Raw genomic sequence first — 57,671 nt, 5'->3', positions numbered from 1 at the left:
TTACGATGCAGGCCGGCTATAATGAAGGTATTTCTAACTACCGTTATAAGGCTTTACAACGATTGGCAAATACCAATGTTATGCGGACAAATACAAAACAAAAAGAAAATGTCGGTGTGTATAATGTTTTGATAGGTGCCGATTTCAGATTGAATGATAAAAATAGATTGGGGATCAATGTAAGAGGCAATTTTCGGGATAATGATCGTCTTCGTTCAGGATCTTTATACACTACTGACAAAAGTGAAACTCAATTGATTTTTCATACCACAAGCGAAAACCCTTCAGACTATGTACAAAATAATTATGGTATTACAACCGATTATTCTTTTCAAAACAAGGGATTAACAATTAGTTTTCTCGGAAACTATCTTGCAGTTAAAAACAAACAGAAAGATGACTTTATTAACAGAGATCAACCTACATCTGATCTTTTATCATATTGGAAGTCTGACCTCGTTAATAGAATTGATATCTATACGGCCCAGATTGATGCCTCTCAAAAAATAGGAAATGCAGATATAGAAATGGGGATTAAATATAGTTATTCGGATACCAGCAACAATATCAGATACGATACCTTATCAACAGGTGCACAGTTTGTATTTGATCCTGGCAGAAGCAATGTATTCTCTTACAAAGAGAAAATAGGTGCCGGTTATTTAGCATACAGACAAAAATTTTGGAAACTTCAGATTAATACCGGGCTGAGGTTGGAGAATACAAATAGTATTTCCAATGCGATTACCGCAGATTCTATCGTTGTCCGAAACTATTTGGAATGGCTACCTTCCTTTAGTGCAAGTTATACCTTCAATAAATCTAATGAATTTTCCCTTTCTTACAGCAGAAAAATGACCAGACCGATTTTTTCACAGCTTAATCCGTTCCGGTTTTATTTTAGCCCTTTGAACTATTGGATAGGGAATCCCTATTTACAACCTTCTTTCACCAGCCAGATCAGGGCAACTTATCGCTATAAAAACTGGATTACCAGCCTTAGTATAGGTAAAGAAAAAGAGGTGATGATCCGTTATCCCATTTACAACCCGGAAACAAATGTGTTGGAATATCTGGGAGCTAATTTACCTTACAGGAATTTTGCTGCTTTGGAAACAAGCTTCCCCGTTAAGATTACAAAATGGTGGAACATTACTACCCAGATTACGGGATATTACAATTATGAATTCAGACCATACTTGGAGGATGTCTTTGCATTGGATATTTACAATTATGAAATAAGGGTAAACCAGGTCTTTACTTTACCCCAGGGGTACACAATTAATCTGTTCACTAACTATGAATCTAAAACCGGAAACAGCCTCTATATTATTAAACCCCGTTATAGTATAGATCTCTCCATTCAGAAATCATGGTTAGATAATAAACTGAATACAAAGCTTGGATATAATAATCTATTTGATTCAAATGATCAAAGCCTGGAATTCAGACATAAACAGATCATGGATAATCGTTTTACACACTGGTGGGACAGTAGCCGGTTATTTTTTTCGTTGAGCTATAACTTTGGAAGCTCAAAATACCAGACAAAAGAAATTCAAAAAACAGAGGAAGAAAACAGAACAAGATAAAAGAAAACCTGCTTGTAAAAGCAGGTTGAGTATTTTTATGGGCAAACGCAGTTACCACATGTCCAGATTCTGCAGCTGCCATCCTCATTCCATTCACAGCAGTATCTAGGTCTATTGATACCGATTCCTCCGATAATTGATTTTTGTTGATCTCTTCCTAATTTTTGTGCATTTTTAAGCACAGATTTGTTCTTGTTCATGATTTTGATTTTTTGATGTTAAGTTTTAATGTTTCCTTCCGGGGAAAATTTCCCACTTTTAAGTCGAAAATAGGGTAGTTTATTATGGACATTGGCATCTGTCACATGTCCATATATAGCATTTTCCATTGTTATCCCACTCGCAGCATCTTCTGCCAGTAAAGATGGGAGCTCCTCCGATAATTGATTTTTGTTGATCTCTTCCTAATTTTTGTGCATTTTTTAGCACAGAATTGTTTTTGTTCATGATTTTGTTGTTTTGATGTTAATAGTTAAGTTTTAATTTTTATAATCTTGCAAAATTATATCCCTAATATAGGAATTTGTTTTTGTATTTTTAATAAAAAATTTACGATTATATGGATGAATTTGAGTGAGTTGTATATAATATTACGGATGAAAGGAGAAACTAAATAATAAAAAAAGTCGTTTCACATCTCGTAAAACGACTTTTGCTTTTATGGGCAGTTACATCTGCTGCATATCCAAAGGAAGCAGGTTCCGGTGACTCCATCCCACTCGCAACATTTTTTACCCCCCGGTATGAATTCTCCTCCTCCGGTAATTGATTTTTGTTGATCCCTTCCCAGTTTTTGTGCATTTTTTAGCACAGAAATTTTCTTGTTCATAACATTGTTTTCTGATGTTAATAGTAAATTTTAAAACGTATAATCCCTTGAAAATTATATCCTAATTAAGGACAGTGACATGTGTTACATACCCAGAGGAAGCAACTGTTGGTGGAATCATCCCACTCACAGCATTTTTTGTTTCCCGGCATAAAGCCTCCTCCGGTAATTGATTTTTGTTGGTTCCTTCCGAGTTTTTGTGCATTTTTCAACACAGAAATTTTCTTGTTCATAGCGTTGCTTTTTGATGTTAATACTAAAGTTTTTAAAATGTATAATCTCTTGAAAATTATATCACTAAAGTATGAAGTTGTATTTGTTTTTTAAAAAAAACTGACATTCTTATGTAGATGAAATACAGTAAGTTGTAGACCGTGGTAAAACTCCAATGCGGGTTTTTGTTAAAAAATAGTAATGGATATACCTTAAGATCGGCAAATTTAATGCATAAAATAATCCAAAAGTTTTATAGATAGAGACCTTTACTTATATTTGTAGTATTGCATAAATCTTTATGAGACTAAACATTAAAAACGAAACGGGAAGGCTGAAGTCAGTAGTTCTAGGTCAGCCTAATTCACTGGGGCCGGTTCCCACATTGGAGGAAAGCTATGACGCCAAGTCATATTACTCAATCGAACACAACATTTATCCTAAGGAAGTGGATATCATCAATGAGATGAACGCTTTCGAAGCAGTTTTAAAAAAATATGACGTTGAAGTACTTCGTCCAAGCATTATCCAGGATTATAATCAAGTCTTTTCAAGAGATGTGGCTTTTGTTATTGATGATAAAATGATCATCTCCAACGTGATTGTGGACAGAGCCGATGAGCAGGAAGCATATAAAAGCGTTTTTGAAAAAGTAGCCTGGAGAAAGATTATCAACCTTCCGGAAACAGCTCATATCGAAGGAGGAGATGTCATCGTATGGAATGATTTCCTTTTTATAGGAACATGCTTCAGCGAAGATTACAGAAATTATAAAACAGCAAGAACCAACGAATATGCTATCGAAATTTTAAAGGAATATTTTCCGAAGAAAAGAATCATTGACCTTGAGCTGAAGAAAAATGATAAGGTTCCATTCGAAGGAATTCTTCACCTTGATTGTACTTTTAATCCGATAGGAGAAGACAAATGCATTATCTATAAGAATGGATTTGTTGATGAAAGTGATTACCGGTTAATCATTGATATCTTCGGAGAAGAAAACTGTTTTCACATCAATGACGAAGAAATGTTTGAAATGTTCCCGAATATCTTCTCTATTTCTCCTGAAGTGGTTGTTTCCGACAAAGCATTCACAAGAATGAACAACCATTTAAGAAACGAATGGGGAATTACGGTGGAAGAAATTCCTTACAGAGAAATTTCTAAAATGGGAGGATTGCTGAGATGTTCTACAATGCCACTTGTACGAGAGTAATCAGAAGGGTTTTAGTGTTTGAGAGTGGAGAAGTTTTAGGATCTGAGAGTTAGAGTGTTGGTGTGTATTTCAATATTTTTTTAATTTTAAATAAATAGTAGTGTATGTCAACGATTAAATTTCATCAGGACTTAAAAGTTTTTCAAAAATCATTTGAAACAACACAGCTGATTTTTGAACTCTCAAAATCTTTTTCAAAAGAAGAACTTTATTCTCTTACAGACCAGATAAGAAGGTCATCAAGATCTGTAACGGCAAATATTAGTGAGGCTTGGGGTAAAAGAAAATATGAAAAATCCTTCATCGCTAAGCTTACAGATTCGGAGGGAGAAGCAAGAGAAACCCAAACATGGCTTCAATTTGCTCATGCTTGCTGCTACATTAATAAAGAGCAATATAACAATTTACTTAATCAGTATAATCAAATAATAGGAATGTTAGTAAATATGATGAATCAATCAGAAAAATGGTGTTCATTTACTTCAATTCAAAATGAGGAGTAGAATTGATAATCAACTGATCAAACTCTAAGACTCTCATACACTAACACTCTCAAACTAAAAAAGATGCAAACAACAGATACCGTATTAATGATAGAGCCGATTGCATTCGGCTACAACGCAGAAACTGCGGAAAATAATTATTTTCAGGTTGAACAAACAGGTTCAGATATTCAGTCAAAAGCTTTGGCAGAATTCAATACTTTTGTCGGAAAACTCAGAAGTAAAGGGATTAATGTAATCAGTATTAAAGATACGATAGATCCCCACACTCCGGATTCTATTTTTCCTAATAACTGGGTGAGTTTCCATAAGGACGGCAAAGTGGTTTTATACCCGATGTTTGCGTCCAACAGAAGAGTAGAAAGAAGAGAAGATATTATTGAAAGTATCCAGAATCAGGGATTTGAAATTTCTGAAATCGATGATTGGTCTTTCTCCGAAACCCAGGGGCATTTCCTGGAAGGGACAGGGAGTATGATTTTCGATCATGACAATAAAATTGCTTATGGATCAGTTTCTTTGAGATTGGATGAGGCATTATTCAGAGAATTTTGTGCAAAATATGGCTTTACTCCTGTAGTTTTCCACTCTTTTCAAACAGTAGGTACAGAAAGGCTTCCAATTTATCACACTAACGTTATGATGTGTGTAGCCGATAAGTTTGTTGTCATATGTCTTGATTGCATTGATGATGAACTCGAAAGAGAAAAAGTGATAGAAACAATTAAAGGCTCAGGAAAAGAAATCATAGAGATTACAGAAGAACAAATGCAACAATTTGCAGGAAATATGCTTCAGGTTCAGAATAACGACGGAGAAAAGTTCCTGGTAATGAGCCAGACGGCGTATCAGTCTTTAACACCAGAACAGGTAGCTGCTATTGAAAAATACTGTGAAATTATTTATTCAGATCTTAATACTATTGAAGTCAATGGGGGAGGAAGTGCAAGATGTATGCTTGCAGAAGTTTTTCTTCCAAAAAAATAATATATTTACCAAAAAAAATAATTGAAACCATTATCAAGTAAAGGTTTACATATTCTTCTGACTTTGGAAACAGAGTCAGAAGATTTGTTATTAGACAGCAACGGATTTCTGAAATTTACAGAGGAAATTCTGAAAACTAAAGAGGTGGAGATTGTAGGAGTTACCAATCATATTTTCGACAATTCCAGTTTCACTGCTGCCGTATGCCTTAAAGAATCCCACCTCTGCATTCACACCTGGCCGGAGTACAAACAACTTACTTTTGATGTTTTTCTGTGTAATTATACCCAGGATAATACTTCAAAGGTTGAGCAGATCGCCAATGAGGTTGTAAAGTATTTCAATGCTGTTATCATTCAGGAACATAAAATTAACCGCTAAAAAATGGATCATATTTGCCCTGTTTGCCAGACAAACAATAATGATCTGGCCATAGAATTTGAGGTTAAGGAATTTATCTGCAGCCACTGTGATAACCTTATTGAACCAGGAAAAGCTACACCGAAAAAACTCGTTAAAAAGCCCGTGGAAAATGTTGTTCTGGATGTTGGACAAAAAGCGATGCTCTATGGTACTGAATACTGGGTTATTAACATTGTTGTTAAGAAATACGGTTCAGATACCTTCTGGCGGGAATATGCTTTGAAAGATAAGGCCGGAAATAATGTTTTCCTCAGCGAAAGTGATGGGCATTGGGTTTTTCTTCATGAACTGAAGACTGCTTTCAAAGAATCCAAGTTCTATGCAGAATTTGACGGAAGAAAATACCGGTGGTATGAAACTACTCCATGCAGTACCTATGCAGCAACAGGTTTTTTTGAAGAGGAGGCCAATTTTTCCCTGGCCAGCTACAAGGAATATGTAAACGGTACAGAAATGATTTCCAGAGAACAATATGGAAATTCTTCTCAATACTTCAAAGGAATTCATATTTCTAGATCTGAAATCAAAAAAGCTTTTGGGCTAAAAAACCTGCCACCCAGCTTCGGGATAGGACTTGTTCAGCCATTTCCTTACAATATAAGACAATGTACCAATATTATGGGCATTACAGCAATTCTCATATGTTTACTCCAACTGTATGTAGTGACCTCCAGAAGTAATCAGACTATTTTTGAGCAGACCATTAATTTTGCTGATGTCAATGATAAAGAAATGGTGAGTCAAAGCTTTACCCTTTCGGGAGGCTCTGCTCCTTTAAAAGTGCATGCTTTTTCAGCTGTAGATAACTCATGGGCTAGCGTGGGAATAAGCCTTGTCAATGAAAAAACGAATGAAGTTACGTACGCTTCTAAGGATATTGAAAAATATTCAGGTTTTGAAGATGGAGAAAGTTGGACGGAAGGAAGCCAGAGTACAGAGTTCAATATCTGTGGTGTGCCTCCGGGCAACTACCATTTTCTGGTCTCTGCAGAAAAAGAAGGTGGAATTGTAGATCCGTTCAAAGCTGGATATCGTCCGCAAAATGGGGGCTTCTCTGTTATTCAGAATGAAACAGGTGCTTACTTCATGCAGAATGATAAAGATAAAACCGTCGTTAGCTATCCTGATAAAGAAGCTTTAGAAAAAGAAATATTGACAAAAACCGGCCTCCAGAATAATTTACAGGATACTAAAAAACTGGATTCTATTCTGATTCATATGGTTCCGGATTATGGCTATCCGGGCAAATATGAAGAGCATGCATCAGTAACTATCAAAGCTACCTGGTTACCAGTATCATTCTGGAACTTCGGAATCGTATTGGTATGTTTAATCGTGTTTACGATTTTAAGCTATATCGCACGACGTATTTTCGAGACCAGCAAATGGAAAAATAGCTCCAACTCTCCTTATCCCACTAGTTAAGACATGGAAATAATAATCAATTACATTAAAAACAATTGGAAACTGTTTACCATCGGAGGCATTTTTCTGGGGTGGTTTGTTTATCTTACTTTTTCAGGCAATCAGTTCTGCGATTGTGCCAAAACAGAAAGTTACCGTGATGGTACCACAAAAAGCCATTCCAGAGCAGGATATTACAGATTTTATCACAAATAAAAAATATAAAATTATGGACAACATTAATCTATTACCTATATTAAATTCGATTCTTTATTCCTTTTTGGGAATCGCCATTTTACTGGTATGTTACTTTATTATTGAAAGATTAACCCCGGAAAAAACATGGCATGAAATTGCTCAAAACAAAAATATTGCCCTTGCTATTGTTTTCGGCGCTTTTATTATTGGAATTTCAATGATCATAAGTGCTGCAATTCATGGATAAAAAGAGGCTATCTCTTGAACTGCTTTTATTGTTCTCGGTATTTGTTATAGCTACATGTGGGCTGATTTATGAGCTGGTGGCGGGAGCGCTGGCCAGTTATCTTCTGGGAGACTCTGTTAAACAGTTTTCGTTCATTATCGGAGTATACCTGTTCTCAATGGGAGTAGGTTCCTATCTTGCTAAATTTATCAAAGGGAATCTTATTGATAAATTCGTAGAGATCGAAATTCTGGTAGGAATTGTTGGAGGGATAAGCTCAGTAGTCTTGTTTATATTATTCAATACAATGGCCCACTTTGAGGCTGTTCTCTATCTTTTTGTTTTCTTTACCGGATGTTTGGTCGGGGTGGAAATTCCATTGCTGATGAATATTCTGAAAGATAGAGTAGGGTTTAAAGACTTAGTATCGAATGTTTTTGCATTTGATTATATTGGAGCTCTTTTGGCATCCATATTATTTCCGTTGGTTTTGATTCCCAATCTTGGGATTGTAAAAACCCCGCTATTCTTTGGGTTAATCAACATTTCCATTGCTATATTTCTATGTTTCTACCTTAAAACAGATCTTTCAAAGCCCATCTCTTTAAAAGTAAAAGCTATCGGAGCTTTTGTTTTTCTTCTGGCACTTTTTATCTTTTCGGATAAAATTTTGTCCTATTCAGAAGAGAAACTATATGGAGAAAATGTTGTGTTTACCAAAAGCTCACCTTACCAGAGAATAGTTTTGACCAGAAATCATCGGGAATTCAGGCTTTATTTAAATAATAATCTGCAGTTTTCCTCTACCGATGAATATCGCTACCATGAAGCTTTAGTGCATCCCGTGATGTCTATGGCTAAAAATATAGACGAGGTTTTGGTATTGGGCGGAGGAGATGGTTTTGCTGTTCGTGAAATCCTGAAATATAAAGATGTCAAAAAGATTACTCTTGTTGATCTGGATGGTGATATGACACAGTTTTTCAAGAACAATGAGACCATGAGGCAGTTGAATCATCATTCTTTGTCTGATTCTAAAATTGAGGTGATTAACAAGGATGCCTATATTTGGGTAAAAGAGAACAAAAAGAAATTTGATGTCATTATCATCGATTTTCCTGATCCATCCAATTACAGTTTAGGAAAACTCTATTCCCTGCAGTTTTACAAAGAGCTGGAAAGGCTGACGACTCCGCAAACTAAAATTGTAGTTCAGACAACCTCACCTTATTTTGCTCCAAAGTCTTTCTGGTGTATAGAAAAAACAATGAATCAGATTTATCCTTTTACTTCTGCATATCACACGTATGTACCCTCATTTGGAGAGTGGGGGTTCTCGATGGCTTCCTTTGAACCTGTCAACAATAAAATATACCGTAGACTTCCCAACCTGAAATATTATGACTATAATTTTTCTCAGGTATCCTATTTTAACAAGGATATGAAAGCCGATGAGGTAGAAGTTAACCGTTTGGATAATCAGATACTAGTACGATATTTCGATGAAGAGTGGGGAAAAATTCAGTAGAAAAGACTTTCTTAAAACAATCGCATTAGGCAGCCTGATGCTTCCCTTTCTGCACTATTGTGGAAAAAAGGTTAAGTCTATGCTGCTTTTCATTACAGGGACCAATCATATTCTTGGGCATCGGTTATGGGCAAAAGATTTTCCACAAGTTTCAGAAGTTATCCACAAAAAATATCTTATTGTGGGTGGAGGGATTTCCGGACTTTCAGCATGCAGATATTTCAGTCAGCACAATGAGGGGGATTATTTGTTGTTGGAAATGGAAAATCATTTGGGAGGAAATTCTTCAAATGGACAGAATAAGTTTTCAAAATTTCCCTTGGGTGCCCATTATCTGCCACTACCCAACAAGGAAAATGTAGAAGTTATTGATTTTTTAAAAGAATGCAAAATATATCTGGGAGATGACAAAAACGGAGAACCGGTTTTGGATGAATATCAAATGACTTTTCCACAACAGGAAAGACTGTTTTTCAAAAATTCCTGGCAAAATGATATTGTTCCCCAAAAAGGAATTTCTTCTACCACTCAAAACGAACTGAATCGTTTCTTTACAGCCATGGAGGATTTCAAAAAGAAAAAAGATAACCAGGAAAAATATTGGTTTGCTATTCCTGTTCATGATTCCAGTAAAGATGATGAGGTTGTCAGGTTGGAAAAGATTCTTTTTAAAGATTGGCTGAAGGAAAATAAGTACGAATCGGAAGAACTTCTGTGGCTGCTGGATTATTCCTGTAGAGACGATTATGGATTAGGAATAGACTATGTTTCTGCCTGGGCCGGGATTCATTATTTTGCCGGAAGAAAAAACAACTGGAGCAGGACTTACAAAGACCAGGTATGTACATGGCCGGAAGGAAATGCAAGACTGGTCAATCATTTTTCAAAATATACTAAAGAGAAAAGTCTTTCCGGACATCTGGTTTTTGATGTTACAATCAATGATAAAGCTGAGGTCCTGTGTTTTGACAATATTCAGAAGAGAACCAAAAAAATCATTGCTGAAAAAGTACTGTTTGCAGTTCCGCAGTTTGTCAACGAAAGGATTTTCAAACATAAAAAAGCTGAATCTTTCAACTATGTCCCATGGCTTTTGACAACCATTACTCTGAAAAATGAATTCGGTGGAGACGAAGAACTGGCATGGGATAATGTTATTTATGGTTCGTCAGGATTAGGCTATATCTATGACCAGCACCAGAATATTAACCAGATTACCGGTGAAAAAGTAATCACCTATTACAAAAGTTTCTCTACTGATCATTGCAGGAAAGCACGTAAAGAACTGTACGCCATGAAAGAGGATAAAATGAAGGCTTTAGTTTTAGAAGATCTTAAGAAGGCTCATCCGTTGATTGAAGATTTTATCCTTGAAATGCAGTTTCATAAAATTGGACATGCTATGATTGCTCCTGTTCCTAATCAGATTTTTGGAGAAAAAGCTAAAGTGGCTAAAGAGCCTGTAGACGAAAAAATATTCTTTGCTCACTCAGATCTCTCGGGAATCTCTATTTTTGAGGAAGCCTTTTATCAGGGAATAAGAGCTGCAGAGCAAATGCTATAAAACTACCTGTATAAACAACGATATGAAGCAACCCTGGATACATAACGCAAAAACAGATTGGTGGTTTATTTTATCTCCGCCTTTTCTTGTTTTGTTGATTATTTTCCTTTTTCAGAAACAAATTCAGGAACTTGAAAACAGCTATTCTTTTTATACATGGCTGCTATTAATTGTTTTTGTGGATGTTGCTCATGTTTATTCCACGTTGTTTAAAACTTATTTCGTAAAAACTGAGGTACAAAAAAGAAAACTGCTGTATTACGGAATTCCTGTTGTAAGCCTCGGACTGGGGATTTTTTTATTCCAGTTCGGAGATTTGGTATTCTGGTCTGCCCTTGCCTTAATTGCTGTATTTCATTTCATTCGCCAGCAATATGGGTTTGTAAGGGTTTATGCAAGATTTGAACCCAATAACCGGAGCAAAAAGATGGATGAAGTGGCGGTATATGCTGCTACTATTTATCCCATGTTATATTGGTTTAAAACGCCACGCGCCTTTACCTGGTTTGTAAACAATGAATTTGACTGGCTCAGAAATCTACCGGATTATATGGGTTTCATTACAATATTATACATCTTGATCCTGGCTATTTGGATCATTAATACAATTGCAGTAAGCATTAAAACGGGACAGTTTAATATTCCCAAAATTACTCTTATCGCCGGAACCTATCTATCATGGTACTTCGGAATTGTCTACTTTAATAATGATCTCCTTTTTACCTTTTTGAATGTCATTTCTCATGGAATTCCTTATATCACCTTGATTTATATTCGCGAGATTAAACAAAAAGAAAAACACTCATCGGGCTGGCTGGCTGTACTCACATCTGCTTCAGGGATATTCATATTCATCGGGATTATTCTCGTATTTGCCTTTCTTGAAGAATTCCTGTGGGAAACGTTAGTTTGGAACGAACACTTTTCAATGAATCTTACTATTTCGGAAGGTTTGTTGCCATTTTTGATTCCGCTGCTGGCAGTTCCACAGCTCACCCACTATCTTCTGGATGGTTTTATCTGGAGGAAACCGAAAAAAGTTAGCTAACTTTGTCTCAATCTTTAAAATCTAAAAATGAGACAATACTTTCTGTCACTAGCCTTTTTTCTTGTTATCATAGTAGGAGCTCAGCAGAAAACATTCTGTAATCCTATCAATATTGATTATGGTTATACTCCTTTTGAAGTTTTTTCTAAACAAGGAAAACACCGTGCTACAGCTGATCCGGTGATTGTCAATTTTAAAAATAAACTTTTTCTTTTTTCTACCAATCAGGAAGGATACTGGTACAGCGATGACATGCTGGACTGGAAATTTGTGAAAAGAAAATTCCTCCGTGATAATAAATATATTCACGATCTCAATGCACCTGCTGTTTGGGCTATGAAAGATACATTGTATGTTTTCGGTTCTACCTGGGAACAGGACTTTCCTATATGGAAAAGCACAAATCCTGTTAAAGATGACTGGAAAATTGCTGTAGATACTTTAAAAGTCGGGGCATGGGATCCTGCATTTCATTACGATGAAGATAAAAATAAACTCTATCTGTATTGGGGGTCGAGCAACGAATGGCCACTACTGGGAACAGAAGTGAAAGTGAAAACTCTTCAGTCCGAAGGATTTGTAAAGCCTATTCTCAGGTTGAAACCGGAAGACCATGGCTGGGAAAGATTTGGTGAGTATAATGATAATGTCTTTTTACAGCCTTTTGTTGAAGGAGCATGGATGACAAAACATAACGGGAAATATTATATGCAATACGGAGCACCCGCTACCGAATTCAGCGGATATTCAGACGGGGTCTATGTGAGTAAAAGCCCTTTGGAAGGATTTGAATATCAGCAACACAATCCGTTTTCTTATAAACCCGGAGGTTTTGCAAGAGGAGCAGGACACGGAGCTACTTTTGAAGATAATTATAAAAACTGGTGGCACGTTTCAACAATCTTTATCTCTACCAAAAATAATTTTGAAAGAAGACTCGGAATCTGGCCGGCAGGGTTTGATAAAGATGATGTCATGTATTGTAATACAGCCTATGGAGATTATCCGACTTATCTTCCACACTATGCACAAGGAAAAGATTTTTCCAAAGGGCTTTTTGCAGGATGGATGTTGTTAAACTATAATAAGCCCGTTCAGGTTTCTTCAACATTCGGGAGCTACCAGCCCAATTTTGCTGTAGATGAAGATATTAAAACCTACTGGAGTGCAAAAACAGGAAATGCAGGAGAGTGGTTCCAGACGGATCTTGGAGAAGTTTCTGCGATCAATGCCATTCAAATCAACTATGCTGATCAGGATGTGGAGTTTATGGGGAAAACCTTAGGAAAAATGCATCAGTACAAAATTTTTGGATCTGATGACGGCAAAAAGTGGAAAGTTATTGTAGATAAAAGTAAAAATACCAGAGATGTTCCTCATGATTATATCGAGTTGGAAAAGCCTGCCTATGCAAGATTTCTTAAGATGGAAAATCTGAAAATGCCCACGGGAAAATTTGCATTAAGTGGTTTCAGAGTATTTGGAAAAGGAGCAGGTGAAAAGCCTAAGAAAGTAGAAGGTTTCGTTCCGCTAAGAGCTGATCCTAAAAAATATGGAGAAAGGAGAAGTATCTGGATGAAATGGCAGCAAAACCCTGAGGCAGACGGATACGTTATCTATTGGGGAAAATCACCGGATAAATTGTATGGAAGTATCATGGTGTATGGAAAGAATGAATATTTCTTTACCGGAGCCGACAGAACAGATGCTTATTATTTCCAGATTGAGGCCTTCAATGCCAACGGAATGTCAGAAAGAACAGAGGTCGTTAAATCAGAATAAATAAAACAAAGATATTTTTTGTAACACACTTTGAGGAGTCAGGGTGTGTTATTTTTTATCAATCTTTTCAAGAAAAAGATTTTATTTTATCAATAAGAAAAACATCATTGGGTGCTTTATCCCAATCCAGATGACCACCACTGAATTGATACGAATCATGGATAACGTTGTTTTTAGTTAACATAGAATCTAATATTTTTTCTTGTGTTGAAGGAATAATACGGTCTCCACTTCCATAGTAGGATAGAGTGGGAGGAGAAGATTTTCTGATCCAGTAGACAGGGCTTGCAAGATGGATAAGGGAAATTCCCCGTTTAGACAAGTCCGGGTTGACAAGCCTTCTCTCTACAAAAGAATATTCCTGATAATTTTTGAAACCCGAATCTGAAAGATCTGCAGGACCCACGATATTGATGACAGCCTTCACTTTTTTTAAAGAATCCGACTGATAAGCGTATAACATCGACAAATGCCCTCCGGCACTATTGCCTAATAAAATAAGTTGAGGAGTATAATGAAACCTCTTCTCTAAAAATTTCATCACATTGCTGATATCTTCAATCTGATTGGGTAAGGCAAAATCTGTTTCTGAGGCGAGCCTGTAATTGATATTGGCGAAAATGTGATCCGGAAATTTTTTCATCAGAGAAAGAGTAAAAAAGGTGAGTTGCGATTTATCCCCGGCACGCCACCCTCCACCATGGATAATAATAAAAACTTCCCTCTCTTTAGCCAGATTCTTATCTGGGAAATAAAGATCCATAACCTGTCTGGAATGATTACCATAAGGAACGTTTTCTTCTTTATTGAAACTGACCTGATTATTAAAGCTGATCTTTTTGTCTTTGCAGTCTGTCAAAAGAAGAAATAAGGTGATACCTAAAAGGATGTTGATCAACCTTGCTTTCATATCATTAAAGATAAAAAACCTGCTGAAAAATCAACAGGTTTGTGTACAAAATAATTTGATTGAATATGAAGAATGATAGTTTTATTTCGTTCTGCTTTTAATAGAGTCAGATGCTCCTTCAATGTCTCTTACCTTTTTCACTTTCTGGTTTCCAAAGTTGTACGTAAGGCTTACCATTATATTTCTCGGATATTGATTTTGATGTACATAATTGTAGTTTCCGTTTGCCTGATAGTCTTCAATCTTGACAATGTTTGTTCTTAGAATATCATTCAGATTCACGGCAAAAGTCCATTCATTCCAAATTTTCTTTATGCTAAGATCAAGACTCATCAGGCTTTTCAATGAACCCAGTTCAATTTGTTGCTTGTCGACAAAGAAATAATTAACCCCAAAGAACCATGTTTTCTTTTTATCAAGACGGATGGTGTTGTTTGTCTGGATTAATAAGCTGGTAGATTTTATATTGTTGGTGTATACAATAAACTCACCATCTTTGTTTTTGAACCGGTCTCCTGTTGTAGGATCAGTGTCCAGACTTCCGTTATTGATGTTATGCTGGAACCCAATATTGAAGTTTGTAGTCCAGTATTGTTTGAAGAATGACTTCTGAATTCCTACCATCGCAGACATCTCCTGCTTATCCCCAAAGTTTGTTCTGATATATCTCAATACAGGATTAGATCCTACGGTGCCGTCCGGAGCAACAGGATATCCCTGTAATGGAACCTGAGTAATAGCATCTTTAAAATAGGAATGACTTAAAATCAGGAAGTAAGAATTTTTATACATATAGGTAAGTTCCTGATTATACGTAGATGATGCTTTTACAAAAGGATTGTTCTGCGTGTAATTGTAGTCGGTCAGAATATTTTTTACCGGATTAATTTCCCAGAAACTTGGTCTTCGCATTCTGCTCGAAAAGGAATATGAAATATTGTTTTTGTCATTAATGGCATAGTTTACACTTAGATAAGGAAGTAAATTGTTGTAGTTTCTTTCTATTCTTTTAAGCTCATCAGTTGGAGCATTATCAGACGTTCCTAAGCTATTGGTGATCTCATATCTCGTTCCGATTTTTCCTGAAAACTTGTCTGAGAACTTCTTTTCTACCGTTACATAAAATCCATAAATATTTTCATCATAGATAAAGTGATTAGGCGCTGATTTTGGAGGTTTGGCAGGATCCAAAAAGAAAGTATCGTTTTTAGAATCATTGTCTGTTTTGGTTTTGTTAAAATTTCCTCCTACTGAAATGGTCAGATCATTTTTAAATTTTTGTATATAATCTACCATTCCCGAGAAATTATTGATAACCTGAGGAAGATCCTGGAATACTTGCGTGGTCATGTCTTTAATATCTCCATTTACATTCGAGGCGTAAGTCCTGTTATCGGTAAACTGAAATCTTTTATAATTCAGATAAGCTGCATTTACATTTAATTTACTCCCTAAAGAATCCGTTTTTAATTCATAGTTTAAGTTTAAAGAGTTGTTGTAAGTTCTTGCATCTTCCTTATTCTTTGACCAGGAGTAATTCGTGTTATTTCCATTTTTAATGGTGTTAAACAGGCTTACTGTAGAATTGTAACTCTTATTAGCCCAGGTGTTCCAGGATAATGCCAGGTTACTGTTGTCATTTAATTGGTAATCAATATTCAGATAGCCACCAATATTTTTGTTTGGATCATTGATATCTCCTACAGATTCGTTGGATGTGTCGGCAGTTCCGTTTCTCAGAACATATCTTTGAGGCTGAATATTTTCGCCCCCGTTAAGGTTAGCACTGATCCCAAGTTTATCCTTTCTGTAATTTGCTGAGAAGCTAGCCTGACTTGCATTATATTTACTTTGGGTATTAGAAAATCTCATATTACCATTAAGACCGTCACTCATTTTTTTCTTTAAGACAATATTGATGATCCCATCTGACGATTCTACCTGATATTCACTTCCGGGAACGGTGATAACCTCAATTTTCTGAATGTTTTCAGCAGGTGTATTTTTCAGGAACTGAACCAGAGATTCAGCATCCATATTTGTTTTTCTTCCGTTAATATAGATCAGAGCATTATTTTTTCCTGCAATCTTTAAGGTTTTGTCATCTGTTGACGACAATAAAGGGGTCTGCTTAAGAAGGTCAAAAGTGGTATTTCCTTTCGCAACAGGAGATGCCGCTACATCATATACAAAACGGTCACTTTGCTTTTTGAAAACCTGTTTGGTAATGGTAATTCCTTCTATATTTTTAGTCTTTGCCGTGTCAGCTTTCTTTTCCTGAGCAAAAATGCAGGTCCCGAATATGACTGCTATTGACAAAAGTATACGTTTCATGTTTGTTTTTTTTAGAGTGGTTGAGTGATATAGTTCTTTATAAATTAAGTTCTTGATTTTACAGCATCATTTGCTGATTTCATTTCCCTTGCTTTTTTCAGTTTCTGATTTCCAAAATTGTAAGTAACACCGATGCTTATCAGTCTTGGGTAGTTGAAGTTGGTGATGTTATTATATCTTCCATTAGGTTGTATTCCTTCAACTCTGTAAAAGCCTTGATTAAACAAGTCGTTTACTTCCGCTACAATAGTCCAGTCACCGATTATTTTTTTCAAATTGATATCCAGGCTTTGTCTTACTCCTACAACCCCTCCTTCCATTGCTTCTCTACTGGCAAAAAAGTAATTTACTCCTAAATACCAATCCTTTTTAGAAGAAAGGCGTACAACATTGTTTAAGGTAAGAGACATACTATAATTTTTAACATCAATAATATAAGGCTCCAGTTCCTCCGTTTCAAACGGGCCAGGTCTGGAAGTGGGGTCTTCCAATACAGCACCTTTGTAAATAGAGTATTTTAAATTAACAGAATAATTTGTAGTCCAGATATCTTTGAACCAGGATTTATTCATCCCCAGAGTTAGGTTAAGCTCCCTGTTTTTACCATAATTGGTTCTTATATATCTCAGGAATTTTGTGGTTTCCATGATCATATTACCATCGGCATCATACATGATATTACCATTTTCATCCAATTTCGGACCGGTTGATTTTCCTTGTAACGGAAGCATGTCAGAAGCAGAGGCATCTTCTACCATCGTAAAACTAAGATTGGCATAATATGCATTTTTGTACATATAATTAAGTTCCTGATTATAAAATTTAGAAGCTACAATGAAAGGATTATTCTGGGTATAATTGGTAGGAGTAAAGTAAGTTCTTGAAGGATTCAGCTCCCAGAATCTTGGTCTTCTGATTCTGCTGGAGAAGGTATAGCTTAGATTATGGTCAGAATTAATCGCATAGTTGAGGTTCAAATAAGGCAACAGGTTATTATAATTTCTTTCAAAACCGGTTTTGTCGACAATATCTCCGGTACTTCTGGTCATTTCATAACGGGCACCGATTTTTCCGGATATTTTCTCCGTTAATTTTCTTTCATAGTTGAGGTAAATTCCTAAGATATTTTCCTTATATATAAAATGATTGGTTTGTTTTGAATCCGGAACGAATTCACCGTTTTGTAACTTATCCTGTTTGGTGTCATTGTCTGTATTGGTGTGGTTGTAGCTGATCCCCATCAACCATGTTGCCCCTTTTGCTGTCTTTTTCAGATAATCAATATTAGCTGCATAGTTGTTGATAATTTGTGGAACAGATTGATGCAACGCAGAATATTTATTATTAGGATTAGAATTTAAGGGAAAACTTTCATTGAAACTTACTTTGTCTCTGTTAAACCATAAATAAGAAATATTAGAAGTAAGCTTGCTCCCCAATGAGTCGGTTTTGATTTCATAATTTAGATTAAAAGAATGATTCCTTGTCTGGGCATCTTCATGGTTTACAGTCCTGTTTGTCAAAACACCGTCCTGCCAGTTTGTAATATCAAGAATAGAATTAAAACTTTTATTATATCTCATGTTATATGAGAATCCAAGGCTTTGCTTTTTATTGATTTCATAATCAACATTAAACCCTCCGCTGTAGTTGTTGTTTGGATCATTATTGAATCCGTAGGATTCATTTCTAAATGTAGAATCACCATTTGATAAAGAATATTTCTGTCTTTCGGTCCAGCTTCCCGTTCTGAAGTTGGAGTTTCCTGACCACTTCCCCTGTCTGAAATTGAAAGAGGCTCCTGCATTTGGATTGTTATAATATCCCTGTTCATTCTGCATTTTAAGCGTTCCGTTGTAACCGTTATTTTTACTCTTCTTCATCACAATGTTGATCACGCCTTCAGTCGATTCCACCTGAAATTCACTTCCGGGAACCGTGATGACCTCAATTTTCTGAATGTCTTCTGAGGGTGTAGCTTTTAGCATTTCTATCAATGCCTCTGCATCCATGTTCGTTTTTTTATTATTGATATAGATGATGGCATCAGACTTTCCCAGAATCTTCAATGTTTTTCCATCAATGCTGGAAATCATTGGAGTTTGTTTTAAAAGATTAAAGGTATTGGTCCCTTTAGCAATAGGAGAGGAAGCTACATCATACACTAAACGGTCACCTTGTTTTTTGAAAACCTGCTTCTTGATATTCACTGCATCAATTGCATGTATTTTCAGACTGTCTTTTTTTTGCTGTGCAGTGATAAATCCGCTGAAGAATAGTGCTGCTATGAGAATTTGAGTTTTCATGATCATTATTTTTTAATTGTTAATAGCTTGTATGATTAGTTATTTAACATTACAAAGATATATAATAAATTTAGTATCATGCAATACAAAGTACTGAAAAATAATTTTACTTAGATTTAACTTATTGATTTTCAGTTAATAAAAATTTCAATAAAAAATAGTGCTGCCTGACCTTTCTGTACAATAAGACAACTGTAACAATAAATTTGTTACAGCAAAACTCAAAATTTTAATAAAAAAGAAATTATTCTCTATCGAACCTGGCTAGTTTTTTGTCTATCCAAATCGTAGCAAAGGGAAAAAATGCGGCAATTAATGCGAAGACGCTGTCTTCATCATCCCACGCATATATTTTTCTTATGGAAGGTAAAAATATCAGGTACAGTGTAAAGAAAAATCCGTGAATACTACCAATAGTACTGATGTACACAATTGGGAATAAGCCTTCGGGATCAATACGTATCCAGGTCATGGCTGTGAACAAAAAAAACCATGAAATAGCTTCAGCCAGACAGATCTGTTTAAACCATCTGATTACTTTTTCCTGAGAATATTTAGAGAAAATTTTTTCGAGAAATTCCATGTCTTAAAATATGAGTGATGAATGATAAGTAATGGATGAAAGTCTGTGCTCTGATTCCTAAACTTATTTCCTGAATTGCAAAATTACTTATAAAAACTGCTTCCATCCAAATATTCAAAAACTTCAGGTGGTAGCATAGGTCTCACATTCTTACTGTCTTTAATCATATTACGGATCTCTGTGGCAGAAAGCTCAATAACCGGGGCCTTTATCAAAGAAATATTTTCGTGTTGCAGATATTCCGGATCTTTCTTTTCACCATCAAAGACTCTTGGATACACAATAATGTGATGGTTTTTAATAAGTAGATCAGAATTTTTCCACTTATGAAGGCTGTTCAGGTTATCTTCTCCCATGATCAGACTGAAAGAATAGTCAGGATGTTTTTCATGAAGATAGGTAAGCGTATCAATAGTATAGCTGGGCTTCGGAAGAGAAAACTCTACATTGGAGGCTCTCATATTCGGATAATTTTTTACAGCTAGCTGAACCATATCAAGCCTGTTGTGATCATTCAACAAAGATTTTTTGTCTTTAAACGGATTCTGAGGGCTCACGACGAACCAAAGCTCATCCATATCAGAGTTTTCCAGGATATAATTAGCCAGAATAAGATGTCCGATGTGAATAGGATTAAAAGATCCGAAAAATAAGCCGATTTTTTTCATGTATTGAGGTCAGTAATAGGAAACAGCAATTAATCTCTAAATTTCACATCTTTAATGTTAAGATAATGAGTCACATTACCTTTCCAATGGTTTTCTTCCAAAGTGAAAGCAAGGTCAAAATTTTTAGTTTTAAAATCATCAACAAACTGTCCCAACTTAAAACCAACACATTCAATATTTCGTCCTGTAGATTCTTGTTTAATATAAAATTTCAGGTGATTATTATCTTTTCCCATTGTTTTTACATAGCCAGCCAATTTCTGATCTGTCAAGGTAAAAATAGGTTTCATATTATGAGGTCCGAACGGAGCCAGTTTTCTATGAAAATTGATGAACTCTCTGTTGATGTCTTCAACCTTAATTTCAGTATCAATCGAGATAGAAGGTTCTTTCTGGTGTTCCTGAATTTTCTCAGAAACAATTTTTTCAAATTTTTCCTTAAATGCCGCAAATTTTTCTTTTTCCATAGAAAGTCCTGCAGCTGCATGATGTCCACCGAATTTCAGAAAATATTCAGAGCACATATCAAGGGCTTCATGAACATCAAAATCAGAAACAGACCTTGCAGAAGCAACCATTTCTCCATTATTGCCATCAGTGAAAACCAAAGTCGGTTTATAGTAAGTTTCAATAAGTCTTGAAGCGACAATACCAATAACACCTTTATTCCATTCAGGATGATAGACAATGGTGCTATACTTTGTTTCCTGCTGAGATTCTATAATTTGATTCAGAGCAGAAAGGGTAGAATTCATATCCAGTTCACGTCTTTCATCGTTGAGATCCATAATGTCACTGACAATCTGATGAGCATGTTTCAGATTATCGGAAACCATTAATTCCACAGCAGCTCTACCATGCGATATTCTCCCTGCAGCATTAATTTTTGGAGCGATTTCAAAAACAATATTTGAAATTTCAAAATGAGATAACTTGTCTTCAGGAATCAATAATCTCAGACCTAGATTTCTTGTTTTTCTAAGAGTTTTCAACCCCATTTTAGCAAGAACCCGGTTTTCTCCTGTCATTGAAACAATATCGGCTGCAATTGAAATGGCCAGTAAATCGGTTAATTCAAATAATTCAGCATCTGGAATTTTATAAATGGTATTTAATCCCTGACAAAGTTTAAAACCAACACCGCATCCGGAAAGTTCTTTGAAAGGATATCGGCAGTCAGTTCTTTTAGGATCCAGAACTGCTGCAGCTTCCGGAATTGCGTCTCCAGGTAGGTGGTGATCACAAATAATGAAATCTATCCCAAGGTTAGTGGCATAGCTTACCATATCCAGTGCCTTGATTCCACAATCTAATGCGATGATTAATGAAAAATCATTTTCCTTAGCAAAATCAATGCCTTCAGTGGAAATTCCATATCCTTCAGAATTCCTGTCAGGAATATAATAATCTAAGTATTTTTTCTCAACAATTTTGCTGAGATAAAGATACATCAGAGCAACTGCTGTAGTTCCATCTACATCATAATCGCCGTATACCAATATTTTTTCTCCATTTTCAATCGCATTGGCAACTCGCTCAACCGCTTTTTGCATGTCTGCCATTAAAAATGGATTATGTATATCGTTAAGGTTTGGTTTGAAAAATTCTCTCGCCTTTTGATAATTGTCAATTCCTCTTAGAACGAGAAGTTTAGATTCAAAAGTTCCAAAACCAAGTGACGAACTTAGTCCATCCACAATTTCCTCATCGGGTTCAGGCTTATAAATCCATTTTTGACTCATTTCACAAAAATAAGGAAAATAAATAGCATTCTGAAAAGATCACGAATGAAGTTTAGGCTTTATAATTGTTAAAAAATAGTTATCTTCGTGCTCCAAATTTAAATGACTATGAAAAAAATTACTCTATGCCTACTATTTCTAGGCGCCATGCATTCGGTCAATGCTCAGAAAATTAATCTCGGAAAAGCAGCCGGAATAGTTACTAACGGAGCAAAAGCTTTATCATTTACCAATGAAGATGCCATTAAATTATCCAAAGAATCAGTAGATTGGATGGATAAAAATAATCCTGTAGCCGGAGCAAAGGATCCATATACCGTAAGACTCAATAAACTCTTTGGAAAGCACAAATCTCAGGATGGTCTGAATCTTAATTATAAGGTTTATAAAGTAAAAGATATCAATGCTTTTGCTTGTGCAGACGGTAGTGTGAGAGTCTTTTCTTCTTTGATGGACATCATGACGGATAATGAATTACTGGCTGTAATTGGACACGAAATTGGACACGTTAAAAATCAGGATACAAAAGACGCGATGAAATCTGCATACCTGAAAGCAGCGGCCTTAGATGCTGCATCATCAGCTTCCGGTGTCGTAGCTACGCTTAATGACAGCCAAATCGGAAAAATGGCAAATGCATTTGTAGATGCGTCTCACAGTAAAAAACAAGAATCCGAAGCAGATACTTATTCGTATGACTTTATGAAAAATAATAAGTATGATGTCGTTGGAGCGTACACAGCATTCAAAAAGTTGGCGTTACTTTCGGAAGGAAGTACACAGACAAATTTTGAAAAGATGTTTAACTCTCATCCGGATAGTGAAAAGAGAGCTTTGGCTATTAAGAAGAAAGCAGAGAAAGACGGATTATGGAAAGACCCTGGAACGGTGAGTCTTCCTACTTCAAAATTGACAAAATAATTATTTTATTTATTGTTTAAACGAAAATACCTCAAAGCATTGCTTTGAGGTATTTTTATATAGATTTTAATAATATCTGATTAAGAATACATTTTTTCTCTTAATTCTTTTACCTTTTTATCCGCAAGGTACTCGTCATAAGTCATTTCTCTGTCGATGATTCCGCTAGGAGTCAATTCGATGATCCTGTTACAGACTGTTGAAAGCATTTCGTGGTCATGAGAAGCCAATAAAAGGTTTCCTTTGAAGTTGGATAACGAGTTGTTCAACGTTGTAATACTTTCAAGATCTAAGTGGTTCGTTGGTTCATCTAATAAAAGAACATTGGCTTTCTGAAGCATCATTCTGCTGAACATACATCTCATTTTTTCTCCTCCTGAAAGTACTTTACAAGATTTTAAAGCTTCATCACCGGAGAAAAGCATTCTCCCTAAGAATCCTCTTACAAATTCTTCGTGACGCTCTTCATCGTTTTTAGTAAATTGTCTTAGCCAATCAACCAAACTTAAATCTTCCTGGAAGAAGTTGGTATTGTCCAAAGGCATGTGAGATTGGTTGGTGGTCACTCCCCAAGCTACGGTTCCTTTATCAGCCTGAACATTTCCTGCTAAGATTTCGAAAAATTCTGTAATGGCTAAAGAGTTTTTAGAAAGTACAGCTACTTTATCTCCTTTTTTAAGATTTAAGTCGATGTTAGAGAATAGAAGTTCTCCATCTTTCGTTTTTTCCAGACCTTTTACATCTAAAATCTGATCACCTGCCTCTCTTTCCATTTCGAAAATAATTGCCGGATATCTTCTTGAAGATGGTTTAATATCATCAATATTTAATTTATCGATCATTTTCTTTCTGGCAGTAGCCTGTTTAGCCTTTGCTACGTTAGAACTGAAACGTGCAATAAAGTCCTGGAGTTCTTTTTTCTTTTCTTCAGCTTTTTTATTGGCCTGAGCTCTTTGTCTTGTTGCTAACTGAGATGCCTGATACCAGAAAGAGTAGTTACCGGTATAAAGGTTAAGTTTAGAATAGTCCAGGTCACCAATATGGGTACAAACTGTATCTAAGAAGTGACGGTCGTGAGATACTACGATTACAGTATTTTCATAATCAGCAAGGAAATCTTCTAACCAAGAAATTGTTTCAATATCAAGGTCATTGGTAGGTTCATCCAGAATCAATACATCAGGATTACCGAAAAGTGCCTGAGCCAAAAGAACTTTTACTTTGTCCTTGTTCTCAAGTTCACTCATCAATTGCCAGTGCATATCATCAGAAATACCTACATTAGAAAGCATAGTCTGTGCATCAGATTCTGCAGTCCATCCACCCATTTCGTCATAGATTACACCTAGTTCACCAGCTTTAATTCCGTCTTCGTCAGAGAAATCTTCTTTTGCGTATAACGCATCCATTTCCTCTTTTATTTCAAATAATTTTTTGTTTCCTCTCAAAACCGCTTCAAGAACAGTAAACTGATCATAGGCAAAGTGATCCTGCTCCAAAACCGACATTCTTTTTCCAGGTTCAAGAGATACATTTCCTGTCGTCGGATCCTGCTTTCCAGTTAATATTTTAAGGAATGTAGACTTTCCCGCACCGTTTGCTCCGATGATTCCGTAGCAGTTTCCTTTGGTAAACATAATATTTACCTCGTCAAAAAGAACTCTTTTCCCGAATTGTAAAGATAAGTTAGATACTGTTAACATATAGTTTTGTAAATTTGGCGCAAAAATACGAAAAGAATTTGGGTATTTTGTAATATTATAATAGTCAAGTTTTTAAATGTATCGTATTTTCTATATATTTCAATAACGAAATTTTAAAATGATGAAGATTGAAAAAACAGTTAGCATATTAAACAAAAGAGCCCGCTTTGAATACGAAATTCTTGAAGAATATGAAGCAGGAATGGTTTTGACGGGTACCGAAATAAAATCTTTGCGTTCTTCTAAAGCATCTATCACAGAATCGTTCTGTCAGTTTATTGATGGGGAATTATACATCATTAATATGATGATTGATGAGTACAAATTGGGTACTTTTTACAATCACAAAACAAAAAGGGAACGGAAATTGCTGTTGCACAAAAAAGAATTACAAAAACTTGAAAAAAAGTTAAAGGATGCCGGGAACACAATTATACCTTTAAAATTATATATCACTGATCGAGGTAAAGCAAAGGTGCTGATAGCGCTTGGTAGAGGGAAAAAACTTTACGATAAAAGAGAGGCGATAAAAGATAGAGAAAATAAACGGAACCTGGACAGAATATTAAAGAAAAGTTAAAAATCATTTGAAAAACTTTGTATATAAAGAAAAATTATATTTATTTTGCATTATCAATTATTTAATCATTTAATTCTATGAAAAATCTAAAATTAGGAATTTCAGCATTGGCGCTTACTGTCGCTTCTACTGTTTTCGCGCAGACGACCAACAATCCGTGGTTAATCGGAGTTGGTGCTCATGCAGAAAACCATGTAGCTGCAAGAAGTAGCTTCGGTAATACGTTCTCTGCTAAAAATTTAACGAAGAGTATGTTCAATATGAACAACTTCTCTATTACACCTCCACTATCTAAGTTAACAGTTGCTAGAAACATTGCAAAAGGTTTCGTTATTGACTGGCAAACTTCAGTAGGAAATGTTGAAAACAAAAGATTCAACATGGGGAAAGAGTTCTACCTAATGACAGGTCTTGGTCTTCAGGTTAAAGCTGCAGGTCTTTTATGGAACGAAGAATCTTGGTTTGATCCATATTTAAGAGTTGGTGCTAACTACTTAAGACATGACTATACTGCACTTTCTTTCCCAAGAACAAGTGTAGATGCTAATGGTAACCCAATCGAAACTGTTCAAAACGGTAAAGATGGTAACGAAAACGGTAAAGCTAACTTCTTTGCTGTATCTACAGGTGCTGGTGCTAACTTCTGGGTAACTAAAAACTTCGGTCTTGGTGTTCAGGGTGATTATGTATCAACTCCAGGTGATAAATCTTCAGTTGCTAACCACTGGCAAGCTTCTGCATCTATCTTATTCAGATTTGGAAACAGAGATAGAGATAAGGATGGTATCCTAGATAAAGATGACCTTTGTCCAGATACTCCAGGTTTACCAGAATTCCAGGGATGTCCTGATACAGACGGAGATGGTGTTCCAGATAAAGACGATCAATGTCCAGATGTAGCTGGTCCAGTTGAAAACAACGGTTGTCCTTGGCCAGATACAGATGGTGATGGTGTTATCGACAAAGATGATGCTTGTCCTACAGTAGCAGGTCCTGCTGAAAACAACGGTTGTCCTTGGCCAGATACAGACGGTGACGGTATCTTAGATAAAGATGATGCTTGTCCTACTGTTCCAGGTCTTCCAGAATACAACGGATGTCCTAAACCAGAGAAAGTAATCTCTGAAGAAGCTACAGGTGCTCTTAAAGGTATCTTGTTCAACTTCAACAAAGCTACAATCAGACCAGAATCTAATGGTAAATTAGATGATGCTGCTAAGATTATTAAGCAATCTTCAAATGGTACATTCTTAGTAACTGGTCACACAGATGCTAAAGGTGCTGCTGCTTACAACTTGAAACTTTCAAGAGAAAGAGCTGCTTCTGTAGTTGCTGCTCTTGAATCTAGAGGAGTTAACGGTAACCAATTGAAATCTACTGGTGTTGGATCAAGAGATGCTAAAGTTCCTGCTAAAGCAACTGACGCTGAAAGAATGGTTGACAGAAAAGTAGTTGTTGAAGCTGTAAACGGTGCTGCTTGGGATGCACTTAAGAAATCTGATCTAGAAGTAGTAGTGAAGAAGACTGTAGTGAAGAAAGGAAAAGCTCCAGCTAAGAAAAAAGCTCCAGCTAAAAAAAGAAAATAATTAATTTTTCTAAATAATGAATACCTCCAATTTTTTTGGAGGTATTTTTTTTTTGTTGACTTTTAGTTAATTTTGTTGAAAATTAAAAAAATAAAATGGGTAGAGCATTTGAATATAGAAAAGCTTCTAAAATGGCCAGATGGGATAAAATGGCCAAAACATTCTCTAAAATAGGTAAAGACATTGCATTAGCAGTAAAAGCCGGAGGAACAGATCCGGAATCTAATCCGGCATTGAGAAGATGCATCCAGAATGCAAAAGGTGCCAATATGCCTAAAGATAATGTAGAAAGAGCAATTAAAAAGGCAAGCGGTGCAGACGCGGAAAACTATGAGGAAGTTACTTATGAGGGATACGGACAAGGAGGAGTTGCTTTCTTTGTAGAGTGTACTACAAATAATACCACGAGAACCGTTGCCAACGTAAGAGCCGTTTTCAATAAATTTGACGGAAACCTTGGTAAGAACGGAGAGCTTGCATTTATCTTTGACAGGAAAGGAATTTTTACAATTGATTTGGCTCAAATCAAAATGGATTGGGATGACTTTGAAATGGAAATGATTGATGGGGGAGCAGAAGATGTGGAAAAAGATGAGGACGAAGTCATGATTACAACGGCTTTTGAAGATTTTGGATCTTTATCTCATAAATTGGATGACCTTGGAATTGAAGCAAAGAGTGCAGAACTTCAAAGGATTCCAAATAACACCAAAGAAGTAACGGAAGAACAATTTAAAGCCAACATGAAAATGCTTGAGCGTTTCGAAGAGGATGATGACGTTCAGAACGTTTATCATAATATGGAGATTACAGAAGAACTAATGAACTCATTGTAAAAAATAATATAGCATTCATATACAGTTAACTTTCAATTAGTTTCTTTGTATAAAACTATGAAAAGAAACGTTGAATTAGTTGTCATATCGGATGTTCATTTAGGAACTTATGGATGTAAGGCTAAAGAATTGTTAAGATATCTCAATTCCATTCAGCCCAAAACATTAGTTTTGAATGGGGATATTATTGATATCTGGCAGTTCAAAAAGTCTTACTTCCCTAAACCTCATTTGAAAGTAATCAGGAAAATACTTTCATTTGCTACTAAAAATACCGATGTTTATTACATTACCGGAAACCATGATGAAATGTTCCGTAAGTTTACAGACTTTGAGCTTGGAAAACTTAAGGTTTGTAATAAAATTTGTCTGACTATTGATCAGAAGAAAACCTGGATTTTTCACGGTGATGTTTTTGATGCCTCCGTCCAACATTCTAAATGGATTGCTAAATTAGGAGGTAAGGGATATGATCTTCTAATCATTATTAATAATGTTGTTAACTGGTTTTTGGATAAAATGGGGAAAGAAAAATATTCTTTCTCAAAGAAAATCAAAAACAATGTGAAAAAAGCAGTGAAATATATCGGTGACTTTGAGCTTACAGCTTCAGAACTTGCTATTGACAATCAATATGATTATGTAGTATGCGGGCATATTCATCAACCACAAATCCGGGAAGTGGTCAATAAAAAAGGTTCCTGTACTTATTTGAATTCCGGCGACTGGATAGAAAACCTTTCTGCTCTGGAATATAATGACAAACAATGGAATATTTTTTATTATGATGATCATAAAGATCTGTTGATAGATGATGAAACAGAAGATATCCAGGAAATGGATAATTCTGATCTTTTAAAAATCGTAACGAACTTTACCTAAATGAAAATCTTATATGCATTTCAGGGTACCGGAAACGGACATATGGCTAGAGCTCAGGAAATAATTCCTATTCTCAAAAAATATGCTTCGGTAGATACATTGATCAGTGGACATCAGTCACAATTAAAGGCTGATTTTGATATTAATTTTCAGTATAAAGGTATTTCCCTGCTTTATAATAAAACAGGAGGTTTATCCTATCGCAAAACCTTCACCGAAAACAAATTTGTGGATGCGGTGAAAACAATAAGAAATTTAGAGCTTTCACAATATGATTTAATCATCAACGATTATGAACCTTTAACAGGATGGGCCTCAAAAATAAAAAATCTACCGATGATTGAACTCAGCCATCAGGCTTCGATGAGTTTCCCCGAGACGCCAAAGCCGGAAAGCAAAGATTTTCTGGGAGAGCTGATTCTAAAATACTATGTTCCAAGTGAGAGAAAGATCGGATTTCATTTTGAAAATTATCATCCTCAAATAAAAAAGCCGGTGATCAGAAAAAAGATCAGGGAGCTTAATCCTTATAAACAGGGCTATTATCTTGTTTACTTACCAAGTTTTGCAGATGAAAATATCATCAAAGTTTTAAGAAAGATCCCGGTGCAGTGGAAGGTGTTTTCAAAATACAGCAAGGTAAGGGTGAAAGTGAAAAATGTTGAAGTTTTTCCGATTGACGAAACTCAATATCTGAAGTATTTTGAAGGTTGTGACGGTATATTGTGTAATGCCGGTTTTGAAACACCTGCAGAAGCACTTTTTATGGATAAAAAACTATATGTAATTCCTATCCACAATCAATATGAGCAGGAATGCAATGCATGTGCCTTAGATAAAATGGGAATACCAAATTCTAAAGTATTAAAGTTGCAGGAGATTATGGAGTGGGTAGCTTCAGATCATCATCTCAAAGTTGATTACCCAAATGATATTGAGGATATACTTCTGAATGAAGTTTTAATTCTTTAATAAAATATCATCCACATCATTCATTCTCATCATTACAGATCTTGCATAAGAACAATGAGGATATACCTTCCAGTTATTCTCTCTCGCAAATCTGATGGCCTCTTCCACTAAAAATTTTCCCATTCCTCTTCCTTCAAATTCTGGATGAACAAGAACAAATGAGATAATCAACTTATGATCTTCGGGAAAAATAGTATACGTAAGTCTTCCTACTTCTTTAATGTCATTATTGAGTGTAAGAACTCCGCCGTTTCCGGATTTATTATTTTCAAATTTCATGATTTAGACTTTTACTGTTAATAAAGATACAAAAATTACACCGACCGGTTGATGACGCTTATTAATTGTCTTTCCCTGTGTAATAATTATAATCTTTAATAATGACATTGATAAACTGCCTTTCCGTCATTTTGGTAGGGTCTATCTCCAGTTTTAGAATTCCTTTGATTTTATCAGAAAGTCTGCTGATAATCTGACGATCATCTACTTTCAGAGCTTTGGTGTAATTATCTTTAATAATTCTCATATCATTATCACTTAAAGCAATAACCTGAGGAAAAGAAGGAATATAGTTTTCCTGAATATTTTCCAAAATAGTATGAGAAATATTGATGTTGTTCTTTAATGAAATGACTGCTGTTCCTGACGCAATATCCCCCAGACGCTGATTGTTTTTGGATACAATCATGGAGATAAGTCCTACTAAACCTGCAAATGAAATATCAACAATTCTGAATACCCACCGGATCATGTAGTCCCCAAAACTTGCCTGATACCCGTCAATCTTTACCACTCTTATTTTCATAAGTTTTTTACCAGGTGTTTGCCCTTCCATTAAACTTTCAAGAACAAGAGGGTAGATATATATCGGAAAGGTAAGAACAATATAAATGGCCATCACAGACCATTGGTCGAGACCATTCAGTATATAACCCAGATCAAAAATATTAAAAAAGACATACAGGACTATAATCACATAAGCAACTCTGATCAGGAGATCAATGATAAATGCAAGCATTCTTTCTCCAACACCGGCAATATTAAAGCTAATATTTACATTTTGTGAAGTATTTATCGCAATTTGAGACATATTTTTTATTATTTTAGCTTTTACAATTATGAGAGAGGTTTATTTCATTAAACAAAATAAAGAAAAATGGTTGGGAATAGAACAGGTTATTGATGGGAAAATTAAAAAAAATCCTGATGACCTGTCTTCGTTATATATTAACCTGATCAATGATCTTTCTTTTGCACAGACTTACTATCCTAAAAGTAATACAACAATTTATCTGAACCATTTGTCTTCTCAGATTTTTCAGAAGATTTATAAAACAAAGAGGGTAGAAGAGAACAGGATGATCTATTTTTTCAAAACTGAGATTCCTTTATTGGTGTATCAATATCGTAGGTATCTGATGTATGCTTTTCTTTTTTTCATTTTATTTACATCAATAGGAGTTATATCTGCTATTTATGATAAAGAATTTGCCAATATTATTCTTGGAGAGGATTATGTAAATCAAACGATTGAAAATATTAAAAACAATAATGCAGTAGGGATTTACCAAAGCGGGAGTACCTGGGGAAGCACCATTGGGATTATATTTAATAATATTCAGGTAGGTGCTAAATTATATATTTATGGTATTACCGGCGGAGTGGGAACTTTATTTGCCCTTTTGTCAAATAGTGTAATGTTGGGATCTTTTCAGTATTTTTTCTATGATTATGGAGCTTTAAAGGACAGTGCCAGGGGAATATGGCTTCACGGGGTTTTTGAAATTTTTGCGATGGTGGTCGAGGCGATGTGTGGATTGATCCTGGGAGCATCTATTCTTTTCCCAAAAACATTGTCAAGATTTAATTCTTTTAAAAAAGGTTTTCAGGATTCATTTAAAATATTTTTAAGTACTGTTCCTTTCACAATTTGTGCCGGTATTATTGAAGGCTATGTTACCAGACATGCTTTGAAAATGCCTTTAATATTGAACGTAGTAATTATCATCACCTCACTTGCCATCATAGGATTTTATTATTTTGTATACCCTTATATGGTCAATAAAAAAACTAATAAACACATCAATGATACAATTTTATAAGAAAAGAGAGTTTGGAACATTTATCAGCGATAGTTTCAACTTTTTCAAATTATACGGGAAGAATTATTTTAAGAATTATATTCTGATCAATGGGCTGCTTTTGATTTTAGCTGCTGTTGTTGTCATTTTCGGATTCAGAGAGATTTTCGGACAGCTTTTAGGACCTAATATGAGTGGTGAAACCTATTATTTTGAAAAATATTTTTCAGATAATGCGGGAATGCTTGTAGTGGTTGCTGTTTTGATGTTTATCCTTTTAATGCTTATCGCTGTAATTAATTATTTGTATCCTGTTTTTTATTTAAAAAGAATTGCTCAGGGTGCAGAAAAAATAAAAACAGATGAGATTCTGGATGATTTTAAAAAGAATGCAGGCAGAATAGGAAAACTATGTCTCGGAATGGTTTTCATTGTAGCACCACTGGTCCTGTTCGTAGTAGGATTTTCCTATGTCCTGGTGCTGATCATTATCGGTTTTTTCCTGATATTGCTTCTATATCCAACAATATTCAATTGTACTACATTTTTAATGTATGATTATTTTAACTCATCCAGAGGCTTTCTGGAAAGTTTAAGTTATTCGATTCGTTCGCAGTTTTCTTATGTGAATGGAAGCGAAAAATCTCCCTATTGGAAATACTGGGCATCTTCTTTTGTAATGTTTATTATCATGTACATTGCCACATCGGTTTTTACATTGGTTCCCATGTTATTCTTTTATGGCTCAATTCTGACTTCTACGCCGGATGGTAGTTTTGAAGAAAACCCTTTTACCGGTACCATGGGAATTGCGATGTTTATTTTCTACGGAATATCAATGATTCTCTCCTTTTTCTTATCAAATCTAATGTATATTAATGCTGGTCTTATGTATTATGATAGCAGAACAGACCTTCATCAGAAAGTGGAACTTGCAGAAATAGACACGATTGGTATCAATGAATAAAATTATTTTTTTTATAATATTTCTCTTTTCTCTGGGAGCTCTGCAAGCTCAGGACGAAACTCCTGTGGATGATTATTTAACAGATTCTCTGTATACTACCGGGCATTATAGAAATATGCTGCCGGCAGATTCTGTGCTAAAGACAAATCCGGTTTCAGAAAGTATTGTGTATCCTAAAACCTTTAAAGACAATGTGCCTTCAAGGTATAAGGGAAATGAATTTGATTATTCAGAGTCCAAACCCAGAGAATCATTCTGGGCGAAGTTATTAAGGAAAATAAAAAGTGCTTTAAGAGGTATTTTCGGAGAAACTGTCTTTACCAAATCTGCAAAGCTTACGACAACACTTGTGCGTCTGTTTGCGATTATTCTTATTGGTTTTCTGTTGTATTTTGTCATCAGATATGTTCTTGGAAAAGATGGAAATTTTATTTTTGGTAAAAAGAATAGAAAATTAGATCTGAATGTAGAGGAACTACATGAGAATATCCACGAGATTAACTTTCCTGAAAGTATTGTGAAATTCGAACATGAGAAAGATTATCGTTCTGCAGTACGCTATCAGTTTCTTTTTATTCTTAAAAAATTGAGTGATAAGAAACTGATCAACTGGAATCCTGAGAAAACCAACAAAGACTATGTTGCAGAACTAAAGGCTGCTCATCTTAAAAATGAATTTTCTGATCTGTCCTATATTTTTGAGTATGTATGGTATGGAGAGTTCAATATTGAAGAACAGAGCTATCAAAAATTTAAAAATCAGTTTCAGACATTTAAACCATAATCGAACTAACCATGAATAAAACTTTCAAAATATATGCTGTAATTTTCATCATTGTGATGGTTATTCTGGCGTTGCTTGAAGTTAATAAAAAGGAAACTACAGATTGGCGTAAGACTTTTGATCGTAATGAAAAATCACCCTTTGGTCTGTTTGTTTTTAGTAATGAGGCCAAAGATCTTTTTAAAGGGAATCTGAAAAAAGTAGAACAGGCTCCTTATGAATATTATAACCAATACAAAAAAGAGCCTCACAATATTGTCCTTATTGAGAATAATATAGATAAAGAATCCTGGAAGAAAATTCTTGATCAGGTAGCAAAAGGCTCAGATGCAATGCTGATGGCAAGTAGAATGCCTAAGCAGATTTCGGATACCATTGGATATTATGACTCCGAAATTTCTTTTGAAGAAGAAAACGTTCTGAAGCTTACTGACAAAAAGTATCAGAATGATTTTATTAAACTCGATAAATTCCCTTCTGGAAGAGGATTCTCATTTATAAAGCCAGGAGTTGTTGTATTAGGAAAAACTGTTGAAAAGAAAAATGCTGATCAGGCCAATTTTATTAAGATCAAATTTGGAAAAGGGAATATCTATGCTCACAGTGAACCTCTTTTTCTTACGAATTATTATTTGCTGAAACCCGGGAATGTAAAATATGCGCAAGATGTTTTCTCATATCTCCCGGACAGAGAGACATTATGGTTTGTTGAGAATAACTCAAAGACCTCCCGGTTCTTTATGAGATTTATTTTGAGCAATCCGGCACTGAAATATGCCTGGTGGATCTTTTTAGGAGGATTGGTTTTATTTATTTTCTTTAATGCAAAAAGAAAACAGAGAATAGTTCCCGTTATAGAACCATTGCGAAATACTTCCGTAGATTTTGTAAAAAGCATTGGAAATCTGTATCTTCAGGAAGGTGATTTTCATGATATGATGGCAAAGAAAGCTCAGTATTTTCTGAATAAAGTGAGAATAGATCTGCTGATTGATACACAAGATTTAGATACAGACTTTGCCAAGAAGCTACAACTTAAGACAGGAAAACCTATGGAAATTATTAACGAAGCTATAAGCCTTATTAAAAGAGCACAAGATCCCTATGCTCAAGTAATGAAAGAAGATTTAGCGAGAATAAATAAACTTCTTGACGACATATTAAAATAAAAGAGTCCCAACAGGACGATTTAACCCAAGATAGAAGAAATTTCTATCAACAAAAAAATAGAAATTATGGAAAACACTGATAACCCAAATATAGAAAACCAAAGCGCTATCAACCTTAATAAACAAGAAGAGCAGTTTGAGTCACGAATTGATATGATTGAACTTCGTGCCAGTTTAGATAAGGTAAAATCGGAAATAGCAAAAGTAATCGTTGGGCAAGAAAGTATGATTGAACATCTTCTGGCGGCATTGCTTTCAAACGGACATGTCCTGATCGAAGGTGTACCTGGTGTTGCAAAAACGATTACAGCAAAATTGTTGGCAAAAACAATTGATGTAGGCTTTAGCAGAATTCAGTTTACCCCGGATCTTATGCCTTCGGATATTCTGGGAACCTCTATATTCAGTATGAAAAATTCTGAATTTGAATTTAAAAAGGGACCTATCTTCTCCAACTTTATACTTATTGATGAGATCAACAGATCGCCGGCAAAAACTCAGGCCGCATTATTTGAAGTGATGGAAGAAAGGCAGATTACGATGGATGGCATCCGATACATTATGGAAGAACCATTTCTGGTTGTAGCAACTCAGAATCCAATAGAACATGAGGGTACATACAGACTTCCGGAAGCTCAGCTAGACCGTTTCCTGTTTAAAATTAACGTGGGCTATCCTAATCTTGAGCAGGAAATTACAATCATTAAAAATCAGCACGAAAGCAAAAATGAAGATAAGACAGATGGTGTACATCATGTAATCACAGCACAACAATTGAAAAATTACCAGCATTTGGTAAAAGATATCATTGTGGAAGCTCAGCTGATGGAATATATTGCTAAAATTATCATCAATACCAGAGAGAATCAGTTCTTATACCTGGGAGCTTCACCAAGGGCTTCTCTAGCACTCCTCACAGCTTCAAAAGCGTTTGCCGCATTAAGAGGCAGAGACTTTGTTACTCCGGAAGATATTAAAGAAGCGAGCTATGCTGTTTTAAGACACAGAGTCATTGTTTCTCCCGAAAGAGAGATGGAAGGCCTTACTGCTGATGAAATTATCCGTCAGATTTTAGAGGGGATAGAGATTCCGAGATAGGTAGTAGATAATAGGTGGGAGGTAGAGGTAATGGAAAACCCCAATTTAATCAAAGTATACAACCAGTAACCTAATCAATGAAAAATTTATACATCAATACTCGCTTTTTCTTTATGCTCATCGGAGTGGGGATTCTGTATGTTCTTGCATTTTTCTTCCCGGTTATTATGTGGGCAGCACACTTCACGCTGCTGCTGTGCTTTTTTGCTGCAATGGTGGATTATCTGCTAATTTTTAACCAAAAAAATGCATTACAGGCTCAGAGAATATTACCGGAAAAACTTTCAAACGGAGACGAAAATTTTGTAAAAATTGACATCAAAAACAATTATAGCTTTAAAATAAGGACTAAAATTATTGATGAAATCCCGTTTCAATTTCAGAAAAGAGATTTTTTAATTGAAAAGAATATTAATAGCGGGTCCAATACTTTTTTTCAATACACCTTAGACCCGAAAGAAAGAGGTGAGTATCACTTTGGAAGCTTGAATATTTATGCATCTTCACCACTAGGCTTTGTTTCAAAAAGATTCAATTTTCAAAAAGATGTAATGTTGCCTTCTTATCCATCTTTTATTCACCTTAGAAAATATGAATTGATGGCTCTTCAGAGTGAGTTTTTGCTGGGTGGAATTAAAAAAATCAGAAAATTGGGACACACCATGGAATTTGAGCAGATCAAAGACTATGTACCTGGTGATGATATCAGAACCATCAACTGGAAAGCGACTTCCAAAACGAATCGTTTGATGGTCAATCAATTCCAGGATGAAAAATCACAACGTATTTTTATGTTGATTGACAAGGGAAGAACGATGAAAATGCCCTTCAACGGATTAAGCTTACTTGACTATTCTATTAATGCAACAATGGCATTGTCTCATATTATTTTAAGAAAAGGAGACCGTGCAGGAATGATGACCTTCTCCAAGAAAGCTGAAAATAAAATTGCAGCAGACAATAAATCAGGACAATTGAAGAAGATATCCGAGGCCCTTTACAATGTTAAAACTGATTTCTTTGAGAGTGATTTTAACCGCCTTTATCAGGATGTGAAATACTCTATTAACCAGAGAAGTTTAATTTTACTTTTTACCAACTTTGAGACACTTGATGGCCTTAATCGCCAATTGAAATATCTTCGGGGAATTGCTAAAAACCATTTACTGGTAGTTGTATTTTTTAAAAATTCAGAATTGCAGACGCTTGTGAATAAGAATCCTGAAAATATGCAGGAGATCTATGACGAGATTGTGGCCGAAAAATTTGAGTTTGAAAAGAAACTGATCATTCAGGAACTTCGTAAATATGGAATTTATACCGTGTACACCCTTCCCGAGAATTTGAATATTGATGTTATCAATAAATATTTAGAGATCAAAGCGAGAGGAATTTTATAATTTTGTAATTAAGAAATAAGCAACAATGAAAATAACACTTAACAGGATAAACGACGACTTTTTATTTGAATGCACCAATTCTCAGGGAAATTCTATTCTTTTAGATAATACTTCCCAGCCAGGAGCAAAAGGTGTTTCTCCAATGGAAAGTGTTTTAATGGCAGTAGCAGGATGCAGCGGAATCGATGTCGTTTCAATTTTAAAAAAGCAGCGTCAGGAAATTACAAGTTTCCAGGCAGAGGTAGAAGGAGAGAGGATTCCTGTAGATGATGCAAAGCCTTTTAAATCTATTAATGTGAAATTCCTTTTAGAAGGAGAAATTGATCCTAAAAAAGCTCAGAAGGCTGCTCAATTATCTTTTGAAAAATATTGTTCAGTATCCAAAACTTTAGAACCTAATGTAGAAATCGGGTATGAAGTATTTGTGAATGGAGAAAAAATTTAAAATTATAGTGAGGCTTTCAAGCCTCATTTTTTTTTGCTACGAATGCATGTTTTTTTAAATAATCATTATGTACAAAAAAAGAAAACCGGATGAAGCATCCGGTTTTTATGATTAATTACCGACTATTCATTGCTCATTAGAAGGTAAGTCTTGGTTTTATCAGTTTCGCCACTGTGGCAGTCCATCCCGTTTGATGAGAAGCTCCCACACCTCGACCGTTATCTCCATGAAAATATTCAAAGAAAGTGATATAGTCTTTAAAGTGTTCATCATAATTAAACTTTGGATTTCCTCCGTTAAAAGCCCGTTGTCCATTTTCATCCTTTAAAAATATTGAACAAAGCCTTTTACTGATATTTTGGGCAACTTCATCAAGGTTCCTTTTATCACCACTTCCCGTGGGAAGCTCTACTTTGAGACTATTCCCATAATAATAATGAAAACGTTGTAAGCTTTCTACAATAAGAAAGTTGATCGGGAACCAAATAGGCCCCCGCCAGTTGCTGTTTCCGCCAAACATCCGGCTATCACTTTCGGCAGGGGTGTAATACACCATATTTTCCTTTCCGTGAGCAGAGAAAACAAATGGATTTTCTTCGTAAACTTTAGACATTGCCCGGATTCCATAAGAACTTAAAAATTCTTTTTCATCAAGCATTCTTGATAAAACCTTCGTCAATCTGTTTTTACGAAGAATACTCATCAGGTGCTTTCTGCCTTGTCCTTCTTCATCCCAATGAGAAACCAATTTGGTAAGTTCAGGCTTATTTTTTAAAATCCATTCCATTCTGCTTCTGAAATTGGGCATCTTTTCCAGTAATCGGTGATCAACAATTTCCACTGCAAACAAAGGAATCAGTCCGACAATACTTCTTAATCTTAAAGAAACACTGTCTCCGTTTTCCAGCTGTAGTACGTCATAGAAGAATCCATCTTCCTCATTCCATAAACCTTTGGTCCCTTCACCAAGATTTTCCATGGCTTCAGCAATGTAAAGATAATGTTCAAAAAATTTGATTGCCATATCTTCATATACCTGATAATATTGAGCCAGTTCCATAGCGATTCGCATCATGTTCAGAGCATACATGGCCATCCAGCTGGTACCATCGGCTTGTTCCAGATGCTCGCCATTTTTTAAAACCATATTTCGGTCAAAAGCTCCGATATTATCCAATCCAAGGAATCCTCCTCCGAAAATATTTTTGCCATTTTTATCTTTTCGGTTGACCCACCAGGTGAAATTCAGCAGAAGTTTCTGGAAGACTTTTTCAAGGAACAGAAGATCGGGTTTGCCATTATTCTTTTCATCAATTTTAAAAACCCGGAAGCAGGACCATGCATGTACCGGTGGGTTTACGTCACTCATATTCCATTCATACGCGGGAAGTTGGCCGTTTGGATGCATATACCATTCCTTGGTCAGCAATAAAAGTTGGCCTTTAGCAAATTCTGCATCAATAATAGAAAGAGGCACACAATGGAATGCAAGATCCCAGGTGGCATACCATGGATATTCCCATTTATCGGGCATCGAAATAATATCTTTATTATGAAGGTGATTCCACTCAGTATTCCGAACATATTCGTTAAAATTTCTTGGAGCCTCAAAATTGGGATCACCCTTCAGCCATTTTCCAATATTATAGTGATAAAACTGCTTGTTCCAGAGTAGTCCGGCAAAAGCTTGTCTCTGAACATTCTTTTCATCCTCATTGATAGGATCGTTTTGAACGTCCTTATAAAATTCTTCTGCCTCTGCAATTCTCGTATTGAATATATCGTCAAAATGATCAAAAGGATCCTCAGTTTCGTTAGGACATAACCTGAACTCAAAAACCTTGCATTGCCCTGCCCCAATCATCTCATCAATAAGAAACGAAGCTTTGGAACCTCTTTTTTCAGGATTAATGGAGTCACTACCATGATGGATAATAAAATCATTGATTCCATCCTTAAAATAATTATTTTCAGTGGGCGGAATCCCGTAAAGTTTAGATGTATTTGTCTCGTTATCGCAGAATACACTTTGTACATTCGTATTTTTTGAATAAAACTTCTTGATAGAGATACTATCATGCATAATGTCAATACATCCGTTATGAGAGGCATGCAGCTGGCCTTTATAAGTATTGTAGCCCCATTTCCAGTTGTTTCTGAACCAGGCAGTAGGAATGACAACAATAGGAGCATCATACTGACTCCTGTTGCAGACTGTTACTCTGGCCAGAATATCGTTATGATCAACCTTACAATACTCAATGAAAATATCGAAATACTCATCATTATCAAAAATCCCGGTATCAAAAATCTCATACTCTGGTTCCTGTTTGCTCCGCCTTCCGTTTTCATCAACAAGATCATCATAAGGAAACGCATTGATGGGGTATTTATACACCATTTTCATATAGCTGTGTGTAGGTGTATTATCGAGATAATAAAAAATTTCCTTGATATCTTCACCATGATTTCCCTGAGGATTGCTTAATCCGAAGAACCGCTCCTTAACAATTTTATCTTTCTTATTCCAAAATGAAAAAGCAAAACAGAAAAGCTGTTTTACGTCTGAAATACCTGCAATACCTTCTTCACCCCAGCGATAAGCATAGCTCTCCGCATTATTATGATTGGTATAGTTCCAGGCATTTCCGTTCGGGCTATAGTCTTCACGTACATTTCCCCATTGCCGGTTGCTTACATAAGGTCCCCAGTTTTTCCATTTGGTATCTTGTAATCTTTCTTTTTCGGCGGTCATATCTCATCATTTTTCCATACGAAGTTAGTTTTTTTGTAAAGTAATTCCAATTTTTTTCATCTGAATATTTATTAATATACCCCTGAAACCCTTGTGTTTAAGCCAGATTTCAAATATTAAATTAATTTTTTTTTGAAATTAAAAGAAAAGAACTACCTTTGCATCATTCGTTCATTCAAATATTGAAAATGTTATCAAGAAAGGTTGAGGGATTAGACCCTATGAAACCTTAGCAACCCTTTGCGCAAGCAAAGAAGGTGCTACGTTCTACCAAAATTATTTTGGACAGATAACTCACTGAAGTTCTTTTCAGCCATTTCCTGTGGCATTTTCAATTGTATTAAAATAATAGAATTGAAAACAGAACTAAACTATATTAATCTTTCGTATCAAACCAATTCCAAGAAGGAATATCATATCCCGTTGAGCTATCAGCTGTTCGGGAAAGAGCTGTTTACCGCACCCATTATTGTGATCAATCATGCCTTAACCGGAAACTCAGACGTTTCAGGAGAAAAAGGATGGTGGAAACAGCTGATTGGGGAAAATCAGGTCATCGATACGAAAAAGTACACTGTTCTGTGTTTCAATATTCCCGGAAACGGTTACGATAATTTTTTAGTTGAAGACTATGAAGACTTTACTCCCTCAGATATTGCCACCCTGTTTCTGAAAGGACTTGAAGCTTTACACATCAAAAATGTACATGCCATTATCGGAGGCTCACTCGGAGGAGGAATTGCCTGGGAAATGCTGGCCAAGAAACCTGCACTGGCAGAAATATTTATTCCCATAGCCTGTGATCACAGAACCCATGACTGGCTTCATGCACAATGTCTGGTTCAGAAATTTCTATTGAATTCTGAAGACAAACCATTACAAAAAGCACGAATTCATGCTATGCTGTGTTATAGAACTCCGCAGTCACTCAATGACAGATTTCAAAATATATACAATCAGGAAAAACAACGCCTGGCATCAGAAGACTGGTTGGTTTATCATGGAAATGCATTAAACGATAGATTTAGTTTAAAAGCATATAAAATGATGAATCATCTGTTGATGAACATTAACACCGAAGAATCTGCTATGGAGAAAATACAGGCACGAATGCACATGATCTCCGTTGATACAGATTTATTCTTTCCGGCTTCTGAAATCCGAATGTGCTTTGAAAACCTGCAGAAAAAAAAGGATAATGTTTCTTATCACGAGATCCAATCTATACACGGGCATGATGCCTTCCTAATGGAATATCAACAATTAAATAATATCATAAAAAACATTTTATAAAGTAATGAAAAATGCTAACGAAATAAAATTTTTGAAGAACAGATCAATCGTCAAATTTGAAGGAGAAGATTTTTTAGGAGAAATCGGAATTGACGGAAGAATTTTTAAAGCGCTTACTTTAGCGCGTATCAGTGTAGGAGTAATCTCTCAGCAAGCTATAGAAAACGGAATCTCTATATTGGTCCAGGAAAATGATGCAGAAAAAGCTGTAGCTTGTCTTATTGATGAATTTGAAGAAGAAAGAAAATCAGGAAAAGTATCTCAGATATATAGTATCAACAATGTTTCTGTTATTGGATTTGTAGCAGAAGATTTCAATAAAGTATTTGCCGAACTGGCAAGAAATAACGTTTTCCCATTGCTTTTAAATCAGGTGGCAGGAGAGAACAGAGTAAATATCGTCGTGACTTCTTCACAGGATGAAAAAACAAAAAATATCATTGAATCCGAAATTTTCAAAAAACCAAAGACCGTTCATCTGGCAATCATTGGCCATGGAAATGTTGGGAAAACATTAATACAGCAGGTACTTGAATCATCAGAAGAAATTAAAAGACGAAAAAAAATAGATCTTAAAGTTGTTGCTGTAGCCAATTCAAAGAAGATAGCATTCAACAAAAAAGGATTTGATGCCAATTGGGGGGATGAGGTTTTAACCGCAGAACATCCGTCAAATGTTCAGGAACTGATTAACTTTTCAAATGAAAATCAATTAGAAAACCTGATTGTTGTGGATAACACGGCAAGCAAAGACTTTGTAAAAAATTACCATGCTTTGGCAGAAAACGGATTCGATCTGGTTTCTTCGAACAAAATTTTCAATACGTTGCCTATTGAAGAATACCGTAAACTAAGATATACGTTGAGTAAAAATAACAGACGTTATCTATATGAAACCAATGTAGGAGCAGGGTTGCCACTAATTGATACAATCAAATTATTACACCTTTCAGGAGAAAATATCACAAGAATCAAAGGAGTGTTCTCCGGAACATTAAGCTATGTATTCAACAATTTTTCTTTAAGAAACGATAAATTCTCAACCATCATCAACGAAGCTCTTGAAAAAGGATATACAGAACCTGATCCGAGAGAAGACCTTTCTGGTAATGACGTAGCGAGAAAATTATTGATTCTGGCAAGAGAACTGGACCTGATCAATGAATTCGATGATATAAAAATTCAGAATCTGGTTCCGGAAAGCCTATCATCTGTTTCAAAACCAGAATTCCTTTCCAGACTTGAAGAATTAGACGGAGAATACCAAAAAATCAAAGAAAGTCAGGAACCAGGCCATGTGTTGAGATATGTTGGAGATTTACATGGAGATCTGCAGAAAGACAAAGGAGAATTGGATGTAAAACTGATCTCTGTTCCTGCCACTTCCGCATTAGGTCAACTAAAAGGTTCAGACTCAATCTTTGAAATCTATACAGAAAGCTACGGCGAAAACCCGATTGTCATCATGGGAGCCGGGGCCGGAGCTCAGGTAACTGCAAGAGGAGTATTCGGTGACATTTTAAGAGTAAGTGAAACAAAATAATTGTAGAAACAATCCCGAAGGGATGATTTAACCAAAGATAGAATGCAATTCTATCAAATTAAAACTATATGGAAAATTTCGAAACATCAGCAATAAGAACCCAGACTGAAAGATCTCAGTTTGACGAGCACTCTACACCATTATACCTTACGTCCAGTTTTATTTTTCAGGATGCTGAGGATATGAGAGCAAGCTTTGCCGAGGAGAAGCCTAAAAACCTGTACAGCCGATTCTCAAACCCTAACGTAACTGAATTTACTGAGAAAATCGCAAAAATGGAAGGCGCAGAAGCTGGATATGCATTTGCAACAGGAATGGCTGCGATCTACTCAACATTTGCAGCATTATTAAATGCTGGAGATCATATCGTAAGCTGCCAGTCAGTTTTTGGTTCTACCCATACTTTGTTTACCAAGTATTTCCCGAAATGGAATATTGAAACCACTTACTTCAAAGCTGAAGATGCTGAGAATGTAGAACAATATATAAAACCACATACAAAGATCTTGTATCTTGAAACTCCCACCAATCCAGCGATTGAAATCCTGGATCTTGAGTTTTTTGGAAAGATTGCTAAAAAACATAACCTTATTTTTATTGTAGATAACTGTTTCGCAACGCCTTATCTGCAGCAGCCTATCAAATATGGTGCAGATGTTGTTGTACATTCTGCAACGAAGCTGATTGACGGACAGGGAAGAGTATTAGGAGGAATTGCAGTAGGAAAAGAAGACCTGATCAGAGAAATCTATCTTTTCGCAAGAAATACTGGACCTGCATTATCTCCTTTCAATGCGTGGGTGTTGTCAAAAAGTCTGGAAACTTTAGCCATCCGTGTTGAAAAACATTGTGAGAATGCATTGAAAGTAGCTGAGTTTCTGGAAAATCATCCTAACGTGGAATTGGTAAAATATCCATTCCTGAAATCCCATCCAAGTTATGAAGTCGCTAAAAAACAGATGAAGTTGGGAGGGAATATCGTTGCTTTTGAAATTAAAGGGGGCATCGAAGGCGGAAGAAGCTTTTTAGATAAGATACAAATGTGCTCGCTTTCTGCCAACTTAGGTGATACAAGAACGATCGTAACCCATCCCGCATCAACGACCCATTCAAAACTGTCGGATGAAGAAAGAAATGAAGTAGGTATTACAGCAGGATTGGTTCGTTGTTCAGTAGGGCTGGAAGATGTAGACGATATCATTGCAGATCTGAAACAAGCATTAGATTAATCCATCAAGCCCTAAAGGAGCGATTTAACCTAAGATAGGATGTAGTCCTGTCACTTACCCGCATAAGAGCTATGACAAATATAGAATCACTAAACAAAGCACTCAAAGAACGCATCCTCGTCCTGGACGGAGCGATGGGAACCATGCTTCAGCGCTACAAGTTTGAAGAAGAAGATTATCGTGGAGAACGATTCAAAGACTGGGAATACCCGGTAAAAGGAAACAATGATTTGCTTTCCCTTACACAACCTCAGGCAATAGAGGAAGTCCACAAAAAATATCTGGAAGCAGGAGCTGATATTATTGAAACCAATACATTCTCCGGAACTACCATTGCGATGGCAGATTACCATATGGAAGATTTGGTTTATGAGCTGAACTATGAATCTGCAAAGATTGCCAGAAAAGCCTGTGATGAATATACTGCCAAAAATCCGGATAAACCAAGATTTGTAGCAGGATCTATCGGACCTACCAATAGAACCGCAAGTTTAAGTCCTGATGTGAATGATCCCGGATACAGAGCCATTACTTTTGAAGAGCTAAGAGTGGCCTACAAGCAACAGTGTGAGGCTTTGTTGGATGGAGGCTCAGATATCCTTTTGGTGGAAACCATCTTTGATACATTAAATGCCAAAGCAGCTTTATTTGCTATTGATGAATTGCAGGATGAAAGAGGAATTAAAATTCCGATCATGGTTTCGGGAACAATCACCGATGCATCCGGAAGAACATTGAGTGGTCAAACAGCGGAAGCTTTCCTGATCTCAGTTTCTCACCTGAATTTATTGAGCGTTGGATTCAACTGTGCATTGGGAGCAGATCAGCTAACTCCGTATCTTGAAACATTGGCTCATAATTCAGAGTTCTACGTTTCAGCTTATCCGAATGCAGGTTTGCCTAACGCTTTCGGGAAATATGATGAGACTCCTGATGATATGGCAAGACAGATCAAAGAATATGTAGAAAAAGGATTGATCAACATTATCGGAGGATGTTGCGGAACAACACCGGAACATATTAAAGCAATTGCTGATCTGGTAGAAAAGTATCAGCCAAGAAAATTGAGGGAATTTGTATGATTTGATAGATTTTTTTAATTAAAATCAAGAATGAGGGCTGGTCTATAAATCTTAACTTTAAGTAAACCACAAAATTTAATGTAATGGAAAAGCCTAGTTACCTTAAAGATTCAGACGATGCCAAACTGTTTAATGAATTAAGAAAGAAAGTGAACCGGCGAATAGAAACCATTCCTGAGAATAGGGATATTTATATTAAGATCAAGGCAGTTCTGCTGCCATTGATCTACGTGGGTTTATATCTTTTTGCACTCTTTCATGCCGAGAAACATTGGATATATTTATTGAGTTTTGTATTGATGGGGATTTCTTTGGTTTTAATTTATTTAAACTTAATTCATGAAGCAGCCCATAATAATATCTATAAAAATAAAAGTCTGAATACTGCAGTCCTCCATATTTTTGATTTTATAGGAGCCAATTCCTATATCTGGAAAAAAAGACATATTGCAAGCCATCATGCTTACCCTAATGTAGACGGATGGGATACGGATATCGAACAAAGTGGGTTACTTTTAATTGTTCCGTGGATCAAAGCTAAAGGAGTGCAGAAATATCAGGATAAGTTTTTCTTTTTAGTTTATCCATTGTATTTGTTCAACTGGATGTTTATAAGAGACTTTAGAGACTTTTTTGATAAAGAAAGGGTGATTTTAAAAACGCAGGGAAAAATACCTGTTATTGAAAAAGTAAAAATGGTGAGTTATAAACTGTTCTACTTCTTTTATCAGATAGTGCTTCCTGTTGTGTTCTTTAAAGTATCGGTAGGTTGGGCTTTAGGAGCATGGTTTTTACAGGTGATTTCAGCAAGTATTTTTGCATTGTTTGTTTTGCTGCCTTTGCATCCACTTCCTGATAATGCTTTTCCCAAATTAAATAAAGATAACGGTCTGCCATTTAGCTGGCTTCGTCACCAGTTTGAAGTGACCAATGATTTAAAAGAAAATAACTGGCTGGTAAGAAATGTGTTGGGGAATTTTAATTTTCATGTGGCTCATCACCTCTTTCCGAACTACAGTTATATGTATTACAATGAGATCACAGAGGAAATAGAAGATTTTGCCAGAGAGCATGATTTAGGTTATAAAAGATTTCCCCTGATTACAGCTTTAAGTAAGCATAGAGATTTATTAAGGCAAAATGCAAATAATGCCTATTATATTTTAGAAGAATAAGGTTAATGAAATATTTAAGATTATCGGGCCTTGAGCCTCTTATCATAACGCCGGAGAGTAATTTCATCAATGTTGGTGAAAGGACGAATGTTGCCGGTTCCAAAAAATTTTTAAGACTGATCAAAGAAGAGAAATTCTCTGAAGCATTAGATATTGCCCGTCATCAGGTAGAAGGAGGAGCTCAGATTCTGGATGTTAACTTTGATGATGGACTGATCGATGGGAAAGCATCGATGATCAAATTCCTGAACCTAATTGCTTCCGAACCGGATATTGCAAGAATTCCAATCATGGTGGATTCTTCCAAATGGGAAATTTTAGAAGCTGGCTTACAGGTAGCACAAGGTAAGTGTGTGGTCAATTCTATCAGCTTAAAAGAAGGTGAACAAGAATTTATCAACCATGCAAAAGCGATTAAAAGATATGGAGCCGCAGTTATTGTCATGGCATTTGATGAGGTAGGACAGGCAGATAGTTTTGAACGAAGAATTGAAATTTCAAAAAGATCTTATGACATTCTTGTCAACCAACTGGGTTTTCCGGCAGAAGATATCATTTTCGACTTGAATATTTTCCCGGTAGCTACGGGAATGGATGAGCACAGAAGAAATGCCATCGATTTTATTGAAGCCACACGCTGGGTAAGACAAAATCTCCCTTATGCTTCCGTGAGTGGGGGAGTGAGTAATGTTTCCTTCTCTTTCCGAGGAAATGATACAGTAAGAGAGGCTATGCATTCGGTATTCCTTTACCATGCTATTCAGGCCGGGATGAATATTGGAATTGTAAACCCGGCGATGCTGGAAGTTTATGATGAAATCAATAAGGAACTTCTGGAACTGGTAGAAGATGTAATCCTGGATAAAAGAGAAGATGCTACAGAAAGGCTTCTTGACTATTCAGAAAAACATAAATCGGTCAAAAAAGAAAAGACCGAAGACTTAGAATGGAGAAATAATCCATTACAGGAAAGAATTACCTATGCTTTGGTAAAAGGTATTGACCGGTTCATTGAAGAAGATGTAGAAGAAGCAAGACAATTGGCTGAAAGACCACTGCATGTCATTGAAGTGAATCTGATGACAGGAATGGGAGTCGTAGGAGACCTATTCGGAAGCGGAAAAATGTTCCTGCCTCAGGTTGTGAAATCAGCAAGGGTAATGAAAAAAGCCGTAGCTTATTTGCAACCATTTATTGAAGCAGAAAAAGACGGATCAAGACCAGCGAACGGAAAAATCTTAATGGCTACTGTCAAAGGTGATGTTCACGATATCGGCAAAAATATTGTGAGTGTTGTGCTTGGCTGTAATAATTATGAAATTGTCGATCTTGGAGTGATGGTTCCGGCAGAAAAGATTATCCAGACTGCTATTGAAGAAAAAGTTGATGTCATAGGATTAAGTGGTTTGATTACTCCAAGTCTGGATGAAATGGTATACATCGCATCAGAATTAGAAAGACAAAACCTGGACTTTCCTTTATTGATTGGTGGTGCCACAACTTCAAAGGCACATACCGCAGTAAAAATAGATTTAAAATATAAAAATGCAGTCGTTCACGTTAATGATGCTTCCAGAGCCGTTAACGTCGTAAGCTCATTATTGGGAGACCGAAACAAAGAATATGTTTCGGATCTGAAGAACGACTATTCCGATTTCAGAGAAAAGTTCCTGAACAGACAGGTAGACAAAGATTATGTTTCCATCGAAGAGGCAAGGGAAAATCATTTTACTATTGATTGGGAGAATGAAGAAATTTTTACCCCGAATAATCTGGGAATAACTGTTATTGAAAATCAGGATCTGCGCGAGCTACTTCCTTTCATAGACTGGTCCCCGTTTTTCAGAAGTTGGGACCTTCATGGCAAATACCCGAATATCTTGGAAGATGAGGTGGTGGGTACTCAAGCTAAAGAACTATTCAAAGATGCTCAGGTAATATTAAATAAAATTCTGGATGAAAAATTGTTAACAGCAAAAGCCATCTTTGGAATCTTCAGAGCCAATTCCAATGAAACCGATGATATTTTGATTCTTGATGAAAATAATAACGAACAAGCTAAATTTTTAACCCTAAGGCAGCAGGCTCAACGATCAAAAGGAAAAGAATATCTGGCATTAAGCGATTTTATTGCACCTCAAAGCTCAGGAAAAACCGATTACATGGGAGCATTTTGTGTATCAACAGGTTTCGGAACAGATGAGCTGTCGGCAGAGTATGAAAAAGCCAATGATGATTATAACTCTATCATGGTAAAAGCTCTGGCAGATCGTTTTGCCGAAGCCTATGCTGAATTTTTACATAAAAAAGTAAGAACCGAATACTGGGGGTATGCCAACCAGGAAAACTTAAGCAATGAAGAATTGATTGCCGAAAAATATAAGGGAATACGTCCGGCACCAGGATATCCGGCTTGTCCTGATCATTTAGAAAAGAAAACCATCTGGGATCTTTTAAAAGTAGAAGAGAATACAGGTGTTTTCCTTACGGAGAGTCTGGCCATGTTCCCGACAGCTTCTGTTTCCGGATATTATTTCGGAAGCCCACATGCCAAATATTTTGGCTTAGGAAAAATTACGGATGACCAGCTTAAAGACTATGCCGACAGAAGAAGTTGTAGCATTCAGGAAGCTAGAAAATGGTTGTCACCCAACTTAGCAGATTAAAATTAGACATGAAGATAACTGAACACATTAAAAATGCAAATGGAAAAACCTTATTTTCCTTAGAAGTGGTTCCGCCACAAAAGGGAATAGGTATTGAGGATCTTTATACCAATATAGATCCTTTAATGGAGTTTAAACCTCCGTTCATTGATGTTACCACTTCTAGAGAAGAATATATCTATCTGGATAAAGGAAATGGACTGATGGAGCGTAGAATCACAAGAATGCGCCCGGGCACATTGGGAATTTGTGCCGCTATTCAACATAAATATAATGTAGACACTGTCCCCCACTTGCTTTGTGGTGGTTTTACAAAAGAAGAAACAGAATATCTTTTAGTAGACTGTATGTATCTTGGGATAGAAAACATAATGGCACTCAGAGGCGATGCGATGAAAGGCCACCAGTATTTTGAACCTACACAGGGCGGTCATGCCAGTGCCATGGATCTTGTAAATCAAATCAATGATTTAGGAAGAGGAAAATACCTGCACAATGAAGATCAGGCGTGTGATGAGTTAAATAAATTTTGCATAGGCGTTGCAGGTTATCCCGAGAAACACATGGAAGCTCCTTCCATGAATTATGATTTGAAATGGCTAAAACAGAAAGTAGATGCCGGGGCAGACTATATCGTTACGCAGATGTTTTTTGATAACAAAAAATATATTGAATTTGTACAAAAGGCCAGAGAAATGGGGATCACCGTTCCCATTATTCCGGGAATTAAGCCCATCGCAACAAAAAGACATTTAAAACTGCTGCCACAAGTATTTAAGATTGATCTGCCGGAAGAATTGATCGTTGAGGTAGAAAATGCAAAAAATAATGAAGCAGTGAAACAAATCGGAATAGAATGGGCCATCGCTCAATGCAAAGAGCTTTTGGATTTCGGAGTTCCCGTATTGCATTTCTACTCCATGGGGAAAAGTGATAATATTAAAAAAGTAGCCGGCGAGCTATTCTAATATAAGTACCAAAAATGAAGGAAACCCTGCTACAACGTAGCAGGGTTTTATTGTTATATTAAATAAGAGTCTAAACTCTGTATTTATGATTTACCATTTAGGAAATTAACCAGCTTTGTAAGGTCATCCTGTTTGTTAAATTTAACCCTATTTGATTTAAAATAACCTTCCAGTTGATCCTTTTTTCCGGAAAGCCCATCGATAACTTCTTTTGAACTTTTAGGGTTTTTGATAAATCCGTCCGGAGTTTTGATATAGTATATCGGACTTAGATTTTTGAAAGAAGGTGGAGTACTGGTAGAATAAGCATTATCTGCTTTCTCACCATTCATAAAGGTCGTTTTGATCTTTTTATATAATCCGTACTCTCCGGTTACAATTTCAAAAAAATATCCGGAAAGATCATCACCTGTATCCAGTCTTACTAAAGTATCTTTACTATCTAAGAAAGTGATTTTAGGAAATGTATCGCTTTTAGGAAGTACATATACTTTATCATCTTTTTTCTTAAATTCTATTTCATCAAGATACGTGTTATATCTTGCCGGAGCGGGTTCTGTAACCCCCTGAAATCTTGTAGGCGTAAAGTCTTTTTTATAATAAGGATCACCCTGAATGTCGCTATATGCTATAGTTCTTGCTCCGGGAGCGCTAGGTTGGTTCATGTACATTTCACCTCTTTGATTCAAGACACCTCCATTAACAGGTGAAAATGGATCCATCAGCCTGTTGGACAATATATTGTCACTATTAGGAATCTCATCCATACGAAGAATTTGAGCGTAGCTTGCAGCTGAAAACATCAGTATAGCTAAGAAAAACGTTTTTTTCATATTATTAGAATTTTAGGGCAATTTACAAATAATACTAACGTAATAAGTTGATTTTGTGCTATAATTTTAATGAAAATTAAGTTTTATAAAGAAGGATGTCTCAAAAATTCTTTCTTTCTATCAAAAAGATATCGGTAAGTAGCAAGTTTCCTTGTTACGGTTGTGTCAAGAGCTTCTGCGATCTTAATCATTTTTGGATTAAAATCACCAATCCATTGAAGCTCTGTAGTAGTAAAATCCGTATGTTTTCTCAAATGCTGTGTACCCTCCCAGATCATATATCCGTCAATCCCTTTCTTTTGCCATTCCGGAACCACTCCAAAAACAAGCCCTACCATTTTTTCATTCTTCTTAAATCTTTTTAATACTAAGAATTTGAGTTTTTCAAAAAGACCAAATTTTCCATCCAAATATTTAAACCATTGGTTCAGATCCGGAAGATTGATCCACATCGCAATAGGTTTTTCATTTTCATAGACAAACCAGGAAATATGTTCATTGATGATAGGTTTCATCGTATGAAACATTTTCAGAACTTTGGTTTCATCCAGTTGTTTTCCTTCCCCATGAGATGCCCAGGCCTTATTATAAACCTCGGTAAAATCTTTTGCAAACTTTTTCAGATTGTTCTTTTTCAATGGTTGAGCAGAAATGGCGGGATTTCTCCTGTTTTTTTCATGGGCAATCCTGAAAATACGTGACACTTCTGCAAAAACAGGTCTGGTAAAACAAAGCTGCTCAAAATAAATCTGAAACCCATAATTTTCAAAAAGCTCTTTATAATAAGGAAGATTATAGTTCATTCCAAATAAAGGTTCAATGAAACCTTCAATCAAAAGTCCCCAAAACTTATCACGCTCCCCAAAATTGATAGGCCCATCCATTGCTTCCATGTTCCTTTCCAGAAGCCAGCTTTTACAATGATCAAAAATAAAATTAGCCGTTTCCTGATCATGAATACAGTCAAAAAAACCAATTCCTCCGGTGGGTTGGTTCTGCTTATAATGACTATTGACAAAAACAGCAACTTTACCTACCGTTTTATGATTCCTTTTAAATAAAAATCTTGCACACTCACCATCCTTAAAAAAACGGTTTTTTTGAGGATCAAAAATTTCTTCAATATGTTTATTTAAAGGGCGTATATAATTTTTGTCGTTTTGATACAGCTGTACCGGAAATTCCAGAAATTCCTCTTTTTGTTTTTCGTTTTGTACTTCTTCGACAATAATCATAGGTTGTTTAATCAGACTGGGTTATAAAAGATAATATTTTTCATTTAATTTTAAAATAGATGATTAAATATTATCCGTATTTTTGCTGCAAATTAAATAAAAATGGTTGATTTTACCGATAACGACGATGATATTTTCACAGGAAAAGAACATACGCCAATAAGAGATGATGCTTTTGATAAATCGCCACAGGAAAAGATAGAGAAAATCACTGAGCTGTTTGGAGAAATCATGGAAACATTGGGACTGGATATGACAGATGATTCTTTAAAGGATTCTCCGAAACGTGTTGCCAAAATGTACGTGAATGAAATTTTTGGAGGACTTCTTCCGGAAAACAAACCGGGAATCTCAACTTTTTCCAATAAATATAAATACCGTCAGATGTTGGTGGAAAAAGATATCACAGTCTATTCTTTCTGTGAACATCACTTTTTGCCAATTATCGGAAGAGCACACGTGGCATATATTTCAAACGGAGAAGTAATCGGTCTTTCAAAAATTAACAGAATTGTGGATTATTATGCAAAAAGACCACAGGTGCAGGAAAGACTGACAATGCAGATTGTAGAAGCTCTGAAAGAAGCTTTAGGAACAAAAAATGTAGCGTGTATCATCGATGCAAAGCACCTTTGTGTCAACTGCAGAGGAATTAAAGATACAGCAAGTTCTACGATTACAGCTGAATTAAGTGGAATCTTCAGAACAAACCCAATCACAAGACAAGAGTTCTTACATTATGTAGGAAGCCATGCAAAACTTGACTGATAATGAACTACCAGATTCTTAAAAATATTATTGATGAAGAACTTCAGAGATTTCAAAAGATTTCTGAAGAGGAGTGGAGTTATAAAGCAACTCCTGAAAAATGGTCTAAAAAAGAAATTTTAGGACATCTTTGTGATAGTGCTTTTACCAATATCCGCAGATTTGTAGTTACACAATACAAAGAGAATGAAAATATCGTATATGATCAGAACGCCTGGGTAAAAGCTCAGAACTATCAAAATATTCCAACTACTGATTTAATCAATCTTTGGAAAGCTTTGAATTATCAGGTTGTTCATATTGTAGAAAATATTCCTGATGAAGCGCTAAAAAGAATCTGCGATACAACCAAAACAGAACCTCAGAAGTTCACGTTGGAATTTATTATCAATGATTATGTAGATCATTTGCAACACCATTTAGAATCAATTTAAACTTAAACAAATAAAATACAGGAGGCAGCATCATTTTGATGCTGTTTGCTTATGAATAGGAAACTAATAAATATGGAAAGAATTTTTAAATACTTTTGGGTTGTTACATGTTTGGCTTTATATGTCAGCTGTAGTTCTGATGAAGAAGCAGGGAACGAAAAAACTCCTTTAAAATATATAAAAACGGTTTACAATAAATTAGATTATTCCGAGAAATGGACCTATGATAATAAAAACCATGTCATTAAAATTGTGAGATCTAACGATACTACTTCATCCTATGAATATAATAATGATGGAGAATTAGTAAAAGCAGTTACTTACTATAGTTCTGAGCCGAATATTAAGACAGACGAATTTAGATTGGAATATCAACCGAACAAGGTTATAGTTAATATTAAAAGATTTTATCCGGGAAACCATACAATAAGTCGTAAAGAATATATTCTTGATCATAAGGGAAAACCAATTAAAATGTCAGAGTCTGAGAGTTATCATTATATTTACAATCGGGCTGACGATAACGTTACTAGTGTTATCTATTCAAGTAAAGATTATGGAGATTTTTTAAATGAAAAGTATTTATATGATAATAAGAGAAACCTTCTCTTAAATTATCCTGTAGGATTCCGGTTGGTAAACAATGATGAACATATTAATGAGAATAATGTAATATGGGGGAAATTCTTTACTGAAGAATATTCAAAAAAATATGAGTATGACGCAGATGGCTATATAACTAATGATTCAAATTATTATTATACATACTAAGATTTTTTTTCACTAGTTTTGATAAACCTATTTAGGTATTTCAAATACATGAATTATATATTGGGCAGATCTGAAATTTACTGTTAAATTTGCAAAATGATAAAATTTAGAAAAGTTTCGAATAAGATTTTTTTAGCAACAATAATTTGTTGTAGTAGAATTATTTTGACTAATTTTTAAATCTTAAACTATAGAATCTTTTAACTTAAAAAAATGCAATTAAAAATATATAACTCGCTTACATCAGAAAAAGAAATATTCAAACCTATTTTAGAAGGAAACGTAGGAATGTACGTCTGCGGTCCAACAGTGTATAGCAATGTACACTTGGGGAATGTGAGAACTTTCCTTTCTTTTGACTTTATTTACCGTACCCTGATGCATTTGGGCTACAAAGTAAGATATGTAAGAAATATTACCGATGCAGGTCACCTTACTGATGACGGAGATGTAAATAACGACAGATTCGTTAAGCAAACTCGTCTTGAAAAGTTAGAACCAATGGAAATTGTGCAAAAATACACAGTAGATTTCCATAAAGTTCTTGACATGTTCAACCTGCTTCCTCCCAATATCGAGCCTACAGCAACCGGTCACATTGTAGAACAGATTGAGCTTACTCAAAAATTAATTGATACAGGCTTCGCATACGAAAGCAACGGTTCCGTGTATTTCGATGTATTGGAATACAATAAAAGAGGTCTTAATTACGGTGAACTTTCAAAACGTAATATAGAAGAGCTTTTTGCCAATACCCGTGATCTTGACGGACAAGGAGAAAAGAAAAATCCACAGGATTTTGCTCTTTGGAAAAAAGCATCTCCCGCTCACATCATGAGATGGAATTCGCCTTGGGGAGAAGGCTTCCCGGGATGGCACCTTGAATGTACAGCAATGAGCACTAAGTATCTAGGTGAAACATTTGATATCCACGGAGGAGGAATGGATTTGAAATTCCCTCACCACGAATGTGAAATTGCTCAGGGAAAAGCGTGCAATGGTGCTGCACCGGTACATTACTGGATGCATGCCAATATGCTTACGATGAATTCCCAACGGATGAGTAAATCCACCGGAAACTATATTCTTCCGATGCAGTTGGTAACAGGTGATAATGACTTCTTTGAAAAACCTTTCCATCCTTCAATTGTACGTTTCTGCTTTTTGCAGGCACATTACAGAAGTGTGTTAGACATTTCCAATGATGCCATGATTGCCAGTGAAAAAGGATTTATCAGATTGATGGAAGCTGTAAAAGTATTGAATACAATTACCCCTGACGATACAAAACAATCCGGTTTCAACCTGAAAGTATGGAAAGATAAGGCATATGAAGCTTTAACAGACGACTTCAATTCACCAATTCTGATTGCCCACCTTTTTGAAGCAGTAAAATACATCTTTGCTTTGAATGACAGTAAAGAAACAATCTCAACAGAAGATCTTGAAGATTTAAAGTCAACACTAAATGCTTTTATCTTTGACGTTTTAGGATTACAGACTGTAGAAGAAAATAATAATGAAAAGCTTGATCAGACCCTGAAAGTATTGATCGAATTGAGAAATCAGGCAAGAAAATCCAAAAACTTTGACCTTTCTGACCAGATCAGAGATAAACTCCTTGCAGAAGGGATCGAATTAAAAGATGGAAGAGACGGAACCTCATACGTTCTGAACTAAGAATATAACTTTGTTTTATAACCATTCCGTAGGAATCCAATATACAGGACTCTTACGGAATGTTTTTTTGGGGCCATCTGAGATATACATTATAATATAGTACGATTTTTTTTCAGGAGCTATTTCCCGCTATCCACTCCTACTCCTCGCGCCAGCGCGCTCCATAGCCAAAACCCTCCGGCTCTCCAATCCCTGCTGCGGGGTATCCGTTACTATCGGGGCTAGGAGAATTGAAAGTTGAAAGTTGAAAATGGAAAGTTGAAAATGACTTGGCACTCAACAGAAAATAATGTACTCCTCTATGTCAATCCATGCAATCATTGGGAAAAATCTACTTCACTAGGAGCGGGCTTTAGCCCGCTCAATAAATAATTACCCCTCATCAGGCTTTAGCCGAAACTTAAAAACCCTTCCACACCTATCATGTAGCTTGTCACCCGTAGGGATCCATCCCACGTATCCATTCTTACCCTCTCTTATAATATATATATGCTATCCATTATCATGTGTACAAATCGATGCAATCATTGGGGAAATCTACTTCAATAGGAGCGGGCTTTAGCGCGCTCAATAAATGAATTGCTCTTCATCCGGCTTTAGCCAAAACTTAAAAATCCTTCCACACCCATCATGTAGCTTATCATCCCGTACGGATCCATTCCACGTATCTATTCTTACCTGCTCTTATATAATATATATACACGCTCCATTATCATCTGTGCAAATCTGCGCAATCAGTGGGAAAAATCTACTTCAATAAGAGCGGGCTTTAGCCCGCTCAATAAATAACCACTCCTCATTAGGCTTTAGCCGAAACTTAAAAGTCCGTCCGCACGCCTATCACTAAGCTTATCATCCCGTAGGGATCCATCCCGCGTAGCAATTCTTACCCTCTCTTATAATATATATGCACTATCCATTATCATGTGTGCAAATCTGTGCAATCATTGGGGAAATCTACTTCACTAGGAGCGGGCTTTAGCCCGCTCAATAAATAATTACCTCTCATCTGGCTTTAGCGAAACTCAAAAGTCCTTCCGCACGCCTATCACTAAGCTTATCATCCCGTAGAGATCTCTACTCCGTTATTCCATATTTATCCTATATATATGCATACACCTTTTCCGCTGTCGAGATCCCTTCAGGATGACAAAAGAGAGTACTGTGTTAGAATAGTGATGAAGAAGACAAACCGAGAACAGTTTTATCAGCAATCGATCCGTATTATAATATAAGTAAACAATAAAATCCTCATTATACAGCTTCCACAGTGCTTTTAAGACATTTTAAAAAAACAACTCCACTATTGTGGATAAGTGTTAATAATTATTTAAGTCTATACATATCAATACGTTAAAATGATTACTTACCCACAATTGGTTTGCTGTAAAGAAATTTATGTTAAATAAAGTTGCGGGGTAATAGAGAAGTTTCTATCTTTGCCCCACTGAAAACGAGAGTAGATCAGTAGCGCAGGAGAGCTTTTAGATAAGCAAAAACATTAAGTACTTCAAAAAGAGTCAAGCGTAAAAAACTTTTAATTTTTATCAGATAAAAGTTGTGAGTTAAAATAAAGTTTGTATCTTTGCAGTCCCAATTAAGGGAGCGCAGGAGTAGGGATGATTGAGGTTGTAGAGGGAGTTTAGGGTTAACAAATAAACTTTAAAATTTTCTTCAAAAACATTTGGTCATTACAAAATAAAGTTTTACTTTTGCACTCGCAAATACGGAGCGACACTGACAGAGAGATTGCTTCGTT

The 57,671-nt window shown here is 35.8% G+C and carries 51 protein-coding genes and 1 riboswitch (1 of these 52 running past the window's edge); of the genes, 36 read left to right on the top strand and 15 right to left on the bottom strand.

The annotated features are described in order from the left end of the window. A protein-coding gene (locus tag C1631_RS15960; protein WP_109713392.1) for an outer membrane beta-barrel protein crosses the window boundary here: on the top strand, window positions 1–1,592 show its 3' portion. Its footprint begins 583 nt before the window's first position; 1,592 of the gene's 2,175 nt are visible here — the last part of the coding sequence; its start codon lies beyond the left edge, outside the window; its stop codon occupies window positions 1,590–1,592. A gap of 35 nt (window positions 1,593–1,627) precedes the next feature. On the opposite strand, the gene C1631_RS24130 is transcribed toward C1631_RS15960, so the two are convergent. From C1631_RS24130 to C1631_RS24125, 3 genes are all read right to left on the bottom strand, one after another. Further along, entirely contained in the window at window positions 1,628–1,792 is a 165-nt protein-coding gene (locus C1631_RS24130) for a hypothetical protein (RefSeq protein ID WP_165828318.1), read from the bottom strand. Between the two features lie 409 nt (window positions 1,793–2,201). Further along, window positions 2,202–2,393: a hypothetical protein gene (locus tag C1631_RS15955; RefSeq protein WP_103247813.1), complete on the bottom strand. Its 192-nt coding sequence runs from the start codon at window positions 2,391–2,393 to the stop codon at window positions 2,202–2,204. Window positions 2,394–2,486: 93 nt separating this feature from the next. Further along, the gene (locus C1631_RS24125) at window positions 2,487–2,654 is read right to left on the bottom strand and encodes a hypothetical protein (RefSeq protein ID WP_165828317.1); all 168 of its coding nucleotides are present in this window, start codon (window positions 2,652–2,654) and stop codon (window positions 2,487–2,489) included. 281 nt (window positions 2,655–2,935) lie between these two features. Here C1631_RS24125 and C1631_RS15950 point away from each other — a divergent pair, with 281 nt between their 5' ends. The 11 genes from C1631_RS15950 to C1631_RS15900 all read left to right on the top strand — a co-directional run bounded on the left by C1631_RS15950 (window position 2,936) and on the right by C1631_RS15900 (window position 13,513). Further along, window positions 2,936–3,850 carry a dimethylarginine dimethylaminohydrolase family protein gene (locus C1631_RS15950; protein ID WP_103247812.1) on the top strand — a complete coding sequence of 305 codons (915 nt, stop codon included), beginning with the start codon at window positions 2,936–2,938 and terminating at the stop codon, window positions 3,848–3,850. A gap of 104 nt (window positions 3,851–3,954) precedes the next feature. Continuing rightward, window positions 3,955–4,353, top strand: coding sequence for a four helix bundle protein (locus C1631_RS15945; protein WP_165828316.1), 399 nt, complete (start codon window positions 3,955–3,957; stop codon window positions 4,351–4,353). Between the two features lie 63 nt (window positions 4,354–4,416). Further along, entirely contained in the window at window positions 4,417–5,340 is a 924-nt protein-coding gene (gene ctlX / locus C1631_RS15940) for a citrulline utilization hydrolase CtlX (RefSeq protein WP_109713390.1), read from the top strand. 21 nt (window positions 5,341–5,361) lie between these two features. Further along, window positions 5,362–5,721 (top strand): S-adenosylmethionine decarboxylase family protein, encoded by a 360-nt coding sequence (locus C1631_RS15935; RefSeq protein WP_103247810.1) that lies wholly within the window; start codon window positions 5,362–5,364, stop codon window positions 5,719–5,721. A 3-nt stretch (window positions 5,722–5,724) separates the two neighbouring features. Beyond that, window positions 5,725–7,188: a DUF4178 domain-containing protein gene (locus C1631_RS15930; protein ID WP_103247809.1), complete on the top strand. Its 1,464-nt coding sequence runs from the start codon at window positions 5,725–5,727 to the stop codon at window positions 7,186–7,188. Between the two features lie 3 nt (window positions 7,189–7,191). Next, window positions 7,192–7,383, top strand: coding sequence for a hypothetical protein (locus C1631_RS15925; RefSeq protein ID WP_228441282.1), 192 nt, complete (start codon window positions 7,192–7,194; stop codon window positions 7,381–7,383). Window positions 7,384–7,396: 13 nt separating this feature from the next. Further along, window positions 7,397–7,612: a DUF350 domain-containing protein gene (locus tag C1631_RS15920; protein WP_103247808.1), complete on the top strand. Its 216-nt coding sequence runs from the start codon at window positions 7,397–7,399 to the stop codon at window positions 7,610–7,612. Continuing rightward, entirely contained in the window at window positions 7,605–9,119 is a 1,515-nt protein-coding gene (locus C1631_RS15915; RefSeq protein WP_109713388.1) for a polyamine aminopropyltransferase, read from the top strand. Before C1631_RS15920 ends, C1631_RS15915 begins: the two co-directional genes overlap by 8 nt. Continuing rightward, entirely contained in the window at window positions 9,094–10,683 is a 1,590-nt protein-coding gene (locus C1631_RS15910) for an NAD(P)-binding protein (protein ID WP_109713386.1), read from the top strand. Before C1631_RS15915 ends, C1631_RS15910 begins: the two co-directional genes overlap by 26 nt. 22 nt (window positions 10,684–10,705) lie before the next feature. Next, window positions 10,706–11,731 carry a hypothetical protein gene (locus C1631_RS15905; protein ID WP_109713384.1) on the top strand — a complete coding sequence of 342 codons (1,026 nt, stop codon included), beginning with the start codon at window positions 10,706–10,708 and terminating at the stop codon, window positions 11,729–11,731. 27 nt (window positions 11,732–11,758) lie between these two features. Next, window positions 11,759–13,513: a discoidin domain-containing protein gene (locus C1631_RS15900; RefSeq protein WP_103246888.1), complete on the top strand. Its 1,755-nt coding sequence runs from the start codon at window positions 11,759–11,761 to the stop codon at window positions 13,511–13,513. 67 nt (window positions 13,514–13,580) lie between these two features. On the opposite strand, the gene C1631_RS15895 is transcribed toward C1631_RS15900, so the two are convergent. The 6 genes from C1631_RS15895 to recJ all read right to left on the bottom strand — a co-directional run bounded on the left by C1631_RS15895 (window position 13,581) and on the right by recJ (window position 22,056). Then, window positions 13,581–14,423 (bottom strand): alpha/beta hydrolase, encoded by an 843-nt coding sequence (locus C1631_RS15895; RefSeq protein WP_103246887.1) that lies wholly within the window; start codon window positions 14,421–14,423, stop codon window positions 13,581–13,583. An 81-nt stretch (window positions 14,424–14,504) separates the two neighbouring features. Beyond that, window positions 14,505–16,757: a TonB-dependent receptor domain-containing protein gene (locus tag C1631_RS15890; RefSeq protein WP_103246886.1), complete on the bottom strand. Its 2,253-nt coding sequence runs from the start codon at window positions 16,755–16,757 to the stop codon at window positions 14,505–14,507. A gap of 44 nt (window positions 16,758–16,801) precedes the next feature. Further along, entirely contained in the window at window positions 16,802–19,063 is a 2,262-nt protein-coding gene (locus C1631_RS15885) for an outer membrane beta-barrel family protein (protein WP_109713694.1), read from the bottom strand. A 244-nt stretch (window positions 19,064–19,307) separates the two neighbouring features. After that, window positions 19,308–19,646: a DUF3817 domain-containing protein gene (locus tag C1631_RS15880; protein WP_103246885.1), complete on the bottom strand. Its 339-nt coding sequence runs from the start codon at window positions 19,644–19,646 to the stop codon at window positions 19,308–19,310. Window positions 19,647–19,729: 83 nt separating this feature from the next. Next, window positions 19,730–20,314 (bottom strand): nicotinate (nicotinamide) nucleotide adenylyltransferase, encoded by a 585-nt coding sequence (gene nadD, locus C1631_RS15875; RefSeq protein WP_103246884.1) that lies wholly within the window; start codon window positions 20,312–20,314, stop codon window positions 19,730–19,732. Between the two features lie 29 nt (window positions 20,315–20,343). After that, entirely contained in the window at window positions 20,344–22,056 is a 1,713-nt protein-coding gene (gene recJ / locus C1631_RS15870) for a single-stranded-DNA-specific exonuclease RecJ (protein ID WP_103246883.1), read from the bottom strand. A gap of 108 nt (window positions 22,057–22,164) precedes the next feature. On the opposite strand from recJ, the gene C1631_RS15865 reads away from it, so the two are divergent. Then, entirely contained in the window at window positions 22,165–22,977 is an 813-nt protein-coding gene (locus C1631_RS15865) for a M48 family metallopeptidase (RefSeq protein WP_103246891.1), read from the top strand. Between the two features lie 80 nt (window positions 22,978–23,057). Here the strand turns inward: C1631_RS15865 and C1631_RS15860 are convergent, their stop codons facing one another. Further along, entirely contained in the window at window positions 23,058–24,680 is a 1,623-nt protein-coding gene (locus tag C1631_RS15860) for an ABC-F family ATP-binding cassette domain-containing protein (protein ID WP_103246882.1), read from the bottom strand. 121 nt (window positions 24,681–24,801) lie between these two features. On the opposite strand from C1631_RS15860, the gene smpB reads away from it, so the two are divergent. The 5 genes from smpB (at window position 24,802) to C1631_RS15835 (ending at window position 29,536) form a co-directional block, all read left to right on the top strand. Then, a complete protein-coding gene (smpB, locus tag C1631_RS15855) occupies window positions 24,802–25,260 on the top strand; it encodes an SsrA-binding protein SmpB (RefSeq protein ID WP_103246890.1) in 459 nt (152 codons plus the stop codon). 77 nt (window positions 25,261–25,337) lie between these two features. Next, window positions 25,338–26,846: an OmpA family protein gene (locus C1631_RS15850; RefSeq protein WP_103246881.1), complete on the top strand. Its 1,509-nt coding sequence runs from the start codon at window positions 25,338–25,340 to the stop codon at window positions 26,844–26,846. Between the two features lie 95 nt (window positions 26,847–26,941). Beyond that, window positions 26,942–27,682 carry a YebC/PmpR family DNA-binding transcriptional regulator gene (locus C1631_RS15845; RefSeq protein WP_103246880.1) on the top strand — a complete coding sequence of 247 codons (741 nt, stop codon included), beginning with the start codon at window positions 26,942–26,944 and terminating at the stop codon, window positions 27,680–27,682. Window positions 27,683–27,739: 57 nt separating this feature from the next. Beyond that, a complete protein-coding gene (locus C1631_RS15840; protein WP_103246879.1) occupies window positions 27,740–28,564 on the top strand; it encodes a UDP-2,3-diacylglucosamine diphosphatase in 825 nt (274 codons plus the stop codon). After that, window positions 28,565–29,536, top strand: coding sequence for a glycosyltransferase family protein (locus C1631_RS15835; RefSeq protein ID WP_103246878.1), 972 nt, complete (start codon window positions 28,565–28,567; stop codon window positions 29,534–29,536). On the opposite strand, the gene C1631_RS15830 is transcribed toward C1631_RS15835, so the two are convergent. Continuing rightward, on the bottom strand, window positions 29,525–29,815 hold the full coding sequence (locus tag C1631_RS15830; RefSeq protein WP_103246877.1) for a GNAT family N-acetyltransferase: 291 nt from the start codon (window positions 29,813–29,815) through the stop codon (window positions 29,525–29,527). The genes C1631_RS15835 and C1631_RS15830 overlap by 12 nt on opposite strands. Before the next feature lie 61 nt (window positions 29,816–29,876). Then, window positions 29,877–30,626: an RDD family protein gene (locus C1631_RS15825; protein ID WP_103246876.1), complete on the bottom strand. Its 750-nt coding sequence runs from the start codon at window positions 30,624–30,626 to the stop codon at window positions 29,877–29,879. Between the two features lie 28 nt (window positions 30,627–30,654). Between C1631_RS15825 and C1631_RS15820 the strand changes: the two genes are divergently transcribed. The 7 genes from C1631_RS15820 (at window position 30,655) to C1631_RS15790 (ending at window position 37,480) form a co-directional block, all read left to right on the top strand. Next, window positions 30,655–31,638, top strand: a complete 984-nt coding sequence (locus tag C1631_RS15820; RefSeq protein ID WP_109713382.1) for a stage II sporulation protein M — start codon at window positions 30,655–30,657, stop codon at window positions 31,636–31,638. Further along, window positions 31,622–32,584: a DUF4013 domain-containing protein gene (locus tag C1631_RS15815; RefSeq protein WP_109713380.1), complete on the top strand. Its 963-nt coding sequence runs from the start codon at window positions 31,622–31,624 to the stop codon at window positions 32,582–32,584. The genes C1631_RS15820 and C1631_RS15815 overlap by 17 nt, the downstream gene beginning before the upstream one ends. Continuing rightward, complete coding sequence (locus C1631_RS15810) at window positions 32,577–33,368, top strand: DUF4129 domain-containing protein (protein WP_109713377.1); 792 nt, start codon at window positions 32,577–32,579, stop codon at window positions 33,366–33,368. Before C1631_RS15815 ends, C1631_RS15810 begins: the two co-directional genes overlap by 8 nt. Before the next feature lie 11 nt (window positions 33,369–33,379). Further along, window positions 33,380–34,537 carry a DUF4350 domain-containing protein gene (locus tag C1631_RS15805; protein ID WP_103246872.1) on the top strand — a complete coding sequence of 386 codons (1,158 nt, stop codon included), beginning with the start codon at window positions 33,380–33,382 and terminating at the stop codon, window positions 34,535–34,537. A gap of 66 nt (window positions 34,538–34,603) precedes the next feature. After that, window positions 34,604–35,635 carry an AAA family ATPase gene (locus tag C1631_RS15800; protein WP_185144674.1) on the top strand — a complete coding sequence of 344 codons (1,032 nt, stop codon included), beginning with the start codon at window positions 34,604–34,606 and terminating at the stop codon, window positions 35,633–35,635. 77 nt (window positions 35,636–35,712) lie between these two features. Next, entirely contained in the window at window positions 35,713–37,035 is a 1,323-nt protein-coding gene (locus C1631_RS15795; RefSeq protein ID WP_109713375.1) for a DUF58 domain-containing protein, read from the top strand. A 25-nt stretch (window positions 37,036–37,060) separates the two neighbouring features. Next, window positions 37,061–37,480 (top strand): OsmC family protein, encoded by a 420-nt coding sequence (locus C1631_RS15790; protein ID WP_103246870.1) that lies wholly within the window; start codon window positions 37,061–37,063, stop codon window positions 37,478–37,480. 136 nt (window positions 37,481–37,616) lie between these two features. On the opposite strand, the gene C1631_RS15785 is transcribed toward C1631_RS15790, so the two are convergent. Further along, window positions 37,617–40,235, bottom strand: coding sequence for an MGH1-like glycoside hydrolase domain-containing protein (locus C1631_RS15785; RefSeq protein ID WP_109713373.1), 2,619 nt, complete (start codon window positions 40,233–40,235; stop codon window positions 37,617–37,619). A gap of 188 nt (window positions 40,236–40,423) precedes the next feature. Further along, a riboswitch (SAM riboswitch) is annotated at window positions 40,424–40,531 on the top strand. Between the two features lie 58 nt (window positions 40,532–40,589). Between C1631_RS15785 and C1631_RS15780 the strand changes: the two genes are divergently transcribed. From C1631_RS15780 to metF, 7 genes are all read left to right on the top strand, one after another. Continuing rightward, the gene (locus C1631_RS15780; protein WP_109713371.1) at window positions 40,590–41,528 is read left to right on the top strand and encodes an alpha/beta fold hydrolase; all 939 of its coding nucleotides are present in this window, start codon (window positions 40,590–40,592) and stop codon (window positions 41,526–41,528) included. 4 nt (window positions 41,529–41,532) lie between these two features. After that, window positions 41,533–43,071 (top strand): ACT domain-containing protein, encoded by a 1,539-nt coding sequence (locus tag C1631_RS15775; protein WP_109713369.1) that lies wholly within the window; start codon window positions 41,533–41,535, stop codon window positions 43,069–43,071. A gap of 68 nt (window positions 43,072–43,139) precedes the next feature. After that, window positions 43,140–44,300 (top strand): O-succinylhomoserine sulfhydrylase, encoded by a 1,161-nt coding sequence (locus C1631_RS15770; protein ID WP_109713367.1) that lies wholly within the window; start codon window positions 43,140–43,142, stop codon window positions 44,298–44,300. 71 nt (window positions 44,301–44,371) lie between these two features. Beyond that, window positions 44,372–45,382 carry a homocysteine S-methyltransferase family protein gene (locus C1631_RS15765; protein WP_103248191.1) on the top strand — a complete coding sequence of 337 codons (1,011 nt, stop codon included), beginning with the start codon at window positions 44,372–44,374 and terminating at the stop codon, window positions 45,380–45,382. Window positions 45,383–45,465: 83 nt separating this feature from the next. After that, window positions 45,466–46,557, top strand: coding sequence for a fatty acid desaturase family protein (locus C1631_RS15760; RefSeq protein ID WP_109713364.1), 1,092 nt, complete (start codon window positions 45,466–45,468; stop codon window positions 46,555–46,557). 5 nt (window positions 46,558–46,562) lie between these two features. After that, window positions 46,563–49,223, top strand: coding sequence for a methionine synthase (metH, locus tag C1631_RS15755; RefSeq protein WP_109713362.1), 2,661 nt, complete (start codon window positions 46,563–46,565; stop codon window positions 49,221–49,223). An 8-nt stretch (window positions 49,224–49,231) separates the two neighbouring features. After that, entirely contained in the window at window positions 49,232–50,191 is a 960-nt protein-coding gene (metF, locus tag C1631_RS15750; protein WP_109713360.1) for a methylenetetrahydrofolate reductase [NAD(P)H], read from the top strand. Window positions 50,192–50,274: 83 nt separating this feature from the next. Here the strand turns inward: metF and C1631_RS15745 are convergent, their stop codons facing one another. Together C1631_RS15745 and C1631_RS15740 are read right to left on the bottom strand one after the other, a co-directional pair. Further along, entirely contained in the window at window positions 50,275–51,024 is a 750-nt protein-coding gene (locus tag C1631_RS15745; protein ID WP_103248188.1) for a hypothetical protein, read from the bottom strand. 83 nt (window positions 51,025–51,107) lie between these two features. Then, window positions 51,108–52,259 (bottom strand): hypothetical protein, encoded by a 1,152-nt coding sequence (locus tag C1631_RS15740; RefSeq protein ID WP_109713358.1) that lies wholly within the window; start codon window positions 52,257–52,259, stop codon window positions 51,108–51,110. 102 nt (window positions 52,260–52,361) lie between these two features. On the opposite strand from C1631_RS15740, the gene folE reads away from it, so the two are divergent. The 4 genes from folE to cysS all read left to right on the top strand — a co-directional run bounded on the left by folE (window position 52,362) and on the right by cysS (window position 55,912). Next, window positions 52,362–53,027: a GTP cyclohydrolase I FolE gene (folE, locus tag C1631_RS15735; RefSeq protein WP_027371663.1), complete on the top strand. Its 666-nt coding sequence runs from the start codon at window positions 52,362–52,364 to the stop codon at window positions 53,025–53,027. 2 nt (window positions 53,028–53,029) lie between these two features. Then, entirely contained in the window at window positions 53,030–53,461 is a 432-nt protein-coding gene (locus C1631_RS15730; protein WP_109713355.1) for a DinB family protein, read from the top strand. Window positions 53,462–53,533: 72 nt separating this feature from the next. Then, window positions 53,534–54,232 carry a hypothetical protein gene (locus tag C1631_RS15725; protein WP_103249619.1) on the top strand — a complete coding sequence of 233 codons (699 nt, stop codon included), beginning with the start codon at window positions 53,534–53,536 and terminating at the stop codon, window positions 54,230–54,232. A gap of 213 nt (window positions 54,233–54,445) precedes the next feature. Continuing rightward, window positions 54,446–55,912: a cysteine--tRNA ligase gene (gene cysS, locus C1631_RS15720; protein WP_103249620.1), complete on the top strand. Its 1,467-nt coding sequence runs from the start codon at window positions 54,446–54,448 to the stop codon at window positions 55,910–55,912. Window positions 55,913–57,671: the final 1,759 nt, after the last annotated feature.

Source organism: Chryseobacterium phosphatilyticum (assembly GCF_002899825.2).
Classification (GTDB): domain Bacteria; phylum Bacteroidota; class Bacteroidia; order Flavobacteriales; family Weeksellaceae; genus Chryseobacterium; species Chryseobacterium phosphatilyticum.
The sequence above is the reverse complement of the archived record's forward strand: the minus strand, read 5'-3'. Positions and strand labels throughout refer to the sequence as shown.

Coding starts and splice junctions, on each gene's coding strand:
- C1631_RS24130 (WP_165828318.1), bottom strand. CDS start 1,792: ATGAACAAGAACAAATCTGTGCTTAAAAATGCACAAAAATTAGGAAGA.
- C1631_RS15955 (WP_103247813.1), bottom strand. CDS start 2,393: ATGCACAAAAACTGGGAAGGGATCAACAAAAATCAATTACCGGAGGAG.
- C1631_RS24125 (WP_165828317.1), bottom strand. CDS start 2,654: ATGAACAAGAAAATTTCTGTGTTGAAAAATGCACAAAAACTCGGAAGG.
- C1631_RS15950 (WP_103247812.1), top strand. CDS start 2,936: ATGAGACTAAACATTAAAAACGAAACGGGAAGGCTGAAGTCAGTAGTT.
- C1631_RS15945 (WP_165828316.1), top strand. CDS start 3,955: ATGTCAACGATTAAATTTCATCAGGACTTAAAAGTTTTTCAAAAATCA.
- ctlX (WP_109713390.1), top strand. CDS start 4,417: ATGCAAACAACAGATACCGTATTAATGATAGAGCCGATTGCATTCGGC.
- C1631_RS15930 (WP_103247809.1), top strand. CDS start 5,725: ATGGATCATATTTGCCCTGTTTGCCAGACAAACAATAATGATCTGGCC.
- C1631_RS15925 (WP_228441282.1), top strand. CDS start 7,192: ATGGAAATAATAATCAATTACATTAAAAACAATTGGAAACTGTTTACC.
- C1631_RS15920 (WP_103247808.1), top strand. CDS start 7,397: ATGGACAACATTAATCTATTACCTATATTAAATTCGATTCTTTATTCC.
- C1631_RS15915 (WP_109713388.1), top strand. CDS start 7,605: ATGGATAAAAAGAGGCTATCTCTTGAACTGCTTTTATTGTTCTCGGTA.
- C1631_RS15910 (WP_109713386.1), top strand. CDS start 9,094: ATGAAGAGTGGGGAAAAATTCAGTAGAAAAGACTTTCTTAAAACAATC.
- C1631_RS15905 (WP_109713384.1), top strand. CDS start 10,706: ATGAAGCAACCCTGGATACATAACGCAAAAACAGATTGGTGGTTTATT.
- C1631_RS15900 (WP_103246888.1), top strand. CDS start 11,759: ATGAGACAATACTTTCTGTCACTAGCCTTTTTTCTTGTTATCATAGTA.
- C1631_RS15895 (WP_103246887.1), bottom strand. CDS start 14,423: ATGAAAGCAAGGTTGATCAACATCCTTTTAGGTATCACCTTATTTCTT.
- C1631_RS15890 (WP_103246886.1), bottom strand. CDS start 16,757: ATGAAACGTATACTTTTGTCAATAGCAGTCATATTCGGGACCTGCATT.
- C1631_RS15885 (WP_109713694.1), bottom strand. CDS start 19,063: ATGAAAACTCAAATTCTCATAGCAGCACTATTCTTCAGCGGATTTATC.
- C1631_RS15880 (WP_103246885.1), bottom strand. CDS start 19,646: ATGGAATTTCTCGAAAAAATTTTCTCTAAATATTCTCAGGAAAAAGTA.
- nadD (WP_103246884.1), bottom strand. CDS start 20,314: ATGAAAAAAATCGGCTTATTTTTCGGATCTTTTAATCCTATTCACATC.
- recJ (WP_103246883.1), bottom strand. CDS start 22,056: ATGAGTCAAAAATGGATTTATAAGCCTGAACCCGATGAGGAAATTGTG.
- C1631_RS15865 (WP_103246891.1), top strand. CDS start 22,165: ATGAAAAAAATTACTCTATGCCTACTATTTCTAGGCGCCATGCATTCG.
- C1631_RS15860 (WP_103246882.1), bottom strand. CDS start 24,680: ATGTTAACAGTATCTAACTTATCTTTACAATTCGGGAAAAGAGTTCTT.
- smpB (WP_103246890.1), top strand. CDS start 24,802: ATGAAGATTGAAAAAACAGTTAGCATATTAAACAAAAGAGCCCGCTTT.
- C1631_RS15850 (WP_103246881.1), top strand. CDS start 25,338: ATGAAAAATCTAAAATTAGGAATTTCAGCATTGGCGCTTACTGTCGCT.
- C1631_RS15845 (WP_103246880.1), top strand. CDS start 26,942: ATGGGTAGAGCATTTGAATATAGAAAAGCTTCTAAAATGGCCAGATGG.
- C1631_RS15840 (WP_103246879.1), top strand. CDS start 27,740: ATGAAAAGAAACGTTGAATTAGTTGTCATATCGGATGTTCATTTAGGA.
- C1631_RS15835 (WP_103246878.1), top strand. CDS start 28,565: ATGAAAATCTTATATGCATTTCAGGGTACCGGAAACGGACATATGGCT.
- C1631_RS15830 (WP_103246877.1), bottom strand. CDS start 29,815: ATGAAATTTGAAAATAATAAATCCGGAAACGGCGGAGTTCTTACACTC.
- C1631_RS15825 (WP_103246876.1), bottom strand. CDS start 30,626: ATGTCTCAAATTGCGATAAATACTTCACAAAATGTAAATATTAGCTTT.
- C1631_RS15820 (WP_109713382.1), top strand. CDS start 30,655: ATGAGAGAGGTTTATTTCATTAAACAAAATAAAGAAAAATGGTTGGGA.
- C1631_RS15815 (WP_109713380.1), top strand. CDS start 31,622: ATGATACAATTTTATAAGAAAAGAGAGTTTGGAACATTTATCAGCGAT.
- C1631_RS15810 (WP_109713377.1), top strand. CDS start 32,577: ATGAATAAAATTATTTTTTTTATAATATTTCTCTTTTCTCTGGGAGCT.
- C1631_RS15805 (WP_103246872.1), top strand. CDS start 33,380: ATGAATAAAACTTTCAAAATATATGCTGTAATTTTCATCATTGTGATG.
- C1631_RS15800 (WP_185144674.1), top strand. CDS start 34,604: ATGGAAAACACTGATAACCCAAATATAGAAAACCAAAGCGCTATCAAC.
- C1631_RS15795 (WP_109713375.1), top strand. CDS start 35,713: ATGAAAAATTTATACATCAATACTCGCTTTTTCTTTATGCTCATCGGA.
- C1631_RS15790 (WP_103246870.1), top strand. CDS start 37,061: ATGAAAATAACACTTAACAGGATAAACGACGACTTTTTATTTGAATGC.
- C1631_RS15785 (WP_109713373.1), bottom strand. CDS start 40,235: ATGACCGCCGAAAAAGAAAGATTACAAGATACCAAATGGAAAAACTGG.
- C1631_RS15775 (WP_109713369.1), top strand. CDS start 41,533: ATGAAAAATGCTAACGAAATAAAATTTTTGAAGAACAGATCAATCGTC.
- C1631_RS15770 (WP_109713367.1), top strand. CDS start 43,140: ATGGAAAATTTCGAAACATCAGCAATAAGAACCCAGACTGAAAGATCT.
- C1631_RS15765 (WP_103248191.1), top strand. CDS start 44,372: ATGACAAATATAGAATCACTAAACAAAGCACTCAAAGAACGCATCCTC.
- C1631_RS15760 (WP_109713364.1), top strand. CDS start 45,466: ATGGAAAAGCCTAGTTACCTTAAAGATTCAGACGATGCCAAACTGTTT.
- metH (WP_109713362.1), top strand. CDS start 46,563: ATGAAATATTTAAGATTATCGGGCCTTGAGCCTCTTATCATAACGCCG.
- metF (WP_109713360.1), top strand. CDS start 49,232: ATGAAGATAACTGAACACATTAAAAATGCAAATGGAAAAACCTTATTT.
- C1631_RS15745 (WP_103248188.1), bottom strand. CDS start 51,024: ATGAAAAAAACGTTTTTCTTAGCTATACTGATGTTTTCAGCTGCAAGC.
- C1631_RS15740 (WP_109713358.1), bottom strand. CDS start 52,259: ATGATTATTGTCGAAGAAGTACAAAACGAAAAACAAAAAGAGGAATTT.
- folE (WP_027371663.1), top strand. CDS start 52,362: ATGGTTGATTTTACCGATAACGACGATGATATTTTCACAGGAAAAGAA.
- C1631_RS15730 (WP_109713355.1), top strand. CDS start 53,030: ATGAACTACCAGATTCTTAAAAATATTATTGATGAAGAACTTCAGAGA.
- C1631_RS15725 (WP_103249619.1), top strand. CDS start 53,534: ATGGAAAGAATTTTTAAATACTTTTGGGTTGTTACATGTTTGGCTTTA.
- cysS (WP_103249620.1), top strand. CDS start 54,446: ATGCAATTAAAAATATATAACTCGCTTACATCAGAAAAAGAAATATTC.